This is a genomic window from Polaromonas sp. P4_H1, assembly GCF_056400945.1.
In genome coordinates, this window is record NZ_JBFUKG010000014.1 from 1 (window position 1) to 54,274 (window position 54,274).

Here is a 54,274-nt window from a genome sequence, read left to right on the forward strand (position 1 = left end):
AGACAAGGCAACACCCGGGAGAAGTTGCAGCCGGTGCTGCGGCAACCAAGCGGGGTGGGTCGTGTCGGCGGCTGACGTTGGCGACAGGAAATTGAACACAGGCAAACCTCTTTCGAACAGCGCGCGTGGGGTACGCGTGGGAGGGTTATGCCCTCAATGAATTAGATAATAGGCAAAAGTCATTAAAGAAAAAAGCGGATAATATCGTTAAGAATGATCGATAAATCCAATCAGCAATCTTTCCAGCGCCTGCGCCTCAACCTGCGTCAGCTCGAAGTTTTTCTGGCCACGGCGCGCGGCGGCAGCACGCGTGCGGCCGCCGACCGGATCGCACGCTCGCAATCTGCGGCGAGCACCTCGCTGGCCGAACTCGAGGCCGCGCTCGGCGTCGAACTGTTCGACCGCATCGGCCGACGCCTGCTGCTCAACGAGAACGGACGTGCGCTGTTGCCCAAGGCCCAGGCCCTGGTCGAACAGGCGGCCGAAGTGCAAGCCCTGTTCACGGACGAGCACGCCGCACCCTTGCGGGTCGCCGCCAGCTTTACGATCGGCGAATACCTGTTGCCCAGCCTGGTGTCGCAATGGACGCAATTGCACCCCAAGAGCCAGATCCATCTGCGCATAGGCAATACCAGCGAAGTGATAGCTGCGGTAGCTGCCTTGGACGTCGACGTCGGCTTTGTCGAGGGGTCGCAGACGCATGCCGACCTGGTCGTGCGGCCCTGGCTGGATGACGAAATGGTGATTCTCGCGGCTCCGGGTCATCCGCTGGCGAATCGCTGCGCGACGGCCCGCCAGTTGGCCGATGCCACCTGGGTGCTGCGGGAACACGGTTCCGGCACGCGCCAGATCGCGGATGAATGGTTGCTGAAAAACCTCGACCGGGTGCGCGTCGGCTTCGAACTAGGCAGCACCGAAGCGATCAAGCGCGTGGTGGCGGCGAGCGATGGCCTGGGCTGCCTTTCGCGCTACGCGGTGGCGCAAAGTGTGGCAGACGGGCACCTGGTCGAACTGCAAACACGTCTGCCCAGGGCAAGCCGCCAGCTCGCCATCGTGCTGCACCGCGAAAAGCGGCTGGGCCGTGCGACCACGGATTTTCTGGCGCACTGCAGCGCCGCCGAGCAACACGGCTCCCACTGAGCCAACGGCGTCAGTCGCCGGGCGATCCAATCTTCTGCGTCCTTAGAACCTGTTTACGATCTATGTGGGGTCGCGCAAGTGGATTATCGGGATGGGATGCAAGGCGCAACATCCAGGCCAAGGCTGATGCCTTGGCTGATGTTGCAACGCCGCAGACCGCCCGAGAATCCACTTGCCCTGCGGGTTGGGACGAAATCGGGCGATTTGCTCACCAAATCCCTTGCATGGGCATCAGCCCATGCCGCGTGATGTTGGCAAGCAACTCATCCCGATTGCGTCTCAACGCGACCCCACATAGATCGTAAACAGGTTCTTAGACAGCAGGCGTGCATCCTGTCATGAAATGCAAAGTAAAAGACGTCAACGGTCAAGTCAAAAAGGGGCCACGACCAGATGATGCAAATGCGGCGTCATGCCATTTTTAAGGTGAAGCAACATGAGATTCAATTCATTGATAAGGGTATTCGCAATAGCTATAGCGTCCTGTATTGCTGCGGCATCACCAGCACAGGCGCAAAAGTGGCCTGACAAGCCCATCCGATTGATAGTCCCAGCGCCACCTGGCGGTATTGCCGATGCTGTCGCACGTCTGCTGGCTGAACAATTGCGTGCCACTCTGGGGCAGCCTGTGTTGGTGGATAACAAGCCCGGTGGCTCGGCTGTAGTGGCCGAACGGGCACTCATGAGCGCGCCTGCCGATGGCCACACCTTGATGGTCGGACCATCGAGCATGATGACCGATATCCCACTCGCCGTAAAAAAACCATACGACCCGCGCAAGAGTTTTATTTATGTAGCGGAAGCCGCCGGCATGGTCCATGTCCTGGTGAAAAATACTGATTTCCCGCCAAACACTATCACTGAATTATTGGACTATGCCAGGCGCAAACCCCAGTCAGTCAGCATAGCGAGCCTTAGCGCCGGGAACCGATCAGATTTTTTGAGCGAGATTCTCAGGGATAAAAGTGGCAACACGATTGTTGTTGCTCCGTACAAGGGTTCGGCCCCAGCTTTGGCTGATTTGATGGGCAACCACGTTCAACTGACATTTGATGTCGTGACGAATGTTGTGCCCTTGATCAAGAGTGGAAAACTGCATGCGCTGGCAGTTGCGTCATCCACACGCTCCCCCTATCTTCCTGATGTGCCCAGCTTCGGCGAGTTAGGACTGCCCGACCTTGTGATGCCGGACGCCGGCGTTGGGGTATTTATGCTGAGCAGCACACCCAAGCCCCTTGGCGATCAAATTCAGAATGAATTACAAAAGGCGATCAATTCATCAAAATTCCGTGAAGCTCTTACAGCGCAAGGTTTTGATCACCCTAAAAATGCATCAATGGAGCAGCTCCGGCAGAAGCTGGATGCGACCATGAACCACAACATAAAAATCATCGAGAAACTCAAGCTAAAGATCAGTCCAAGCTGATTTTGCTGCTCAGTATCTGTCGCGGTCCAGGTAGCCCAGACTCGGGCGTGGGTGACACCCTCGTAGGCCTGGAGATAAACCTCCGCATATTTGACCAAGCGCTACAAGCGCCCTACAAACACGTTGTCGCGCCAACAGCCCTTGCTGTCCATCGACATGGGAATCTCATTGTCCTTAGGCGCCAGACCAGAACCTTGCGGCTGTACCAGTCCAGAACCACGGTGAGGTACCTCCAGCTCCTGGCCATCGGAACATAGGTGATGTCCACAGCCCAGACTTGGCTTGCAGCTCCTGGCGTTCGATAACCGGCGCATCGGGCTGGCTGTCGGCATCGAACACGTCGGCGGCACGCTCCATCAACTGCTTGCATCATTCATGGATCTGCGTGGGGTGCAGGTCGTGCTTCGGTGCCAGTTCGGTCAGCGTCTTCTCACCGCGTACGGCTTGCAGCTACTTGCGCCTTGAACGCGGGTGAATGGTTGCGGCGGAGTCTTCTGCGCATGTCTTGCTCCAGTCTCAGGGGCCACTTTTCGGCACCTTCAGGGGGCGACTGTGCTGATCGACCTGGTCAGATTTCCGGGGCCACCCCTCTTCCGAATATTTCAGGATGGCGCAGTGCCTGGTCGTGTTTTCAAGAACGCCCCAGTGTCCGAAAAATTCCCGGTGAGGGGGCGGGCCCCTGTCATGAAAAGCGAAGTCAAAGACGTGAAATGTGAAGTGAAACATGGCGCAAAGCCAGATGATTCACTCCTCGCTAAAGATTAATCCTGAAGTTTTTTCATCTAGTTCGACATTCTCGCTATTCACATTTCAACTTGGAGACCCATCATGAACTTCCTTGACGGCCACCTGTATCCCGAGAACCAGCAGCCCCTGATCATTACAGCCGCTCCCTATGCGCCGGGCTGGATTCCCGCAGACTTCCCGGAAGATATCCCGGTCACCATGGAGGATCAGATCCAAAAGGCGGTGGATTGCTATGAAGCCGGTGCCACCGTGCTGCATCTGCATGTGCGTGAAGCCGATGGCAAGGGCAGCAAGCGCCTGTCCATGTTCAATGAGCTGATCGCCGGGGTGCGCGCCCGCGTGCCGGAGATGGTCATCCAGGTGGGCGGCTCGATCAGCTTCGCGCCCGAAGATGATGGCTCGGCCGCCAAGTGGCTAAGCGACGACACGCGGCATATGTTGGCCGAACTCACGCCGAAGCCCGACCAGGTGACGGTGACCGTCAACACGACGCAGATGAATGTGACGGAGCATGCGGGTATCGATGACTTCAAGGGCGTTTCGCGCGGCTTCCCGCACCTCTATGCAACCTACAAGGACATGATCGTGCCCTCGAATCCCAGCTGGGTCGAAGAGCACATCCGCCGCCTGACTGCCGCCGGCATTCAGAGCGAGTTTCAGTGCTACAACATCAACAGCTTTGAAACGATCGAGCGGATGATTCGCCGCGGCGTCTACAAGGGCCCTCTGGTGATGAACTGGGTGGCCATCAGCGGCGGCATGGATCAAGCGAACATCTACAACCTGGCCAACTTCCTGCGTGCTGCGCCCGATGGCGCGGTGATCACGGTGGAGAGCTCGGTGCTCAATGTGCTGCCCGTGAACATGATCGGCATTGCCTTGGGCCTGCACGTGCGCTGCGGCATCGAGGACGTACTCTGGAACCAGACCCGCACGGGCAAGATGAGCTCCGTCGAGCAGATCAAGCAGTTGGTGCGTATCTCAACCGAATTTGGTCGCCCCATCGCGACAGCACAACAGGCACGCGAAATCATGAAGATAGGCGTCTTCTACGAGACGGCGGAAGAGACGCTTCAGGCCAATGGCTTCGCGCCCAACCGCAACGGTGGCAACCAGGGCTTCCTGCGCAAGCCGACCTGAAGCCTCAGGGTGTGAGGTCAAGGCCGGCAAGCTGCCGGCGCATTCTGACATTCTGATATTGATACGCAAGATACATAACAGGAGACAACATGGCAAAAGTCGTTAAGTTCCATGAAACGGGCGCGCCTGAGGTGCTGCGTTTTGAGGACGTTGAGGTTGGTGAACCCGGGTCGGGAGAAGTTCGCCTCCGCCACGTGGCGGTGGGCCTGAATTTCGCTGACACCTATTTCCGCAGCGGCATCTACCCGGTTCCGCTGCCCAGCGGCATCGGCAACGAGGCGGCCGGCGTGGTCGAGGCCGTCGGTGCCGACGTGACGAACGTCGCGGTCGGCGACCGCGTAACCTACACAGGCTTTACCAACACGCTGGGCGCCTACAGCACGAAGCGGCTGATTGCCGCCGCACCGCTGATCAAGTTGCCGGAGGCCATCAGCTGCGAGACCGCGGCGGCCATGACCATGCGAGGCTTGTCGGCCTCCTACTTGTGCCGCAAGATCTACCCGTTCCAGCGCGGTGAAACCATATTGCTGCATGCTGCCGCCGGCGGTGTGGGCCTGATCGTCTCCCAGTGGGCCAAACTTCTGGGCCTCAACGTGATTGGAACCGTCTCTACCGAGGCCAAGGCCGAGGTGGCACGCGCCCACGGTTGCGACCACATCATCAACTACAGCCATGAGGACGTTGCCAGGCGCGTGCGTGAGATCACCAACGGCGTGGGCGTCTCTGTAGTTTTTGACAGCGTGGGCAAAGACACATTCATGTCTTCGCTGGACTCGCTCAAGCGCCGCGGTTTGCTGGTGTGCGTGGGTACCGCCTCCGGAAAAATCCCCCCGTTTGACCCTGCGATCCTGGCCCGCAAAGGCTCCGCATACATCACCCGCCCAGGTTTGGCCGACTACATCGCGGATCCGGCCGAAAAGGCGGAACTGGTCGATGAGCTATTCGGCCACGTGGCGGCAGGCCGCATCCGCATCGAGATCAATCAGCGGTATGCCCTGGAGGATGCAGTGCAGGCGCATCGTGATCTTGAAGGCCGGAAGACCACCGGGTCATCCATATTCGTTATTTGAGAATTCCACTTTTTAAGGTGAACTTCCATGGCATTCAATTCATTGAAACTGAGAGTCTTCGCGATAACTGCACTGTCCTGGCTGACGGCGGTATCGCCTGCAATGGCGCAGGAATGGCCGAACCAACCCATCCGCTTGATCGTCCCTGCGCCGCCTGGCGGCATCATCGACAATGTGGCTCGTTCGCTCGCTGAACAATTGCGGACCAATCTAGGTCAGCCCGTGTTGGTGGATAACAAGCCAGGTGGTTCGGCCGTCATCGCCGAAAGGGCGCTGATGAGCGCGCCTGCCGATGGGTACACCTTGATGGTGGCGCCATCGAGTCTCCTGACCGACTTTCCACTCAGCGTCAAGACGCCTTTCGACCCACTCAAGACTTTTACTTACGTTGCTGCGGTCGCGAATATGGTTCATGTATTGGTTGCGAATGAAAATTTCCCGCCAAACAACGTGAAAGAAATGAGCGAGTATGCCAAGCGCAATCCCAAGTCCGTAAGCGTAGCGAATGTCAGCGTCGGCACACGCTCGCATTTTCTTGGCGAAATGCTCAGGGAAAAAAGCGGCGATAGCATCCTGGTCGTTCCATACAAGGGCTCGGCTCCTGCCATGGTCGATTTGATGGGAGGTCAAGTTCAACTGAGCTTTGAGACTGTGACTGGCAGCGTTGTCCAAACGATCAAGAGCGGGAAAATCAAGGGGCTTGCAGTCATATCGCCCACACGCTCCCCGTATCTGCCCAATGTGCCCAGCTTTGCAGAACTAGGGTTGCCTGAGTTTGTCCTTGCCGATGCGAGCATCGGGGTCTTTATTCTGAGCAGCATGCCCAAGCCGCTTAGCGATCGAATCCAGCGCGAAGTGGCAAAGGCCGTGCATTCACCAAAATTACGCGAGATGCTTGCTGCGCAAAGCCTTGAGATACCAAAAGATGCTTCAGTTGAGGAGCTTCGGCAGAAGATGGCTGCGACCATGGATCAGAACCGGAAAATCATCGAAAAGCTGAAGCTTCAGATCAGTCCCAATTGAGTCCTTCGCCCTGATGTTTGCAATTCATGAGGGGCAAGCGCACAACTAGCTACCTGGCAACGCGATAAATCGAAGGCTCTTGGTCGTTTTGCCCCTGCAGCTATTCCCTGAAACAAGTCATCGCAGCTCTTTCCGGCGAGTCTGAGTGCACCAGGCCATAAGCACGTTCACCTCGCAAAGAACCAGGGCAAATGACGGCCAGAGAACCGTTTGCCAATTTAACTTGAATCAGCAGCATTGGCACATCGTCAAACATCAAACGTCAAACGTGCCAGCAAAACATCATCACTTTTTGTAAAGAGACAAGCCATGAGTAAAAGCCCCCATTTTTCCTGGTCCGACCCTTTCCTGCTGGATCAGCAACTCAGCGATGAAGAGCGCCAGGTGCGCGACGCTGCCCATGCCTACTGCCAGGAACGCCTGCTGCCGCGCGTGCAAGACGCCTTCCGCCATGAAAAAACCGACCGCGCCATCTTCAATGAGATGGGCGAACTCGGTCTGCTCGGCGCAACTATCCCGGAGCAATATGGCGGCTCCGGCCTGAACTACGTCTGCTACGGCCTGGTAGCACGCGAAGTCGAACGGGTTGACAGCGGTTACCGATCCATGATGAGCGTGCAGTCTTCATTGGTGATGGTGCCGATCAATGAGTTTGCCTCCGAAGCACAGAAACAGAAATACCTGCCGAAACTCGCTAGCGGCGAATGGGTGGGCTGCTTCGGCCTGACCGAGCCCAACCACGGATCCGACCCCGGCAGCATGATCACCCGCGCCAGGAGGGTGCCCGGAGGCTACTCGATCACCGGCGCCAAGATGTGGATCACCAACAGCCCGATCGCCGACGTCTTCGTCGTGTGGGCCAAGGACGACGAAGGCGCGATCCGCGGCTTCATCCTGGAAAAAGGCTGGAAGGGCTTGAGCGCGCCCGCCATCCACGGCAAGGTAGGCCTGCGCTCCTCGATCACCGGAGAAATCGTGATGGACGAGGTGTTCGTGCCGGAAGAAAACGCCTTCCCCGACGTGCGCGGTCTGAAGGGCCCGTTCACGTGCCTGAACAGCGCCCGCTACGGCATTGCCTGGGGTGCATTGGGTGCGGCCGAAGACTGCTTCCATCGCGCGCGCCAATATGTGCTGGACCGCAACCAGTTCGGCCGCCCTTTGGCCGCCAACCAGCTGATCCAGAAAAAGCTTGCCGATATGTTGACCGATATCAGCCTGGGCCTGCAGGGCTGCTTGCAGCTGGGCCGGATGAAAGATGCCGGCACAGCCTCGGTTGAAGTCACCTCCATCCTCAAGCGCAACAGCTGCGGTAAAGCCCTGGACATTGCCCGTATGGCGCGCGACATGATGGGGGGTAACGGCATCAGCGACGAGTTCGGTGTGGCGCGCCACCTGGTCAATCTGGAGGTGGTCAACACCTACGAGGGAACACACGACATCCATGCGCTGATCCTGGGGCGGGCCATCACGGGTATCCAGGCCTTCTCTTGACACTGGCTTCAGCGAAGGCACATCAATGGACCACTTGCAAGCTCATGGCCCCGAGGTCGCTCGCGGCGCCTGTGAAACACCACGCCCTTTGGCCGGAGTGCGCGTGCTCGACCTCTCTCGCGTACTGGCCGGACCATGGGCTGGTCAGCTACTGGCCGACTACGGCGCTGAGGTTATCAAGGTTGAGCGCCCCGGAACAGGCGATGACACCCGCACTTGGGGCCCTCCCTGGTGGGGTGAGGGCGAGCAGCGGGTCGCGGCCTATTTCGTCTGCGCCAATCGGGGCAAGCGCTCAGTGGCCATCGATATCGCCAGCCGGGACGGCATTCAGCTAGTGCAAGCGTTGGCTCGGGATGCCGATGTGCTGATCGAGAATTACAAGGTTGGGCAACTTGCCAGGTACGGGTTGGATGCAGCCAGTCTGCGCGCCATCAACCCACGGCTGATCTACTGTTCAATCACCGGTTATGGGCAAAACGGCCCTTTGTCTCATAAGGCCGGGTACGATTTTGCTATTCAGGCTGAAGCCGGGCTGATGAGCATCACCGGTGACAAGGGCGCTGAACCACAAAAGGTGGGGGTGGCCGTGACCGACCTGATGACCGGCGTCTATGCGACCACGGCCATTCTTGCCGCGTTGTATGAAAGACAGCAGACGGGGCGCGGACGCACCATTGATGCGGCACTGTTCGATGTGCAGGTGGCCATGCTGGCTAACCAGGGTAGTAATCAGCTCATTGGGCACACGACGCCAACCCGCATGGGAAACGCTCACCCGAACATCGTTCCTTACCAGGTGTTTCCCACTCGCGATGGCCATATGGTGTTGGCTGTAGGAAACGACGGCCAGTTTGCGCGTTTTTGCGAGGTGGCCGGCCGGCCCGCTGTTTCATGCGACGTGCGATACGGCACCAATCCGGCAAGGGTAGAAAACCGCCACTCGCTCGTGCCCATGATTGCCGAATGGACGCTGCAGCGCGACACGGCCGAGTGGGTTTGCTTGCTGGACCAGTCCGCCGTCCCCTGCTCACCGATCCTGGACATTACCCAAGTCATGGCGCATCCACATGTGGCCGCGCGGGGGATGAAACTGGCGTCGAGTGATGCAACCGTTCCACCTATGGTGGCTAATCCGATGCTGATGGACGGGATGCGACCAAAGTCGGAATTGCCTCCGCCTGAGTTGGGAGTCCATCCGGCAATCTGGAATAGTGTGAAGTGAAGCTCTCGGAGTCAAATTCCAGTAGCCAGGCGGCCTTGGCTATTTGAACAATACAGTAGCTTTGGCAGTAGCTTCAGGTGATTTATTGCTGCTGGCCGGCAAGAGCGCAGAAATGGTGGCCATTGCCGGCAGCTAGACGCACCGCCTCGTAAGGGGTCATGCACTGGCCCGCGGTACTGTGCGGCGGCGAGCGGCGATGCGTGTGGATCGACTCTCCTTGGCGCTACAACTGAATTGTGTTTGGTACCAGCGCGAGAAGCTGCTTGGCGCAGAAAAACCGAGTAGCGCTGCCACTTCGGTTAATGGGCGATCGCTCTCGAGGACATAACGTGTGGCGAGATCCTTGCGGATGTCGTTAACCATAGCCGAGAAGCTCTGCTCCTGTTCAGCCAGTCGACGCTGGACCGTGCGGCACATGACCCCCAGGTGCTCGGCCACCTGCTCGATGCTGCAATGCCCACTGGGTAGCAGCAGCAGAATCGTGCGCCGCACGTCCTCAAGCATTGTCGCCCTCTGCGACTTGGCCGACGCGTCTATCAGCTGCTGCGCATAGCGCACCATCGCCGGATCAGCGGAAGGGTTGCGTGCATCGAGATCGGTTTTTGCGCAGACGATGCAATTGAAGTCGTAGTCGAACTCGACGCAACGGCCAAACAACCGCAGGTGGGTACTGATGTCACGCGGCGCAGCGTGTTCGAAGCACACGCGCCGCGGCTGCCAGTCGGCCCCGAGGAGCTGGCGTATCAAGCGCACCATGACCCCTAGCGCCAGTTCAACCCGTTGGCGCGTGGGCTGACGCGGACTGCCGGCCATGACCACCTCGCGAATAACGACCATTCCAGCGCTTTCCTCGACCGCCAGCGACAGCGCATCATTGAGCAGCGACTGGTAGCGCATCAGCATGTAAAGCGAGTCGCGCAGAGTCGCCTGGTCGCGAATCAGCAGTCCTACCGCCCCAAGATTGGACAACAGGCGCGACTCGGCCATGCAGAGTCCGAAACTCTCGTTGCCCGACATGGTTGCAGAAGCCTGGAGCAGTCGCCCGACACACTCCACCGGAATCATGAGATCCGGCTCGTGCAATACGCTGGGGTTGAGCCCTGCGTCAAAGAGCATCCGGGCCGGGTTGAGTCCGGCGGCAAGGGCCACCTCGCTGTAATTGGTGAGGCTCGCAGCACGAACAAGAGGCGACATCGGTCTAAAGGATTGGCATGAAATGCAAAATGCCTGTCATGTATTGTCAAGCGGAGACAGTCCACCGACGCCACACTTGATCTGTCACGTCATTCTATTACAGGAGACAAACTGTCATGACTCAAGACCTCCAGGTGGCACCCGCAGTGGTCCGCGCGACTTCGCTGGGAAGCTCGATCCAGGTCGAACCGCTCACTTGCACGATCGGCGCCGAGCTCGGCAACGTTAATCTGGGAGCCGCTGCCGAGGACGACGCGCTGATGGCAGAGATCCGGACGCTGCTTCTCAAGTATCGCGTGGTGTTCTTCCGCGACCAGGACATCACGCGCGCGCAGCACGTGGCCTTCGCGCGCCGCTTCGGCGAGCTGGAGGAGCATCCCGTGGTGGGCAGCCATCCCGATCATCCGGGGCTGGTTCAGATCTACAAAACCCCGGAAAGCCCTCCCGAACGCAACGAGAATTCCTGGCACACCGATGCCACCTGGCGCGAAAAGCCTCCACTAGGCGCCGTGCTGCGCTGTGTCGAATGCCCGCCCGTGGGCGGCGACACGATGTGGGTCAACATGGTCGAGGCTTACAGGCAGCTGCCCGAGGATATCAAGACGAAGATCGACCCATTGCGCGCGCGCCATAGCATCGAGGCGAGCTTCGGCGCCGTGATGCCGATCGAAAAGCGCCTGGCGCTGAAGGCTCAGTACCCCGACGCCGAGCACCCGGTTGTGCGTATCCATCCCGAAACCGGGGAGAAGATTCTGTTTGTCAACGCCAGCTTCACGACGCACTTCACCAATTTCAACACCCCGGCCAACGTGCGCTTCGGCCTGGACAAGTCGCCGGGCGCCAGCAACCTGCTCAATTACCTGACCAGCCAGGCCAGCATCCCCGAGTATCAGGTGCGCTTTCGCTGGAAGAAGAACAGCGTCGCCTTCTGGGACAACCGTTCGACCCAGCACTACGCGGTGATGGATTACCCGCCGTGCCACCGCAAGATGGAGCGCACCGCAATCATCGGTGACTTGCCCTACTAAGTGCTCAACATGACATCAACGTCACCAACCATTCTCGTCGTTCCTGGCCTGCGTGAGCATGTGCCGAACCACTGGCAGACCCTGCTGGCGGCGAAGCTGCCTCGCGTGCGCAGTGTCGCCCCGCTCGAGCACGACAAACTTGGCTGCATTGCCCGCGTCGATGCCATCGACAGCGCTCTGGCCTCCATTCAGGGGCCAGTGATCATCGTGGCGCACAGCGCGGGCGCGATGATGGTTGCCCATTGGGCTACCCTGCGCGCCACACGCGAGGTCCAAGGTGCGCTGCTGGCAGCGCCTGCGGACCTTGAAACACCCATGCCGGCGGGCTACCCGACGACCGAGGCACTGAGCAACCATGGCTGGCTACCGATCCCGCGCGCCACGTTGCCGTTTCCAAGCATCGTCGCGGCAAGTAGCAACGATCCTCTCACGCGTCTTGAACGTGCCCGTGACCTGGCCGCGGCGTGGGGCAGCCGCTTCGTCGAACTGGGGGCGGTCGGACATTTGAATCCGGCCTCGGGCTATGGCGAGTGGCCGCAGGCCGAAGCATTCATTCGCGAACTCTCTTCACCGACTGGCGACTGGACGCCACCGGCTGAGAAAGAAGTGGGCCAGGCTTGCGGGATTTGACGATGGCCGTGCTCGTTGAGTGCGACCAGTCAGGTTCAAGGGCTACGCATCTGTACACGTACCCGAAGGGGTGTTCGTACTTTCGGTAATTGGTGCACTTCGACGCGCAATTTCCGCTGGGTATTGACCCTGCGCAGCACAACATGAACGGCGGCTCAATTGCGATTGGCCACCCGTTCAGCATGACCGGTACTCGACTGGAAGGTCGACGTCGCAAGGCCGGGATTCTATTTGCAAATCAACCGGGATAAATGAAATGAAGAAATTGCTGTTGGGATCGATCGCGGTCCTCGGGTCGGGCTTGTCGTTCGCGCAGTCATCGGTCACGCTGTTTGGCGTGATGGATACGGCCGTCGAAATCACCAAGGCCGATGGAGCCGTGCGGATCACGCGGATCGTGTCGGGCGCCAACACACCCAGCAGGCTGGGCTTCAAAGGCAGTGAAGACCTGGGTGGTGGACTTTCTGCTGCGTTCTGGCTGGAGGCCGGTTTCTTCCTCGACACCGGCGCTGGTCAACTGACCAACTTGAACAACACGCCGTCCGGCTCGACTGGGGGCGGCGGCCTGACATTCAATCGTCGGTCCACGGTGAGCTTGATGGGCCGCTTTGGTGAGGTGCGTGTGGGTCGCGACGTGGTGCCTAGTTCCTTGAATTACGTGGTGTTCGATCCGTTCGGTGGTAACGGCATCGGAAATTCCAGTGCGCTGATGCTGAGCACGGGTGTGTTTTCCAGCGTAACAGCCTTGCGTGCATCCAACGCCGTCAGCTACTTTCTGCCCTCCGGTCTGGGTGGTTGGTACGGTCAGGCCATGGCTGCCCTTGGCGAAAACGCGTCGAATGTGTCCGCGACAGCTGCGGGCGGCAAACATGATGGTGACTACTACGGTGCGCGAGTCGGTTATCGCAACGCCAGGCTGGATGTGGCGCTGGCCGCCGGGCGCACGCGCTACGATCTGCTGCCGACGTCCACTGCGGTTGCTGGCAACTCGGACCGCGTCAATCTCGGTGCGTCATACGACTTCGGCATGATGCGCCTGCTCGGTCTGGCCAGCACCGAGCGGCGTGCCCGTGGAACGGGTGGCGTGGGCAGCAACGTGAGCTTCAGTGTGGGCGCCGTCATTCCCCGTGGCCCCAACGATTTCAAGCTGCAGTACGCGCAGGTCAAACAGAACGAGATCGCCGGCAGCAACGATGCACGGCAGTTTTCCGCCGGTTGGGTCTACAACCTCAGCAAACGCACCGCGCTCTACACAACGCTGAGCTTGCTGGATAACCGCAACAATTCGAAGCTGTACGTCCTGAACACGACTGGCGGCTTTGCCACACCGGCCACGACGACGCCGGGTGGCAATATCACCGGCGTCGATTTCGGTATCCGGCACAGTTTCTGAACCCGACCTGAGAAGTTTGCCGAGACCGTCACGCGCGACGTCAAGGATTGGGGTGCGATCGTGCGTGCCGGCAGTCAAGGCGCCCACGCGCCCTCATCGCAGGGTTGTCAAGCTGCCAGCCATGCGTAGCGCGTCCGCTGCCCCGGCTTCTCCAGCAACCGTCGTCTTCAATCCATCTCCACAGCCCTCTTCAACCTGCCAAGCGCCTGATCCCACTGCTGCGCAATCAGCTCCAGCGAGCGACGCGCCTCATCCAACTGCCGCGGGTCAAACTGCCACAAACGCTCCCGCCCCACTTTCACGTGGTGCACCAGCCCCGCATCGGCCAGCACATGCAAGTGCTTGGTCACGGCCTGGCGGGTGATGTCGGTGGTGGAGGTGAGTTGGGCAATCGACACTGCGCCGCCCACGCACAGCACGGCCACCAGGCGCAAGCGAGTCTCATCGCCCAGCGCGGCGAATACGCCTGCGGGGCCGGGCTGTGGTGATTGGGCTTCGGGGGCTTGCGGGGATTTATTGCGGGGCGACATATTTCTGGATATTGCTCATCTGCCCTTCCCAGCCGCCGTCGTTCATGCGGAAGGCTTCGGCGCGGCGGGCCAGCGGGATGTTGTCAAAGCCCGATTCGACCACGCTGAGCAGCGTGCCGTTGCCCGCTTCCGTGAGCGTAAACACCACCAGTGTGGTCGGCTCTTTGGAATAGTCGATGGCCGGGTCCACCGCATAGGGATGCCAGCGGTAAGAAAACAGTTTTTCCGGCTCGATGCGCTCGATCAGCACGTCGAACACCACATGCTCGTAGCCGGAAATAGTGATGTGGCCCTGCACCTGCTGGCCGGCGACGAATTTTTGTCCCTTGAGCGCCACGCCGAACCAGTTGCCGAATTCTTCGGCGTTGGCGAGCGCCGTCCAGACTTTGGAAGGCGCGGCGTTGATGAGGACGCTGCGTTCAATACGGTCGGTTGATGAAGTCATATGCAATCTCCTGGTTGCATTTATTGTGCGTCAGTCCAATCAAATAATGCAACCAAACAGTTGCATTATTTGGAAAACCGAGGAAACAAATTGCAACTGGATTGCAGAGACTTCGTGTTTAACGCATCATCAACGCTTGCCGCGCTGGACGTCGCACAAAGTCGTTTTTGCCTACACAAGGCGGTCAGTGCTGCGTGTCAAATGAGGGTCTCGGCTTAGAGCCGCTAACAAAACCCAGCGAAGCGGTCCTGGCTAGGCGTGCCGCCGCAGACCTCTAGCACGGCAAGGCGGCACAACGACGCCAGGAGGGTTTTGTTAGCGGCTCTTAAAGCATGCCGTCCACGTCCGTTCAACCATGCAGGAGATTGCCATGCCCCAGTTCGCCATGATTACCGGTGACGTGACCTACACGCCGGGTGACGGTGTGCCCATAGAAATCCCGCGGGTGCGCGTGGAAGTGGCGCTGACCTTCGACAGCGCCACCCTGAGCTGGGAAGATGCCCCGGGCATTGCCGCCGTGACCGCCATTCCCCTCACCCAGTTTGAAGAATATGTGCAGGAAGGCAAGATCACCTGGATACCGGAATAAGCGCCGGCGTCCCAATTAGCCACCCGCCAGGTCTGGACGATGCGCTCGTTCGCCATCAGCTTCTCGCGGCGCGAGGCTCGTGCGGTCCAAAAGCTCAGAGCTCGACGATGGTCTTGAAGCCGCCCCAGAACATGCGCTTGCCGTCGAAGGGCATGGCCTTGGGGTCCATCATCGGCGCCAGGCGCGGGTCTTTCATCACCTTGGCATTGACGCTGTCGCGCTGCCTGCGCGACTTGTAGACTATCCAGGAGAACACCACGGTCTCGTCCGGCTTGAGCTTGACGGCTTGCGGAACGAAGTGTGCTTGCCCGGCTTCACGTCGTCAGCAACGCATTCAATGTAATCAAGAGCGCCGAATTCCTTCCAGATCTTTCCGGCCTTGCGCGCCATGCGGCGGTAGGCGTCGAGGTTTTTCTTCGGAACCGGGACAACGAATCCATCGACATAGTGGGCCATGCAAGTGCTCCTTGGGGCGTCGGGGTGGAGGAATCGGGTTGCAGGAGAGTGTCCGGCTTTATCAAGGTGCCCGTCAAGCTGCGCGCTTGTTTGACGCAACGCCGGATCCAGCAAGTCTGGCGGGTGACGCTCACGGCCCAGCGCTGCAAGAGCGCGGCCCAACTTATTTTTGTTGCCAAGTGTGAATGCCACACGGTTCGCGGACGCACGCAGCATACAAAAATCCGCCACGGGCGTATATTGGAACGGCGTCGGGCAATTCCTGCCGGGCGTTGTTCAGGCCGAGCTTTGAAGGAGGTCCAGATGATACCAATCATGAAAAGTCTGATATGCCGCTCATTGATCGTTGCGCTAATCACACTGTCTTTCCAGACAGCACAGGCAGGGATGATCGGGGCTGATCAGGTCGCTGCCAACGCACCGCCTGACCGCGCCGCGGTGCTGAGCATACTCAGCCGCGCCGACACGGCAGCCCAACTTCGGGCCCAAGGCATTGACCCAACGATGGCCCGCGAGCGCGTCGCGGCCATGACGGACGAAGAAGTGCAGACCCTGGCGGCCACCAACATCGACACGGCCCCGGCCGGTGGCATGAGCACCGCCGCAGGCGTGCTGGTGGTGGCGCTGATCGCCGGCCTCGTCTGGTACTTCGCGTTCCGCAAATAAAGCGCGGCGAAAGCCGCGGAGTGATGCATGCCTGATCTCCGCGCTTTGATGATGGGCTTGCGCACATGCCGGCGCGCGGGTATTGCGGGTATTGGCTGCCTGTTGCTCGCCCTCGCCGGCTGCGCGCAAATGGTGCCGCAGACCATGGCGCTGCGCACGGGCTGGCCTGTGGGCGTGGCCCGGCAGGTCGAACTGGCCGGCGTTCCCTTTTTCCCGCAAGAGGAGTACCAGTGCGGCCCCGCGGCGCTGGCGACCTTGCTCAATCACGCGGGCGTGACGATCACGCCCGAGGCGCTGGTCGAGCAGGTTTACCTGCCCGCGCGCCTGGGCAGCCTGCAAGCCGAGATGCTGGCCACGCCGCGGCGCTACGGCCAGGTGCCCTACCTGCTCGAGCCTCGCTACGACGACCTGTTACGCGAGGTGGCGGCTGGCAATCCGGTGCTGGTCTTGCAGGACATCGGCCCTGTCATGACCCAGTGGCATTACGCGGTGGTGGCGGGCTTTGACTACCCCGCCGGCGAACTGCATCTGCGCTCGGGCATGCGCAGGAGTCAGGCCCTGCCCTTCACGCTGTTCGAGCGCACCTGGATGAAAAGCGGCTACTGGGCCATGGTGACCGTGCCGCCCGACCGCATTCCCGCGACGGCGACCGAAGCCCGATGGCTGGCGGCCGTGATGGCGATGGAAAGAACGGGCGACGGAAAGGCCGCTACCCTGGCCTACGCCGCGACCCTCAAGCGCTGGCCAGACAACCTGACTGCCAGCATAGGCCTGGCCAACCAGTACCATGCCGCAGGCGCGCTCAAAGAGGCCGAAGCGGTGCTGCGCGAGGCCTCGACGCGCCACCGACAGTCGACCGTGGTTTTGAACAACCTGGCCCAGAACCTGTCCGACCAGGGCCGCCAACAGGAGGCACTTGCGCAGATCGACCAGGCTCTGCAGGCACAGGGGCCATTTGCGGCCGAGGTGCGTGAAACCCACCGGCTCATCTTGCAACGCCTGGCTGCCCAGCAGCCTCAAGGTGCGCGAGCGGGGTCGGATTCGAAGTAACAGGGAATGGGGTTGAACTCCCCTTCATGCCGCATCCAACAGCCGCATCACCGTCCTCGCGTTCCTCTGCCCCTGATCCTCGAAGTTGTTGTTGAACACCACGTGCATCGCGCCGACCCGCTTGGCCAGCTCGCGGATGCGAGGCACCAGCGCCGCGAGTTCCTGGTCCGGGTAGTCGTAGTTGAAACGCTCGGACGACGCCGCAAGCCCTTTCTGGTTCCAGGTCTCCTGGTTGCGTCCGTGCAGCCGCAGGATGGCCAGCGCGGGATTGGCCACCTCCCATACCGCCGGCACGCTGTTGGCAAAGCCCTGCGGCCCGTCGACCACCACATGGATCACGTTCAGATCCCGCTCGAACGCGAGCGTGGCGGCGGCATGCTCTCCTTCGAACCAGGTGCGGTTGCGAAACTCCACCGCCAGTGTGTGCCCGGCCATGGTCTGCACGCAGCGCGCCACATGCTCATGCCCTTCGCGGTTGCGCACAATCCACGGCGCAAACTGGAAGTGCACGGCGCGCAGCTTGCCCGCGGCGTTCAGCGGCGCCAGCGCCTCGATGAAGCGACGCCACAGCTCGTCGCGAATCTCGGCGGGCATGTCGCGGTAATAGAGCAGCTTCTTGCGGCTCAAGGTGGCGCTGGCAGCGATGGCGGCCTGCAGGTCCTTGTGCAGCACGGTCGGCGAGGTTTGGTGCCCGGTGAACAGCCTGAACGCCTTGACGTTGAACACGAAGCCTGCCGGCGTGCGCTCGGCCCACAGCTGCGCGGTGCTTGCGCTGGGCATGGCGTAGTAGCTCGAATCCACCTCGACCAGGGGAAACTGGCTCGCGTAATAGTGCAGCCGCGCCTCGGCGCTGCGCGCTTCCTTGGGATAAAAGCGTGCGCAACCGATCAGGCTTTTGTCGGTCCAGGAGGCAGTGCCAACCAGGATGGTCATGGGAATCAGGATCGTGGAATGGCACTCGGCCGCCACAATGTTTTCATTGGGAGTATCCTTCAAAAGAGAGATATCCAGTGCGCCAACCACTGGGACACTGGGAAGTGGAGGTCCACATCATGGACGTGCGTGAAGGCTTCATCGGCAGCATAGGCAACACACCACTGATCCGGCTGGCAAGGCTCAGCGCCGAGACCGGCTGCGAGATCCTCGGCAAGGCGGAGTTCCTGAACCCGGGCGGCTCGGTCAAGGACCGCGCGGCGCTCTACATCATCCAGGATGCCGAGCGGCGCGGCGCGCTGAAGCCAGGCGGCACGGTGGTAGAGGGCACCGCCGGCAATACCGGCATCGGGCTCGCCCATATCTGCGCGGCGCGCGGCTACCGCTGCGTGATCGTCATTCCGGAGACGCAGTCGCAGGAAAAGATGGATCTGCTGCGCGTGCTGGGCGCCGAGGTACGGCCGGTGCCGGCCGTGCCGTACAAGGACCCCAACAACTACCAGAAGATCGCCTCCCGCCTGGCGCAGGAGATGGACAACGCGATCTGGGCCAACCAGTTCGACAACCTCGTCAACCGCCAGGCCCACTATGAAACCACCGGGCCGGAGATCTGGCGCGACACGGGGGGCAAGGTGGACGCCTTCACCTGCTCCACCGGCACAGGCGGCACGCTCGCCGGCGTGGCGCGCTTTCTCAAGGAACAGAACCCTGCTGTGCGCAGCGTGCTGGCCGACCCCTACGGCAGCGCCCTGTACAACTTTGTGAAGACCGGCCAGCTCACGGCGGAGGGCAACTCCATCACCGAAGGCATTGGCTCCAGCCGCGTGACCGCGAATCTGGAGGGCACGCCCATCGACGACGCCGTGCGAATCAATGACCAGGACTGCGTCGCCATGGTCTACCGCCTGCTGCGCGAAGAGGGCCTGTTCGTGGGCGGTTCCACCGGCATCAACGTGGCGGCCGCCGCGTGGCTGGCCCGCCAGTTGGGGCCGGGCCACACCATCGTCACCCTGCTGTGCGACCGCGGCGGGCTGTATTCAAGCCGGCTGTTCAATCGCGCCTGGCTAGCGGAAAAGGGATTGGCGCCGCAGTGATTCAGTGATTGAGCGCATCGGGGGGCGGACTCCAATCACCTGAAACGTCTCCCCGATGCCCGACGCTATGCCCTATATCTTCCCGGCTGCCAGTTCAAGCAGGCGCTGGCTGGTTTGGCTCCTTCACCCTCTGGGGGAAGGCGGGGATGGGGGCTCTGTGCGCCTGCACTTCTTTCAAACAAAGCAGGTGCGGTTGCTATGCCTTTCGGCCTGTTCTGCGTTGGTTAACGAAGCGTTACCTCGCGAGCCCCCATCCCAACCTTCCCCCAGAGGGTGAAGGAGCAAAAACGGGCAGCCTGAGCGTTCAGACGGCTGGGCTCGGACTTGTGCATAGCGACCATGCCCTCACCCCATATGAAGCCCGAAATTTGGGCCAACTTCCAGCCAGGCGCACGCCCCGCTTCCGGCTGCCAGCCAGGCCCTGCCCCAAACCCGGCTGGGCTGGCCACTCTAGCCCGTTAGGTCGCGCTCACTAGGGAAAACCCGCATCATGGCGCTACCTTTCTAGCTACCTTTCTAATTTCCCAGCTTCAACCCATCCCAAGGAAACACCATGAGCGCCAAAAATCTGTCCATTGTTGCCGGCAACCTGATCGAGTCTTATGGCAATACGGCCAAAAACGTGATTGATGCCTACCGCGCTGGCGGCGAGCGCGTGGTCAGCCTGCTGGAGCAGCGCTGGAACCGCGCGCTGGAAGAGTCACGCCCGCAACTCACGGCTGAAACGGTCGAAAACGCATCGGCTGCGCAGCTGGCTTTTAGCGCCTGCTACGCCAAGGGCTTGAGCCTGACGACCAACGGCGCACAACACGTGGTGAGCCAATTGGTCAAAGTGCTGGAAGGTGGCGTAGAGCGCGTGGCCGCCAACGCCAGTGCATTTGAAGAAAAAACCGGCGTGACCGCCCTGAACGTGCTGGCCCAGGCCACGGTACCGGGCGCCGAGGCGCTGACCAGGCTGGCAACGCAGATCGAACAGAAGACGGCGGAACTGGCCAGCAAGATTGCGGGCGGCAGCGTGGTGACTGCCAAGGTCAAGCGAACGTCTACCTTCAAGCAGCGGCGCACCGCCAAAGCCGCCTGAGCCAGCGAAACCGGGCCAGGGCCTGACTCCCGTTCCATGCCAGCGCCCACCGGCGCCCATCAACCCAGGTACTTCTTGAGCGGTTCCCAGTAATTGCTGTGCCAGCCGGTCTCCAGGTGCTCGCCTGTGCCGTCCGGAAAGCCGGCATGGTCGACGACAAGCAGGGTGCCCGCACCCTGCGCCTTCAGCACGAAACGAACCACGGAATAAACGCCGGCGTCCCAATTGGCCACCCGCCAGGCCTGGACGATGCGCTCGTTCACCATCAGCTCCACATGGCGCCCCACGATCATGCCGCCAAAGCATGAAAAGGCGCCGCCTGCCTCGCGGCTGATCTCGGCCGGCACGCCGGTGAGCGCGCTGAACTGCTGGCTGTCGGTCAGCGCGCTGTAGACGCGCTGCGGGCTGGCTGCGATGACGATTTCCTGATGGATGACATGAGACATGGCCACACTCCAATCCGTCTCTCGATTGTGGGGAGCGTCGCAGGCTTGTCAAGCTGGCTGCAGCGGGTAGCCGAACCAGCCCTGGAAAGCTGCCCACGCCCGCTGCGCAAGGGCTACCATTCACCTTCGCTCCTTTCGCGCATTAACCTTGCCGCAACGCCCGCCCATGCCCCAACCCGATTTCAGCCCCGCTGCCGACCGCAACAAGCAGCCCATCTTCAACATGCTGCGCGAGCTGCTGCCGGAGCGCGGCAGTGCGCTGGAGATTGCCTCGGGCACTGGCCAGCACGTGGCCTGGTTTGCCGCTGGCCTGCCGCACTGGACATGGCAGCCCACCGATGCCCGGCCCGACGCGCTGGACTCCATTGCAGCTTATGTGGAGCAGCAGGGCCTGACGCAGGTACGCCCGCCCTTGCTGCTGGACGTGATGGCGCCGCGCTGGTTGCCAGACGACGAGAAGTTCGACCTGATTTACTGCGCCAACATGCTGCACATCGCGCCCTGGGCCACCTGCCCCGCATTGATGCAGGGAAGCGCGCGACACTTGGCACCGGGCGGTGTGTTGATTACCTACGGGCCCTATCTGGAAGATGACGTGCAGACCTCGGAGGGCAACCTGGCGTTTGACCAAAGCCTGCGCGCACAAGATCCCGCCTGGGGCATCCGCCGGCGTGAAGACGTGGAGCAAGAGGCTGCGCGCGCCGGGCTGAAGTTATCGTCGCGGCACGCCATGCCCGCCAACAATCTGTTGCTGGTGTGGGCCAGGGCCTGAAACCGGGGGCAAATGCTGCGCCCTCCGCAAACCCCGCCGCAAACCAGGCCGCAAACCACGCTGCTCAGCCGCCCGTCAAAGCCACATAGGCCGCCCGCGTATCGGGCCCCACAGCCGCCAGCACCTGCGCATACGTTGTTTGGTGCCGCGCCATCAAGCGCGCAGAAGCCACCGCTTTCGAGTTGCAAAACCAGTGGCAGGTGTGCTGCATCAAAAACAGCTCGGCAGACAGCGTGAAGGCCTTGTCCCGGGGCGTGCGGTTCAACGCGTTGCTCGCCGCCTGCATGAGGCCGTGGGCGTGGATGGCGAGGGCCTTGCGCAGGTCGAACGTGGCCTGGGGGAACAACCTGGCGGCGTAGGGAATGGCCAGGGGGAGCGTGCTGACGCGGGTATCTGCGGCATCCAGCCTGGCAAACTCGGCGCAGAACTTGTTGAATTGCTCGCACAACTGGGTTTCGGTCGAGTCGAGGTAGCGCCAGATCTGCTCGCGGCGCTCCAGATCTTTCTCGCCCAGTGCGCGCAGGTAGCCTTCGGCCAGGGTCTCCATCAGCTTTTCAATCTGGTAGTTGCCCAGATGACTGGCCAGCAAAACAATGCGTTTGCGTTGCTCACTTTTCTTGAGCAAGAAATAAGCCACTGCCAACAGCAGCACCAGGGGAAGAAGTTCCATCGCGACGTTCAGTTTTCTTGTGTGAAGGGGTGAATGGGTAAAAGGGGCAAGGCAAGGGCGGCAGGATCAGACCTGTTCAGGTTCAGGGCGAACGGGCCGCATTACCCGGTCGGCCTAGCTTAAACCACTGGACGGACCTGTTTCGATGCACGGGAACGTTTTGTGTCAAGGCAGGGCCGGCGTTTTGCGACCGGTGGCGGCGGGAGCGGCGGGAATGCAGCGCAGCTGGGTGAACCCTCACAACCAGCGCCTGACGCGGGCCCGATAGTCGGTGTAGTGGCTGCCAAACAGGGCGGCCAGCGCTTTTTCCTCAGGCTTGATCTGAAAGCGGGTGATGTAGCGCACAAACACCGGCAACCCCAGCACGGCCCAGGCGCAGGACAAATGGGCAGCCCAGGCCAGCAGCATGAACACCAGGCCCACATACATCGGGTTTCGGGTGAACCGGTAAACACCCGAGCTGACCAGCCGGGAGGATTTGTCGGGCCGCAGGGGGTTGACGGTTGTTCTGGCACGCCGGAAGGCGAGGATGCCGGACATCTCAAAGCCGGCGCCGATCAGCACCAGCGCCACCACCACGGCCATGCGTACAGCCGCGGGGGTGTCGATGCCCGGTGCAATCAGCGACACGCCCCACATCGCACTGCCCACCAAAACAGCTACCAGGGGTGGCGGAATCCTGAGTTCAAGGTTGGGCATGTGAAGACCGATGGACAAAATGACAGATTGACCGGGCACCGGAGCACCCCAGACCGCCATCTTCGCCCATTGGCCCTCCAAAGAGGCTTCAAGGGACTTTAAAAAAAGAGAAGGGGCACAAAGCCCCAACCCGCGGTGAATCGCTGCGGGGACAACAGCCCGCCCCGTGCCATCCTTCCCTTCTCCCCCACTTCCCACTTCCCACTTCCTACTCCCTACTCTCCACTTCCTGCCCAGTGACAGCAAAAGTGATTTTTTAAGCCGCCAATCAGCGCGCCATCTCCTGCGCAATTCGCCGCTCCACTTCGCCCAGGCCAAAGCTGGTGAGGTCCAGGTCTTGCAGGTAGGTCAGCAGGCGCGTGGTGGCCGAACCGAGTTCGCTTTCGAGCTCGCCCAGGAAAGGGCTGGACGCAAAGATGGCGAGCGAGCGGAAGCTGTCCTGCTGGGCATAGGGCTCCAGGTAGTCGGCCAGTTCGCGCGCAAAGCGCGGATTTTCCTTGTGCTTGGCTTCCATTCGCGGCTGATAAGCCGTGCCACCCATGCCCTGGTCAGTATTTTCGCGCCCCATCCTGTCGTCGGCCAGTTCGCTGACCTTGCTGCGGCCTTGCGGATGCTCAAAGCTCTTGAGGACCACCATGGGGCTGCCGCGGTCGTGCGACAGCAGGCGGGCGTGCGTAGCGTTGGCAATCAATATCCATTCTGGCTTCATGATCGTGTCCGTCAAGGTTAGGGGTACCCCAGGTTGTCATTGATTTCACGATAGCGCAGGTCTTCCAGAGCGGATTTGATGCGCGCCAAGAAAACCTGCGAATGCGGGGGCATGGCCAGGGTCAGCGCGCCACCAGCACGGGCAACGCCGACTCGGCCACCACCCTGTTGGCCACGCTGCCCAGCATCAGGCGGCCGAAGCCGGAGCGCCCGTGCGAGCCGACCACGACGAGGTCGGCGCCCTCGTTTTCGGCGGTCAGCAAAATGCCACGCGCGGATCCGACCTCCTCCACCATGCGAAGCTCCACCGCCAACTGGTCATCACCCCGCCCGGCGATCTCCATCACCCTGGCGTGGGCTTCTGCGGCCCGGGCCTGCGCGGCCGCCATGTAGGCATTAAAGCCGTAAGGGTTGGTCTCGCCCAGGCTCAGGTAAGGATAGGGGTCGATGACAAACACCGCCGTGAGCTTGGCGCCGTGTGTGCGCGCAAGACCGACAGCCAGTTCGGCGGCATGCTCCGAGGCGGCGGAGCCGTCAGTAGCCAGAAGAATGTGTTTGAACATGGCGGGCCTCGCTTTTGAAAATGGCGGGCAGGCAAGGCCCGGCCAGCAGATGATTTGATGACACCGATTTGATGATGCAACCGGGGGATGGACGGGCCTTTGATCCGCGTCAAACTCGCTGCAATTAGTAGGTGGTAAGTGGTAAGTGGTAAGTGGTAAGTGGCAATCGGGCAATTTGGCATTTGGCGGGCCGTGGTCGGCGGGACTTGCGCCCGAGCCAGCCGGCCACACCCGTCGAAAAGCGGGGGACGCGCTTGAAATGGGTCGCCACGGCCCCAAGGTGCACGAATATGACTGAATCCCTGCACATCGTCTGCCCGCACTGCCACACCACCAACCGCGTCCGCGCAGACCAGCTCGGCAGTGCGCCGAATTGCGGCAGCTGCAAACAGGCGCTTTTCACCGCGCATTCCGCCGCGCTGGACGAAGCGGCTTTTGACAAACACATCAGCCGCAACCAGATTCCGGTGCTGGTGGATTTTTGGGCGCCGTGGTGCGGGCCCTGCCGCCAGATGGCACCCGGCTACGAGCAGGCTGCCGCGCAACTGGAGCCCAGGGTGCGCGTGGCCAAGGTAGACACCGAGGCCGTGCCCAACCTGGGCGCACGCTTCAACATCCGCAGCATTCCCACGCTGGCGCTGTTCCAGAACGGCCGCGAGGTAGCGCGCCAGGCGGGCGCCATGGGCGCGGCGGACATCGTGCGCTGGGTGCAGTCCAAGCTGCGCTGACGGCGGCCAGTACGGCCAGACCGGGGTTTTCTCAAGGGGGAGATCAGGGGGAGATGCCCACCGACTCATCCGTGGCCAGGTAGCGCTTCAGCAGGTCAAAAAAGCTGTCATAAAACGCATCGGAGGTGATGGTCTGGCTGCCCACCTTGACCATCGCATCATTGCTCGAACTGAAGGGCAGCGAGAGCGAGCCGATCGCCCCCACCCCCACGCTGGCGGAGTTGTTGCTCTTTTTCAGGGCATAGCTGTCCTGCAGCGCGGTGACAAAACCCAGGCTGATTTTTCCGTCAGAGCTCTCGGGCGCGCACACCACCCGGATCATCATCTGCAGGTGGGCCTCGGGCTCGGGCTGGAAGCTCTTCTGGCCCTCCACCAGGTCGGCCCTGACGGTGTTGATGATGTAACCCTGGCTCAGCAGCGCCCGTCGCGCGGCCTCGCAGGTTTGCGCGGGGGTGGCGTCAAACAGGCGGGAGTACGTCGCGGTGGAACCGAACTTTTCCTGCAGCGGGAAGGCCTTCACAGGGCTTGCGCACCCTGCCAGCAGGGCTGACAGGCCGCAAAGGCCCAGCAGCAATGGCACCAATGGAGACATCAATGAAGACACCAATGGAGATTGACGGTAAGTCAGGCAAAACGGCTTCACAGGTAAAACACTCCCCAGCATCAACATTTCTACAGGTTCATCAGGCATCATCACCCATGCTGACACACCCAGACATATTCAGGCGATTTTAAAAACTTCGCCGACGCCCTCACAGCACCCTAAATCATTGACCCGGCGCAAACGCACGGTTTACACCCAGACTGTCGTAGGACGTTTCCACCGCCTTCGGGCCGCACGGCCCATGCGCTACTATTTTGATAGCTACCTGCCGCCGTGGTTCGCCGCAGCTACTCGGCAAGAGCCTCTTCTATTTCAGAAAATCGCTAAAGTAGGCCTGATGGAGCCCTGCTACATCCATTACAAACGCAAACACCACGCCCGGGGCCTGGCTGCCGGCGCGCTGGCCGCCTTGCTCGCGCTGGCCGCCTGCACCGAGGCGCCCAGCTGGCAAAAGCTGCTGGCGGCAAAGATCACCCAGCAGTATCCGGCGTACACCGTGCAGCCGACACCTGACGGCAACTTGAAGGTGGAGCGGCCGGGGCTTGCGACCGTGCCGGTGGATGTGGACGCCATTGCCCGCTTTTGCCAGCGCGGGCCGCAGGACTGCAACTACGCGACCGACCAGATGCTGCTGGCGCTGCGCTAGTGTGGTGCGCTCGAAGTTCCAGAACCTATGGGGCGCCGGCAATGGTGGCGTCTGCGGATGTCGAACTCACGCTCCCGGCCAGTTGCTGCCGGTGGCGACCGGCGACTGTCGGGCGACCACCCAGTGCAGTCACGGCCGACCTGGCCTGCGCGTCCGCCTCGGCGTACAAATTACAAGTGCGCTTCGGGTCCGCGGCCAACCAGCGATGGCGTCAGAGATGGGCCGCTCGGGGACATCCGCCCCGCGGCGCGGCGCGTCGAGGCGAACGCACTCGTGCCCAGCCACCGCCATAGGTCTTCCGCGTCGCGCCTCGCCCCATCAACACGGATCTCGTGCGACTGAAGGGCCTGCTGAGGCGTGCGGTCACCCGCCCACACCTCGGTCAAAGCGCGCACGGAAGCATCCACCACGAGCGTCAGCTCGCGCCCTGGGTCGTCGCGACACAGGTCGGCCACGCCGTCCTCCACGACGAGCCACCAGGCGCGCTCGCGAGCCCGTGCGTCGCGGAACTGGAAGTGGATGACCACGGGCCGGGACGGGAACTCCTGGATGCACGCGAATCGGCGCATATCCCACATGAGCAAGCCCGCATCCAGTTCATCGTCGCGCAGGCGGCTGCCAATCCACTGCGCACCCCAATGGCCAAGCGCCATGACAATGGGTCGAAGTGCCTCGCCGGCCTCTGTGAGGCTGTATTCCCAAACCTTGCCGACGGCGTCGCGGCGCACGACACCGAATTCCTCGAGACGTTGAAGCCGCTGCGCCAGCAGGCTGGTGGACATTCGCGGTACGCCGCGATGCAGCTCGTTGAAGCGCTTGCTGCCGCACAGCAACTCGCGCACAACCAGCGGCGTCCAGTGCTCGCACAACACCTCGGCACCCCTTGCAACGGTGCAGAACTGACCGTAGGTTTTTTCCATCGTATCGTCTCCAGAGCGTAAACGCTTCAGATTCTGGACTAGTCTGGGCGCCCAGTCACGCGCAAGCTGTCCATGTAGGGCACGTCTGCCCGAGAAAGAACGCCATGACGAGGATTGCCATCATTCAGCGCCCACCGGCCTTGCTCGACCGTGGCGCCACCATCACAAGAGCCGTGCAATGGGTCGCCGAAGCAGCAGCGGCAGGGGCGTCGCTGATCGTCTTTCCCGAGTCGTTCATTCCGGGTTACCCGTCCTGGATATGGCGACTCGCGGCAGGAAGGGATGGCGCCGTCATGGGCCAATTGCACGCCCGCTTGCTCGCCAACGCGGTTGACGTCGGCGGCGGCGACTTGGCTGAACTGTGCGAGGCCGCCCGCGCCCATAAGGTGACGATCGTGTGCGGCATCAATGAGCGAGATCGGGAGCGTGGCGGCGGGACGCTCTACAACACCGTCGTTACCATTGGCACCGACGGCAGGGTGCAGAACCGGCACCGCAAGTTGATGCCAACCAACCCTGAACGCATGGTTCATGGCTTGGGCGATGCGTCCGGGTTGCGCGTGGTCGACACGCCTGCCGGCCGGATCGGCTGCCTCATCTGCTGGGAGAACTACATGCCGCTGGCGCGCTACGCGCTCTACGCCCAGGGCGTGGAGATCTACGTCGCGCCCACCTACGACAGTGGGGACGCCTGGATCGGCACGATGCGCCATATCGCGCTCGAGGGTCGGTGCTGGGTGGTCGGTAGCGGCACGGCGCTGCGTGCCAGTGACGTTCCGCAGGACTTCCCGGCCCGCGCAGAGTTGTTCCCCGATCCCGAGGAATGGATCAACGACGGCGATTCGGTGGTGGTCGATCCCATGGGGAAGGTCGTCGCGGGCCCATTGCGCCGAGAGGCCGGCATCTTGTATGCAGAGATCGATACCGCGCGCGTCGCGCCGTCACGCCGAACGCTCGACGTCACCGGGCACTACGCGCGACCGGACATCTTCGAGCTACAGGTGCGTCGCGCGCCGGTGACACCCGTGCGCTACGTTGACGGGTAAGCGCCGCGCGCCCAGATTGATTGCAGGACCAGCCGACCCGTTCCGTCGCTCGAACACTTGCCAGGATGGCGGCCGGCAACCGGCAGTAAGACCCCAAATTTCATCACTCTTCCTGGAGATGACTCATGGCTATCAAACTTACACGAATGGACGGCGGGACAGTGGACCTTTCGCCGGAGGTCCTGCAGTCGTTCAAGGCCGCATTCAAAGGCCAGGTGCTGACTGCGGATGACCCGGAATACGAGGAGTCGCGCAAGATCTGGAACGCGATGATCGATCGTCGCCCTGGCCTGGTGGCTCGCTGCACCGGGACGGTCGATGTCGTGCAGGCCGTTCGGTTCGCGCGTCAGCACGGGCTTCTCAGTTCCGTGCGCGGCGGCGGCCACAATATCGCAGGCCTTGCGGTCTGCGAGGGCGGCCTCATGATCGACATGTCACCGCTGAGAGGCGTTTGGGTCGATCCAGTGCGCCGCACGGCTCGCGCGCAAGCCGGCTGCACACTGGCCGAGGTCGACCGCGAGACACAGCTGCACGGGCTCGCAGCCGTGCTCGGTTTTGTTTCTGCCACCGGGATTGCAGGCCTCACCGTCGGCGGCGGATTTGGCTACCTCACGCGTCGCCACGGCTGGACCTGCGACAACGTGGTCTCGATGGAAGTGGTGACCGCCGGCGGCGACGTCTTGCGTGTGTCTGCGGACGAGAACGAGGACCTGTTCTGGGCGCTGCGTGGCGGCAGCGGCAACTTCGGAATCGTCACATCGTTTGAGTATCGACTCTTTCCCGTCGGCCCCGAAATCCTGGGAGGCGCGATCGCGTGGCACGGCGACGACGCCCAGCAGGTTCTCGACGCCTACCGTGAGTTCAGCGCAGGGGCGCCGCGCGAATTGACCAGCGTGGCTGTTCTGCGGATTTCGCCGCCGGCACCTTGGCTCCCGAAGGATGTGCACGGCAAGCCGATCGTCGCCATCTTCGTCTGCTACTCCGGCAAGGTCGAAGACGGAGAAGCATTGATCGCGCCGCTGCGCGGGCTGGGTCGGCCAGTGGCCGACATCATGACGCGTCGGCCCTATACGCAGATGCAGAGTCTGCTTGATGCCACGCAGCCCAAAGGACGGCGCTACTACTGGAAGTCACACTACCTGCCAGGCATCGATCGTCAGACCATTGACGTCGCCGTGGAGCATGCGGGCCGAATTCGATCGCCCCATTCGGCCATCCTCCTGTTCCAGATACAGGGTGCGTTGGGCGAGCTGCCTGCCGGGTATTCGCCGGCAGGCAATCGAGACGCGGCCTATGTGCTGAACATCGCTGCCTCCTGGGAGAAGCCGGGCGATGACGACATCAATGTCAAGTGGGCGCGCGACTGCTTCGAAGCGACGCGCTCCTGCTCGACAGGCGGGGCATACATCAACTTCCTGACTGAGGACGAGGGCCAGGACCGCATCGAGGCCGCGTACGGCCGATCCAACCTGGACAGACTCGCGGCGCTCAAGCGCAAGTACGACCCCGAAAACTTCTTCCGCCACACAAAGAGTGTCTCTGGTTGAACTGATAGCCAGTCAGCTCGACCCTCTCGGGCCAAGCTGCCTGGCTTGATGGCTTCATGCCTTCTCAAAGCTTCCTAGCCACGTCCACGGCGGTTGTGCATCATGCGCTCCACCTCCTGGCGCAGTGCGGTCAGTTCATCGCGCAGCTGGCGGCGTTCCTGCTGGGTCACCACACCGTCAGACTTGAAGGCGGCCTCATGGCGTGCAATGCGGCGCTCGCGGCTGTGCAGCCTGTCGGCTTCACGCTGGGTGATGCGGCCGGTGCGCACGCCCTCGTCAATGCGCTCGCTGATATTGACCTGGCGATTGTCGATGCCGGGGGTACCGGGATTGCCGGGGTAGCCGGGCTGGCCCACCACGTCGCGGTTGGCAATCAGGCGTTCAACTTCAGCGGTCAGGGCGCTGAGGTCGGCCCGCAGTTGCTGGCGCTCCTGGGGTGAGACGTCGCCGTTGGCCCTGAACTGGTTTTCGCGCATCTGGATCTCGCGGTCACGGCGGTAAAGCGCCTGCGCCTCCGACGGTGTGATGCGGCCCGAGGCCAGGCCTTCCTGGATGCGCGCGCTGATCGCAGCCTGCGTCTGGTCAATGCCGGGCGTGTAGGTGCTTTGCGCCATCACCGGAGCGAGGCCCAGGCTGGCAAACAAGGCGGACGCCAGTAGCGAGAGGGTTAAAAGTTTCGATTTCATGGGATCTCCTGCTTTGGATTGGATAACCGACAACTCGAATGGCCATTTGCAGCCGCTGGCATTTCAAACCAGGGTCGGCAAGCGGCTGTGGGAGCTGCTTTCTGAATCGCTGCGTTCCGGGGTTCTGTTATCGGGATCTTTGATTCAGTGCGTTCATTGTTGGCCTGCATTTGTGAACGCCGTGTAAGGAAAACGGAGATTTACCCGGTATTTACGTCGCGACTTCAGTGGTATCCAAATGCACTTTTGACCCATAAAGTGACCGCAAAGGTCGGGGTGCGCCGGCCCCGGAGGTGATGCGCCAATGGAGATGTACCGGGACAGGCGGCCGGCTCAGCCAGGCGGGTCGGCCTGGCGCGTTGCCTTGAGCTCGCGCAGCTCATCGTGCAGGCTTTTCACCTCGGCGCGCAGTGCGCCGATGGCGTGCATCAGGTCGCGTTCGATTTGCCGCTCTTCGGTTTCAACAAACATGGCCGCCACGGAGGCCGTCACCAGCGACAGCACGGCCAGGCCCAGCAGCACCACCAGCACGGCAAATGCGCGCGACAAATCGGTGCTGGGAACAATGTCGCCATAGCCGACGGTAGCGGCCGTGGTGAAGGCCAGCCACAGCCCGTCAGCCAGGGTGACGACGCGCGGCTCGACGATCCAGAAGCCCACGCCGCCCAGGCCCAGAATCAGCAGGCACAGCACCAGCGAGTACCTCACGCCGCGGCGGGTGACAAGATGTTTGCGATGTTGCCAGTTCATCATGGAGGCACTGTACCGCAGCACCGGCTGCCCCCGTGTTGCGCTGGATCAAGGGCGTAGTGTGGTGTTGCACCACACTAGCGCGCCACCCCCAGCAGGTGTTCCAGCAGCTGCGGCTGCTCGCGCAACTGCCGCGCGGTGCCGGCATGCACTACGGTGCCGCGGTCGAGCACAACAGCGCTGTCGGAGATTGCCAGGATGGCCTGCGGATGCTGCTCGACGATGATGGCCGACAAGCCCTCTTCGCGCGTGATGCGGCGAATCGCCCGCAGCAGCTCTTCCACAATGATGGGCGCCAGGCCTTCGAGCGGCTCATCGAGCAGCAGCAGGCGCGGGTTGAGCACCAGCGCGCGGCCCACCGCCAGCATCTGCTGCTCGCCGCCCGACAGCTGCGTGCCCAGGTTGGTCTTGCGTTCGGCCAGACGCGGAAACATCTCGTACACCCGCTCCGGCGTCCAGCGGCCCGGCCGCGCCACGGCGGTCAGGTTTTCATGGACGGTCAGCGACTTGAAGATGTTGCGCTCCTGCGGCACCCAGCCGATGCCCACGGCCGCACGCTCATGCGAGGCCAGCTTGTGCAAAGCCAGCCCGCCCAGTGTGATGCTGCCGCCGTGCTGGCGCGTGGCGCCGGCCAGCGTGTTGATCAGCGTGGTCTTGCCGGTGCCGTTGCGCCCCAGCAGCGCCAGTGTTTTGCCTTCGTCCAGCGCCAGCGAAATGTTGTTGAGCACAATCGCCTCGCCGTAGCCGGCGCTCAGTCCTTCGACTTTAAGAAGTTCACTCATGGTGGGCCTCCTCGCCATGGCCCAGGTACACCGCCTTGACTTCGGGATCGTTCGCAATCTGTTCCGGATCGCCTTCGATGAGCACCGTGCCATTGACCAGCACCGTCATGCGCGTGGCAAAGCTGAACACCAGGTCCATGTCGTGTTCGATCAGCAGCACCGACACGTCGGCCGGCAGCGCCGCAACGGTTTGCAGCAGTTCCTCGCGTTCGCCGGCCGGCACACCGGCCACGGGCTCGTCGAGCAGCAGCACGCGCGGCTCGCAGGCCAGCGCAATCGCGATTTCCAGCAGGCGGCGCTTGCCGTAGGCCAGCACACGGGTGGGCTGGTTCATCACCTCGGTCAGGTGGAACTGCTCGAGCAGCTGCTCGCAGCGCGCGGCCACCGCGTCGCTGCGGCCCAGCGACTGCCACCAGCGGGCACCGAGGCCGTGTTGCTGCGAGACCGTCAACGCCAAAGTCTGCAACGGCGTCAGAGAGTCGAACAGCTGGTTGATCTGGAAGGTGCGCACCATGCCGCGCTGCACGCGCTGGTGCGGGGCCAGCTGGGTGATGTCGTTGCCGAGCAGCGTGATGCGCCCTTCGGTGGGTTGCAGCACGCCCGTCAGCAGGTTGATCAGCGTGGTCTTGCCGGCGCCGTTGGGGCCGATGAGCGCATGGCGCGCGCCCTTTTGCAGGTTCAGCGTGACGTTGTTGGTGGCCGTGATACCGCCAAAGCGCATCACCAGGCCGCTGGCCGACAGCACAGTCTGGTCGGTTTGATCGGTTTGATCGATTTGATCGGTCTGGCCGGTGCTCATGCCTTACTCCTCTTGAACCAGGTCCAGGGCCGCAGCAGGCGCTCGCGCCCGACCAGCACCAGCACGACGAGGAACAGGCCAATCCAGAAAGTCCAGTACTGTGGGGTGATGGCCGACAGGATGTCCTGCATCAGCTTGAACACCACCGCACCGGCAATACCGCCATACAGCCAGCCGACGCCGCCCACCACCAGCACCAGCATCACGTCGGCCGAGCGGTGAAAGTCAAACACGTCCAGCGAGGCAAAGCCGGTGGTCTGCGCCAGCAGGCCGCCGGCCGCACCGGCAACCCCGGCCGACACCGTGTAGATCACGGCCAGGCGCGCATGCACCGGAATGCCGATGGCCATTGCGCGCAGCCGGTTGTCGCGAATCGCCATCAGGGTGGCGCCAAACGGCGAATGCACCAGGCGCCGGGCGAGCAAAAAGAGAACGAGGCCGACACACAGCGAGTAATACGCGGCGGTGCGGCCCGACAGGTCAAACTCGAAGCGGCCCAGCAGCGGCCCCATCAGCACGCCTTGCAGGCCGTCGGCCCCGCCGGTGAGCCAGTCAAGCTTGTTGGCCAGCTCCAGCAGGATCAGGCCCATGCCCAGGGTGACCATCAGGCGCGTCAGGTCGCTGCCGCGCATGATGGTCAGGCTGCAGGCGGCGCCCATCAGCGTGGAGACCGCAATCGCCACCGCCAGCCCGACCAGCGGATCGGGCATGACCAGTTTGGCGAACAGCGCAGCGGCATAAGCGCCCAGGCCAAAAAATGCCGCATGCCCCAGCGACACAATGCCGGTGAAGCCCAGGATCAGGTCCAGCGAGATGGCAAACAGCGCGACGATGGCGATTTCATTGATGATCAGCGCATGGCTGGACAGCAGCAGCGGCGAGGCAAAAGCCAGCAGCCACAGCACCGGCTCCCAGGGTTTCCAGCGCGAGGCATTCAGCAGGGACTGCCGGACCGGCAGGAGTGGTTTGTTGTTCATCACTTGCCGCCTTTGCGCACAAACAGGCCTTGCGGGCGCCAGATCAGGATCGCAATCATCAGGCTGTAGACGATGAAGGCGCCGAGTTTGGGGATGTAGTACTTGCCGGCCACATCGGCAATGCCCAGCAGCAGCGCGGCCAGCAGCGGCCCGGTGATGGACGAGGTGCCGCCGACGGCGACCACGATCAAAAAGTAAATCATGAATTTCAGCGGGAAGGTCGGGTCCAGCCCCAGCACTTCAGCGCCCAGCGCGCCGCCCAGCCCGGCCAGGCCCGAACCGACCGCAAAGGTGGACAGGAACACCACGTTGACATTGATGCCCAGGCCGGCGGCCACGCGCTGGTCATCCACTGAGGCGCGCAGACGGCTGCCGAAGCGTGTGCGCGCCAGCACATACTGCAGCGCCAGTGTGAGCGCCGCGCACACGGCCACGATGAACAGGCGGTAGTGGCCCATACCCAGAATCCACGAGCCGCTGCCGATCTCGGTGCGACCACGCAGCCAGTCAGGCAGCTGGATGATCTGCTGGGTCGAGCCCATGAAGTAGTCCATGCTGGCCACCGCCATGAAGGTCAGGCCAATGGAAAACAGCACCTGGTCCAGGTGCGGCCTGGCGTACATCGGCCGGTACAGCGTGCGCTCCAGCACCCCGCCCAGCAGCGCCGCGCCCGCAAAGGCCAACGGCAGGCACAGCAAAAATGGCACGCCCAGCCGCTGCATCAGCAGCACGGTGATGTAGCCGCCCACCATGGCAAACGCGCCGTGCGCCAGGTTGACGAAATTCATCAGGCCCATGGTGACGGCCAGGCCGACCGCGAGCACAAACAGCAGCATGCCGTAGGCAATGCCGTCAAAGAGGATGGTGAGCATCAGTGATGGTAGTTAGTCAAGAAGTCGGGATCCTGGATTGCGGGTCGAGCCCGCAATGACCAGCAAGCAAAATAGCTGTCATGCCGGGCTTGACCCGGCATCCATCTTGGCGTGTACACGGCGATGGATTCGGGTCAGATCCCAATGACATACCCGTTTTACCTGGCCTTGCCCGGGTCTTTCACGTCCTTGATGGTTTCGAATTCGACGTTGTAGAGCTGGCCGCCGACTTTCTCGACCTTGCGGATGTAGACGTTTTGCACAATGTCGCGCGATTGCGCGTCCACAAAGATCGGGCCGCGCGGGCTCTCGAAAACCTGGCCCTTCATGGCAGCGAGCAAGGCCTCGCCGCCGCCTGCTCCCTTGGTGGTCTTCAGGGCTTCGTAGATCACGCGCATGCCGTCATAGCCGCCCACGGCCATGAAATTGGGCCGCAGCCCCTTGTTGGCCTTGCCGAAGGCCTCGACAAACTTCTGGTTCAACGGCGATTTGTGGGCCGCCGAATAGTGGTGCGAGGTCACCACACCCACGGCCACCTCGCCCATGTCGTTCAGGATGTCGTCATCGGTCACATCGCCGGTAGCGATCAGCTTGATGCCGGCCTTGTCCAGGCCGCGCTCGGCAAACTGCTTCATCAGCGCCGAACCGGCACCGGAGGGCACAAAGGCAAACACCGCATCGGGCTTGGCATCGCGCACTTTCTGCAGGAAAGGCGCGAAGTCGGGGTTGCGCAGCGGCACGCGCACCGCGTCCACCACAGCGCCACCGTTGAAGGTGAAGCGGTCCTTGAAGGTGCGCTCGGCGTCAATGCCGGGGCCGTAGTCCGACACCAGGCTCACCACTTTCTTGATGCCGTTCTTCGGCGCCCAATCCGCCACGCCAATGGTGACCTGCGGCAGCGTGAAGCTGGTGCGCACGATGTAGGGCGAGGCCTCGGTGATGCTGGAGGTGGCCGCGGCCATCACCACCATCGGTGTTTTGGACTGCGTGGCCAGCGGGGCCGTGGCGAGCGCCAGCGGCGTCAGGCCGAAGCCGGCCAGCACATTGACCTTGTCGTTGACGATCATTTCCTGCGCCAGGCGCTTGGTGACGTCGGGTGTGCCGGTGTCATCCTTGATGATGAGTTCGACCTTTTTGCCGGCGACGGTGTCGCCGTTTTGCGCCATATACAGCCGGGTCGCCGCTTCAATCTGCCGGCCCGTGGAAGCGAAGGGCCCCGTCATCGGCAGGAGCAGGCCTATCTTGAACTTGCCGTCTTGCGCGAGCGCTTGCACGCTGGCGAGCGCCACGGCGGCCATCACGGCGGCTTGGATAAAGGTTCTTTTGTTCATGGATGTCTCCTGGTAATTAATGCGAACGGAATCGGAATCAACAATGCAGTGTTAGGCCCCTCAGGCCTCGGGTCTATAGGAAGAATCCAGGGTCAGCGAGCCGACCACCCGTGATACGCAGGTACAGATGCGCGTGTTTTGCTGCTTTTCGTGCTCGCTCAAAAACACATCGCGGTGATCGATCTCGCCGTCCAGCGCGAGCACATCCATCGCGCACAGGCCGCACTCGCCGCGGCGGCAATCAAAAATGCTTTCCACGCCGGCGCTCTCCAGTGCGTCCAGCAGCGTGGTGTCGGCCGGCACCATGATGTCGACCTGATGGCGCGGCACCCGCACCCTGAAGGCCTGGGCAGCAAAACGGCCGCTGCTGCCAAAGGTTTCAAAACGCAGGTCGGCCAGCGGACGGCCGGCCTCGGTCCAGCTTTTCCTGACGGCCTCCAGCATGGACACCGGGCCGCAGGTATACAGCTGCCCACCCGCGGGCAAGGCGCCAATGGCGGCGGCCAGGTCCATGTTTTCGCCGCGCCCGGCCACGAAGGTCTGCAGGGCGTCGCCCAGCGCTGCGCGCAGCAGCGGCAAAAACGCCAGTTCCTCTTGCGTGCGCGCACCGTAGAGCATGCGCAGCGTGGCGCCCGACTTCTGGCACTGCGCCTGGAGCTGCTGGGCCATCATCACCAGCGGTGTGATGCCTATGCCGCCGGCCACGATCAGATAGTGCGGCGCCGACAGGTCCAGCTGAAAATGGTTTTGCGGATCGCTGATCTGCAGCCGGTCACCTACGGCCAGCCGCCACATGGCCAGCGAGCCGCCCCGGCCGTCGTCCATGCGTTTGACGGCAATGCGATAGCTCACGCCATCGGGCAGGCCCACCAGCGAATAGGAACGGGTCTGCACCTTGCCGTTGACCAGCACCTGCAGCTGCAAATGCGAGCCGGCCTGCCACGGCGCAGCAGCGCCCTCCGCCGGACGGATTTCGAATTCGCGCACGGTGGGTGTGACGTCGCGCACGGCGGCAACGGTGGCGGGTTGCCAGGTCTGGGTGCTTTTCATGTTCTGGGAATCACGTAGTCAGAGGTGGTCAGAAGTGGTCAGAGGCAGTCAGCCGCGCCGGCGGATCAGCTTCATGGCTTTCATGGATGCCGGCATGGCCGAGCCCTGGCCCGACAGCGCACGGCGCAGGTTGCGCTGCGCCAGGCGCGAGTGCTCGCGCATCAGGGCTTCGGCGCGCGTGCCCTCGCCGCGCTCAATGGCATCGAGTACCTGCCAGTGCTGGTCCTGCGCCACCACGAGCATGTCGCGCGCCTGCGGCGAGTTGGACTGCACCACGACAAAGGCCGAAGCCGACGCAAAAGGCAGGCTGACCACACGCTCCAGCTGTTTCACGGTGACCGGGCTGTCGGCCATCTCATAGAGCAGCGTGTGAAAGCGCTCATTCAAATCCACATAAGCGGAAAAGGCCTCGTCGCTCAGCGCGGGCTGGGCCAGCACCGCGTCCACCTGCTTGAGGCAGTCTTTGGCCTCACCCATCACCACCGCCGGCGCGCCCCGCTCGGCCGCCAGCCGCACCAGCAAACCTTCCAGCGTGCCGCGCAGCTCAATCGCGTCGGCAATGTCGCGCTCGGAAAAGGTCCGGACCGCATAACCGCCGTTGGGCAACGCTTCGAGCAGGCCTTCCTGCTCCAGCCGCATCAGCGCCGCGCGTATCGGCGTGCGAGACACGCCGAGGCGCTCGACAATCGCCAGTTCGGCAATACGGGTGCCGCCGGCCAGTTCGCCCGAGAGGATCAGCTCGCGCAGCTTCAGCAGCGCCCGCACCTGCGCGCTTTCCGTGCCAATCGGGTTTTCAGCGGCGGTGCCATCTGCCTCGGAAGCTATATTTTTGATAGCAGTTGCCATGGATTTGTGTTTGTGTGGGGGAGATGTCGGGAAAAAGAGCCGGGGTTGAAAGGCGTGGTTGAAAGATCAGGCCACCTGGCGGATCGGGATCACCGGGGTGGGGGATGTTTCACGTTCCACCATCTTGTCGATCAGTTTGCGGGCCCACATCGAGCCGGCGTCGATGTTGAGGTTGTAGAACTGGTGGTCCGGGTGTTCGTCCATGGCGATCTGCTGCGCTTCCAGCACATGCTCGTCTTCGCGGAAGATGCTGGCCACGCCCTCGCGCAACTGATGCGTGAGGCGCTGCTCGCCCAGACAGTAGTTGCGCGCAAAAGCCCAGAAGTAGTGGCAAGTGCCGTCGGTCTCGGGCGTGATGGTATTGAGCACAAAGCCGTTCACGCCCCTGCTGCGGTTGCTCAAGCGCGCATCGCCTGCATTGCCGCCGGGCGGCACGGCGCCGGTGCCGGCCTCGGCCACGCCCACGTCAATCGTCACGGTGCAGGGCGCTTCAAATTTGATGATCTGCCAGCGATCCACCGGGCCCTGGTAACCCAGGGAGTGGTTGATCTGCCCGGCCCAGAAAGGCGGCGCATCAATATTTTCCATCCAGCGCGTCACGGTGGCCGTGCGGTCGCCGTGCGTGGCCACAAACGGCGCCTCGGCCACCGCACGCTGGCCAATGCTGGAGCTGTGCACAAAGGTCTCATGTGTGAGGTCCATCAGGTTGTCCACCACCAGGCGGTAGTCGCACTTCACCTTGATCATTTTTCCGTCGCCCGCCCATTCGGCATCGTCGTTCCAGTGCAGGTCGGGCACCAACGCCGGGTCGGCCTTGGCCGGATCACCCGGCCAGACCCAGACAAAGCGGTGCTTTTCCAGCACCGGGTAAGCACGCACACAGGCCGAAGGGTTCAGTGTTTCCTGGCTCGGCATGTGGGTGCAGCGCCCTTGGGCGTTGTAGACCAGACCGTGGTAGCCGCAGGTGAGCTCATCGCCGTCGAGGCGGCCCATGGACAACGGCAGCAGCCGGTGCCAGCAGGCGTCTTCCAGCGCGGCCACTGTGCCGTCGGTCTTGCGGAACATCACCAGTTTTTGCTTGCAGATGGTGCGCGGCAGCAGCGCACGCACGACTTCGACGTCATAGGCCGCGGCATACCAGGCGTTGAGCGGAAAGGAGGGTTTTTCGTCTTTCATGGATACGCACTGTATACATAAAAGAAGAAAAATCAACTGAAAATAGCCATTTCTAGGTGTTTTCACCAGTTTCTGTATTCATTCAAAGAGTTAATCAATGCCTTAACATGCAAGCTAATCACCGCCTCAACCAAGGACTCCGTATGAGTAACACGAGCAACGCCGCCCCTCACCTGCCTGCGCGCTATGACCACGTGGGCAGTTTTTTGCGCCCGAAATATTTGCTGGAAGCCCGCGAACAAAAAGCCCAGGGCCAGATCTCGCCCGAGCAGTTGCGCCAGGTGGAAGACCGGGCCATCACCGAGATTGTGAAATTCCAGGAAGACGTGGGCCTGAAAAGCATCACCGACGGTGAGTTTCGCCGCACCTACTTTCACATTGACTTTCTGGAGCAGATCGGCGGCGTGAAAACCGACATCCCGGTCACCGTGATCCGGCCCGACGGCTCGCAGGAGCTGGCTCCGCCGGTGATGCGCGTGATTGACAAGGTGCGCCACGTCAAGGACATCCAGTTGGCCGACTTCCAGTACCTCAAGAGCCAGGTATCGGCAGGCAACACACCCAAGGTGACCATTCCGTCACCGACCATGCTGCACTTTCGCGGCGGACGGGCCGGCATCAGCAAGGAGCACTACCCCGAGCTGGACCCGCAGTTCTACCAGGACGTGGCCAATGCCTACGGCGAGGAGCTGCGCTCGCTGGCCGCCGCCGGCTGCACCTATGTGCAGATGGACGACACCAACCTGGCCTACCTGTGCGACGAAAAAATGCGCGAAGCCGCACGCCAGCGCGGCGACGACCCCAATGAGCTGCCGCACCGCTACGCCAAATTCATCAACCTCGTTGTCGCGCAAAAGCCACCCGGCATGCTGCTGGCCATGCACCTGTGCCGCGGCAACTTCAAGAGCACGCACGCGGCATCGGGCAATTACGAGCCGGTGGCCGAGGCGCTGCTGAAAGAAATGAACCTCGACGCCTACTTCATGGAGTACGACGACGCGCGCAGCGGCGACTTCAAGCCGCTGCGCTACCTGCCCAAGGGCAAGACCGTGGTGCTGGGACTCGTCACCACCAAGTTTGGCTCGCTGGAAGACAAGGACGACCTGAAACGCCGCATCGAAGCCGCGGCCCGCTACGCGCCGCTGAAGCAGCTGGCGCTGTCACCGCAATGCGGCTTCAGCAGCACCGTGCATGGCAACGACATCGCCGTTGAAGCACAGCGCGCCAAACTGCGCCTGGTGGTGGAAACGGCGCAGGAGGTCTGGGGAACGGCCTGAAGCGTCACCACACCCACAGGCCATGACGCCAACCGGCGCGGCAGCGCCCGCTACTTGCGGCACGGCGCCGTGCTGTTGGCACCCCGCAGACGATGGCGCCGCGGCTTCACGACACAAAGGCCGACGGCACGGGGGCTTCGCCAATGGCCTGGCGCAGGATGGCCCAGTGCATGGCTTCATCACCCAGAATGCTGGCGGCCGCCTTGGACAAGTCGCGGTTGGCAAACAGCGGCACGGCACCGAGGTAGGCGCTCACGGCGCCTTGCTCCAGCTGGGCCGCGAACTTGAGCACATCCAGCTCTGTTTTCAGCTGATCTACCGGAAAGTTGTATTTGGTTTTGGCGATGACGGGTTTGCCACCCAGCTTTTCGACCGTGCCCGAGAGCAGCGCCACATGCGCCTTGTGGTGTCCCTGAAACGTCACGGCGAGGTCCAGCACGGGTTTGGTCAGCAGCTTGCTTTCTGCGCCCAGCTGATAGGCCGCGATGGCCTCCAGTTCGGCGCCGATGGCGGTGTTGAGAATTTGCACGTCGCCGGCTTTGGAGCCACCCGCCTTGGCGGCCAGCGCGTCATTGCCCGCGAGCAGCGCAACCGCTGCGCCCGACAGGACCAGACCGCCCGAGCGGCCCAAAAACAGCCGCCGTGCAGCGACGGGCGTGGACATTTCAAAAAACGACATGGCAATCTCCAGTGAAAAAAAACGGTTCACAAATGACGGACTTAACGAACTTCACGGATCACGGGCGAGAGGATTCACGCTCGTGGGCAATCTTTGCCAGCACGCCCGCCACGATACGATCGCAGCGCGCGCCGGCAAATGAAAAGGCGTCACCGACGGCCATGTCGATGTCGCGTGACAGGCCTTCGCGCAACATGCTGCGGGCACGAAAAAACCGGGTCCGCACCGTCGCTTCAGGTATGCCCAGCACCAGCGCAACTTCTTCCACACTCATCTCTTCAACCCCCCTGAGCATGAACACGGTGCGAAAGGCATCGGGCAAGGTGTCAATCCGGGCTTCAATCTGCTGGCGTATCTGCGCACGCATGACGGATGGCTCCGGCTGGTCATTCGGGTTGGCTTGCATCTGCATCTCCGGGGTTTCGTCATCGGCATCCACGCTGGCGCTCAGCGGCACGATGCGGGCAGCCTGCGCACCATTGCGCCGCAGCCGCCCCAGTGCTTCGTTGGCGACGATGCGCACCAGCCAGGTGGAAAGCCTGGCCTCGGCCCGAAAGGTGGCCAGCGCACGCCAGGCGCGCAAATAAGCCTCCTGCAAGGCGTCTTGCGTGTCGTCGTCGCTTTTGAGGATGCTGCGCGCCGTGCGAAAGAGCAAACGGTTGTAGCGCCGCATGATCTGGGCGAACGCCAGATCGTTACCGGCTATGGACAGGCTGACCAGTTCTGCATCCGAACTGGCGTCGGACGGCACGGTGGGCACTGATTGCAAGTTGTTCATAGTGTTCATATCTGCTCCTGTCTCTGTCCATTGGATGGTCAGGGTGCCACCAGCGTTCCGGATTTTTCTCTGTCAGACGACGAGGCAAAAGGAAAAAAAACAGCGCCCGGCCAAACCTCGTTCGCCACGGCGCGCGCGACTCCGAATACTCAGTACCCGTAAAACCTCAGTACCCGTAAAACTCTTCGCTGCGAATGTCGTCGTCATTGACACCGACACGATTCAACATGTCGCACACGGCAGCGACCAGGCCGGGTGGTCCAGCCACATAGAAAACGGGTTTCAGAAAACCGTTCATGGTTTTTCTCAACAGATCTTCGGTGACATGGCTGGTTTCTCCTTGCCACGGCATAAGGGATTTGCCCATCTCCGTCATGGTCGGCAACAGGCGGAAATTGACGTTCTGCTGCTCAAGGTCCTGCAGTTCCAGAAGAAACGCCGCATCTTCGGGGCGCCGATTGGAATAGAGCAGAACCATCTCCTGTGGCAACCGATCATGCGTCGCCTGGCGCAACATGCTCATGAACGGGGTAATGCCAATGCCACCCGCGATGAATATCGCCTGTCTTGTGCGCTCGTTATGCAGCGTGAGGGAACCGAAGGGCCCTTCAATGTCCACCAGCCCGCCAATGGGCAACATCTTGAGCGCCCGCTTGAATGCGCTGTCGCGCATGCGTGTCGCGATCGCCAGTTCGTGCTCAAACGGCGCACTCACAAGGGAAAACGTATGCCGTTGGCTTTGCCCGCCGGGCGCCACTGCATCTGGAAGAATCAGGTCAATCGCCTGACCGGCCTTGAAGGCAAAGCCGGCCGGCCGCTGAAAATAAAACGCCATCGTGCCGCCAGCAACTTCCTCGCGTGCTTGCAGCAACACTTGGCAGGGGCTCATGCTCATGCCGTGCCTCGATCCGGTGAACGATGCCCATGCGGCTGCGCTGGCCGCTCGCCGGTACCACGGGCCGTGCGAAAGAGGAAACGGCTGTAGCGCCGCATGATCCGGGCAAGCGCAGGATCGTTGCCGGCTACGGACAGGCTGACCAGCTCTGCGTCCGAACGGGCTTCTGTGGACATAGAGCGCGGCGCTGGTGAGGTGTTCATGGCTGTTCCTGTCCATTGGATGAGCAGGCGGCCGCTGGCGTTCCGGTTTTTTTTGGGGGCAGCCTTATTTCATTTCCAATGCGATGCGAGATAGCAACGGAATTGCCCCCAGCTTCTGTGGGCCACCCTGTGGATAAGGTCACTAACAACCCCGCAACACCGCACCAGTATTGGCTTGCAACATAGTGCTCAGGAATTGATCAGCAGACCTGTTTTGGCGCCTGCACAACGCCGGCCGCCAATCAATTGGCTTGCATCAAATGCCAGAGCCGGGATGGTGAAACCGGCATCTGCAACTGACGGGCCTGCGCCGCCATGCCGCCGCGTGCCAGCGCATCAGCCACGGCATTGACCACCGTGGGCCCGGCGCCTATGGTGCCCAGCTCGCCCACGCCTTTGACGCCCAGCGGGTTGTTCAGGCAGGGAGTGGAGGGGTCCAGTTCGGTTTTGAAGTCGGGCGCATTGTCAGCGCGCGGGGCGGCGTAGTCCATCAGGCTGCCCTGTTGTTCGAACCGGGCAAGTACTGCTTCCAACATCCATTTCTCTCCACAATTTCTATGTGGAGCAGAAGATTACCGCTGTCTCTGGAGCAAGACCTTGAAAGGGGTGGCTCTTAGGCCGTCCTGAACGGTGATCAAGGCAAACCGAGGTCAGATTTCTGCTAAACCCGCAACGTCTTCAGGGGTACCAGATGAGTTCCACGAAAGCCCTATTGCGGAGCCCGCAAGCCTACAATGTTATTCCCCCGGCCCAGATCCCGGTTCCGGGCGTGCGCTGATTCATTCGCGTGCCCGACCGGGGACATGCCCTGCTTCGAAGCCGTCATCCTGTTCTTTCTCGCCGGGACCGTCGAGATCGGCAAAGAATGGTCTCGCGGACGGAAAGAAGCTTGATGGCGCCTCAACACGAGGGCCCCATGCAGCAAGGGTAATCAGCCCATGAACGTAGACTCGCCTTCCCGCGCAGTGTCCGACGAGGCTGTGTTGCGGATCGTGCGGGAAGTCTTGACCGAACTCCACCCGGGCCGCAAGGACACGGACCCGGTGACGCTGGACAGTGCGCTGGAGGAAGACCTTGGCCTGGACAGCCTGGCGCGCGTGGAGTTGTTGATGCGCCTCGAACGCGCGTTCGGCGTACGCCCGCCGGAGCATATGCTGAGCACGGCCGAAGCGCCACGAGACTTGCTGCGTGCGCTGCTTGCCGCACGGGGTTCACCCCAGGCGCCAGTGCAGCAGGCACGGCGGCTTGCGGTGCCCGAACGCGTCTCGCAAGTGCCGCACGCGGCTGCGACCCTGCAGGAGGTGCTCGACTGGCACGTGCGGACTCATCCGCAGCGCGAGCACATTGCGATCGACAACGGCGACAGCGACGCACCGACGCGCCTGAGCTACGCCGACTTGCAGCAGGGCGCCGCTGGCGTCGCTGCGGGGCTGCTGGATCGCGGCTTTCAGCCGGGTCAACCGGTGGCGCTCATGCTGCCGACCGGCCGCGAGTACTTCTTCAGCTTCGCCGGCATTCTGCTGGCCGGCGGCATTCCGGTACCAATCTACCCGCCAGCGCGGGCGGCGCAGATCGAGGAGCACCTGCAGCGTCACGTCGGCATCCTCACCAATGCGCTCGCCACGGCGCTGATCACTGTGCCGCGGGCCAAGGTGCTGGCGACGCTGCTCAAGTCCCAGGTGCCGTCGCTGCGCATGGTCTGCACGGTGGAAGAACTGTCCGCGTCCACCGCCTCCCTGGAACGCGTCACCGCCCATGCCAACGATATCGCCCTGCTGCAGTACACCTCCGGCAGTACCAGCAGTCCCAAGGGGGTGGTCCTGACGCACGCCAACCTGCTGGCCAACCTGCGGGCCATGGGGCAGGCCCTGCAAGTCAGCTCCGAAGACGTCTTCGTCTCGTGGCTGCCGCTGTACCACGACATGGGGCTGATCGGGGCTTGGCTGGGCAGCCTGTACTATGCGTACCCGCTGGTGGTGATGTCGCCGCTGACGTTTCTCGCGCGACCGGAGCGCTGGCTGTGGGCCGTGCACCGGCACCGCGGCACGCTGTCCGGCGGGCCCAACTTCGGCTACGAGCTGTGCCTGCGCAAGCTCGACGAGGCCGCGCTGGAGGGGCTCGACCTGTCCAGCTGGCGCTTTGCGTTCAACGGCGCCGAGCCGGTCAGCGCGACGACCATGCAGGAGTTTCAGCAACGCTTCGCCCGCTACGGGCTGCGGCCGCAAGCGCTGGCGCCGGTGTATGGACTGGCGGAGGCAACGCTGGGCCTGACCTTCCCGCCGCAGGGACGGGGTCTGCTGGTCGACCGCATCGATACGCAAGCGTTCTCGCACTCGGGCCGCGCACTGCCCGCGGCGAGCAGCACGTCTGACGTGCGGCTGGTCGTGGCGTGCGGACGGCCGCTGCCGGGCCATGAGGTCCGCCTGGTCGACGCGACGGGATGTGAGGTGGCGGAACGCCAGGAGGGGCGTCTGCTGTTCAAGGGTCCGTCGACCACCAGCGGCTACTTCCGCAACCCGAAAGAGACGCGCCGGCTGTTTGATGGCGAGTGGCTGGACTCGGGCGACTACGCCTACATGGCACAAGGCGACGTCTACATCACCGGGCGGGCCAAGGACGTGATCATTCGGGGCGGCCATCAGGTCTACCCGTACGACCTGGAGGAGGCCGTCGGCGCGATTCCCTCTGTCCGCAAGGGCTGTGTCGCCGTGTTCGGCAGCCCGGACCCCAGGACACGCAGCGAGCGGGTCGTTGTCATGGCGGAAACCCGTGGCCTGCCGCCCGAGGCGCTGGCGCAGCTGCGCCGCCAGATCAACAGCGCCGCGGTCGGCGTGCTCGGTGCGCCGCCGGACGACGTGGTCCTGGTGCCGCCGCACACGGTCTTGAAGACCTCCAGCGGCAAGATTCGTCGCGCGGCCAGCCGCGAGTTGTACGAGACCGGAGGCGCTTCGGCCACGCAGCCGGCGCCATGGCAACAGATCGCGCGCTTTGCCTGGCAGGCGATACTGCCGCAACTGCGGCGTGCCGGGCGCGTCGCAGCGGAGATAGCCTACGCTGGCTATGTCTGGCTGCTGTTCTGGCTGCTTGCGCCCATCACGTGGGCGCTGACCGCCGTGCTGCCCAAGCCGTCCTGGAGCTGGGCCCTGAGTCACCATGCAGCCCGGCTGTTCCTGCGTTTGTCCGGGCTCTCGTTTGCGGCCGAGGGGCTGGCGAATCTGCCGCGCGAGGCAAGCTGTGTGGTGGTGGCGAACCATGCGAGCTACCTGGATGGCATAACCCTGGTCGCCGCACTGCCGCGCCATGTCCGCTTTATCGCCAAGCTCGAACTGCAGAAACAGTTCATCTCACGGGTCTACTTGCAAGGCCTCGGCGCCATGTTTGTAGACCGCGACGACGCGCAGCGCGGGGCGCAGGACGTCGCGCGGGTGACGCGCAGCGTTTGCGACGAAACCGCCATGTTGTTTTTCCCGGAAGGAACGTTCAGGCGTGTGCCAGGCTTGTTGCCGTTCCATGCGGGCGCGTTCTCTGCGGCAGCGCAGGCCGGCGTGCCCGTGGTGCCGGTGACGATCCGCGGCACGCGCTCCGTGCTGCGTGCCGGCCAGTGGTTCCCCCGCCGCGTACCGATCAGCGTGCTGGTCAGTGCCCCGATTCAACCCGATGGTGACGACTGGTCAGCGTCGATCCGGTTGCGCGACGCCGCGCGCGCGGAAATCCTGAAGCGCTGCGCCGAGCCGGATGCCGGCGATGAAAGCCGCCTGCCTTCGTAAAGCCGGAGGAATTGATGAACCTCAGCCCTGCATCAAATGCCAGAGCCGGGATGGTGACAGCGGCATCTGCAACTGACGGGCCTGCGCCGCCATGCCGCTGCGTGCCAGCGCGTCGGCCACGGCATTGACCACCGTGGGCCCGGCGCCTATGGTGCCCAGCTCGCCCACGCCTTTGACGCCCAGCGGGTTGTTCAGGCAAGGAGTGGAGGGGTCCATTTCGGTTTTGAAGTCGGGCGCGTTGTCTGCGCGCGGGGCGGCGTAGTCCATCAGGCTGCCCGTCAGGGGCTGGCCGGTTTCACGGTCATACACCAGGTGCTCGCACAGCGCCTGGCCTATGCCCTGCACGGCTCCGCCGTCGAGCTGGCCGCGCACGATCATCGGGTTGACGACGCGGCCCACGTCGTTGACGGACGCATAGGCCACCACCGCCACATGGCCGGTCTGCGGGTCGACCTCGACCTCGCAGATGTGGCAGCCATTGGGCCAGGAGGGTCCGGCCACGGCGGTGGTCGAGTCCATGAAGATGCGCTGGTCACTCTGGCGCGCCGCGAGCGTAAACAAATCGATGCTCAGGTCGGTGCCCGCCACCTTGAAGCTGCCGTCGGCGTACGTGATGTCCTGCTCGGCCGCCTCAAACTCCCGGGCCGCCAGTTGCCGGGCTTTGTCGATGGTGCGCTCGGCGCCTATGCGTACAGCCGAGCCGCCGGTGAACAGCGAGCGCGAACCAGCGCTGCCAAAACCATTGCCGCGGTCGGTATCGCCCAGCACGATGCGGACCTTGTCCATCGGCACGCCAAACGCATCAACCACCAGTTGCGCCAGCGTGGTGGCGATGCCCTGCCCCATGGCGTTGACGGCCGAGAAGACTTCGATGATGCCGTCGGCGCCGGGGGTGGAAGATTTGATCTCCACGGTCACGCGTTCTTCCAGCGCATTGCCGCCGGTCCACTCCAGGAAGGTCGCGATGCCCAGGCCGCGCAACAGACCGCGCTGCTTTGAGCCGGTGGCCCGCGCCTCGAAGCCTTGCCAGTCGGCCAGCACCAGCGCCTGGTCCATCACCGACTCGAAGCGGCCCGTGTCGTAGGTCTGGCCCATGGGGTTTTTGTAGGGCATTTGCGTGGGCTGGATAAAGTTGCGGCGGCGCAGCTCGATCCGGTCGATGCCGGTCTGCCGGGCGGCTTCGTCCATCAGCCGCTCCATCGTGAAGATGGCTTCAGGGCGGCCCGCGCCCCGGTAGGCGCTGGTGGGCGCGGTGTTGGTCAGCACGGCCCTGAAATGAAAGTCGATGGTCTGGATGTCATACACACTGGTCTGCACCCAGGGGCCGATCATCAACTGGATGACCACGCCCGCGCCGGTGGCATACGCGCCCACATTGGCCTGCGAGGCCAGGCGCAGGCCCAGTATCTTGCCGTGTTCGTCCAGCGCCAGTTCGGCGTGGCTTTGCAGGTCACGGCCGTGCGTGCTCGAGACAAATTCTTCACTGCGGTCGGCCACCCACTTCACCGGGCGCTGCAGCGCCCGGGCGCAAAAGGCCACGGCAACGTCTTCCGGGTAGGCCCCCGTTTTCATGCCAAAACCGCCCCCCACATCGCCCACCACCACGCGCAGCTGCTCCTTCGCCATGCCCAACGCGTCGCACACCGAGTCGCGCACGCCGGAAGGCATTTGGGTGCTCATGCGGATGGTCAGGCGCTGGGACGCGGTGTCAACAGCGGCCAGCACCGAGCGCGGCTCCAGGCTCAGCGGAGACAGCCGCTGATTGACCAGGTCCAGCGCCACCACGTGGCGGGCGCTGGCGAAGGCTGCGGCGGTGGCTTCGGCACTGCCGTAGCGTGTTTCGGCGGCGATGTTATCGGGTGCTTCGGGGCAAAGCACGGGGGCGCCGGGAGCCATGGCGTCGTTCATGTCCACGGCCATGGGCAGCTCTCTTCATAGTCGATGGTTATGGCTTCCGCCGCGTCGCGAGCCTGCTGCAGTGTCAGCGCCACCACGGCGGCCACCGCCTCGCCAACAAAGCGCACGCGCTCGTGGGCCAGCGCACGCCGTGGCGGCGCGGCGCAGGGCGAGCCGTCGGCGCGCGTAAAGCCGCTGGCACCGGGAATCGGCTTGACCCCGGCAGCCACCAGATCAGCCCCGGTGACCACCTGCAGCACGCCTGGCATGGCCAGCGCTGCCGTGGTGTCCAACGACACGATGCGGGCGTGTGGATAGGGTGAGCGCACAAAGACGAGTTGGGTCTGGCCCGGCAGGGTCACGTCGTCCGTGTACTGGCCGGCGCCGGCCAGCAGCGCATCGTCTTCCAGGCGGCGAACGGACTGTCCGCTGCCGAAGCGTGACGGGTTGACCTGAGTGGATTGGGTTTCAGTCATCAAAGAATGCCCCTGAATGGCGGCCTCGCATCTACCAGGGTGGTGTGCGGGCGCGAAAATGGTGAAAAGCCACTATAGGTGCATCGCTGCGGTTCAGCAAATGCGTTGCCGGGAGGTAGCGGATTTGGGATTTGAAAATTGCTGAGTTATTCAATGGCGTAGGCCCCCTTCTCTCGCCGTTGAAGCATTTTCTGGCCCGGATCAGCTGACTTTCCTGTCCGCTATGGCAGCGCGGCCCACTAATCAACTTGCAGATGGCGGGCGGTATTGAGGTAGCAGCCGCCCAGCCTGCTTGCAACGCTTCAGGCTTGTCAGGCCGCGGGAACCTCTTGAACCTGATCAGGCGGCGCGGCGGCCAGGGCCCTGACCTTGAGGCGGCGTGTCACCCGCAGCATCACCCCCGAGATGACGAGGCAGTAGGCTCCCAACGTGACGATCAGCGCCGGGTAGCTGACACCCGCGTCAATCAGCAGCCCCGCCAGCCCCGGGCCCGTGGCCGAGGCAAACACCAGCACGGAGAGGATCACGGCGCGAATGGCGCCCAAGTACCGCAGGCCATAAAGCTCCGGCCACAGCGAGCCATACAGCGAGAGTGAAAAACCGTTGGACACCCCGTACAGCGCCATGAAGGCAAACATGCTCCAGGCCGCTGGCACAGACCCCAGCAGCAACAGCGCCAGTCCCAGCGGCAACAGGTAAAAGGGCAACAGCCTCAGGCCTCCCACGCGGTCAATCAGTTGGCCCGAGATCAGCGTGAAGGCGATCGTCATCAGCGCATACAGCGTGAAGGAAGACGCAAACGCCGTGAGCGACCAGCCGCGCAGCTCGACCAGGTAGACCTGGTGAAAAAAGATGGTGTTGCCAATAAAGGCCGGCGGCACCATGGCCAGCATCACGGCATAAAAAAACGGGTCGCGCAGCACTTCGGCCCGGCTCCAGTCGCGCGCCGTTGCCACGCGGGCCACGGGGTCGGAGGCCTGCGCGGCGCGCTCGACTGAAACCAGCGCGGCGATGAGGGGCGCCGCCAACAGCAGCAAGGCGCCGGCGGCCAGCCACCAGGTGTTGCGCCAGCCCACCGACGCGGCCAGCGCCACAAACACCAGCGGCAACACCGCCTCGCCGGTGTTCAGGCCCAGCGTGCCGAGCGAGATGGCCCGGCCCCGCTGCGCGGAAAACCAGCGCGCCATGGAGGTGAACGCGAGGTGGGACATCATGCCCTGGCCCAGCAGGCGCAGCAGGTAAATGGCCATGAACAGGGTCACGATGTGGCGCGACAGCGCCATGACGGCGGCCGCCAGCGCCAGCATGGGCAGCACCAGCAGCGCGAGTTTTTTCGCGCTGTGGTGGTCGGCCAGATGCCCCAGGCGCGGCAAGGTGAGCGCGCTGGCCAGCGTGGCTGCCATGTAGAGCGAGCCGAACCCGCCGTGGGAGAGCGCGTACTCGCGGCGGATGTCACCGGCCGACAGCGAAATCAGGAAAGTCTGGCCGAACGAGGAAAAGAAAAAAAGCAGGAAGCCGCCGCCCAGCCAGCGGGCGTTGTCGCGCAGGAAAAACAGGAATGGCATGGGCGGGTCGGTGGCCCTTCCTTCAGTCGGTTTCGGAGGGGTCGGAAGCGTCCGGCACGCGCGGCGTCCGTGGTTTCTGCGGCCGTGGAATCTTCTTGAAGCGGATCAGGCGATCGGTTTCGATCTTGTCCTTTTTCAATTGCCTTTCGGCATCCATCAGTTGCCCGGCGGCCAGCCATTCGGCGAACTCTTCGGGCGTCTCCAGCGTGATGCGGCCCAGCGTGGCCGCGCGGAACTCATGGATCACGATTTCCGCCGCCTTCTGCAGGTTGACGCGCCCCTTTGACAGCACCGCGCCGCGCTTGCGGCCAATTTCCTCCAGCAGCTGCTCATCGGCGATGCCTGCCGGGACTTCCACCTTGTAGCGCGCCGCCAGCAGGCCGGGGTAGTCCCTGATCAGGTAGTCGAGCAGTTCCAGCGCCACTTCTTCCTCATTGAACGCGTTGCGGCCAATGGCGCCGCTGGCGGCGAGGTTGTAGCCGCTTTTGGCCACGATGATGCGGGGCCACAGCATGCCGGGCGTGTCGTACAGGTAAAAACCATCGGCCAGGACGATGCGCTGCTCCAGCTTGGTGATGCCGGCCTCATCGCCGGTTTTGGTGGCGCGCTTGCCGGTGAGGGTATTGATCAGCGTGGACTTCCCGACGTTGGGAATGCCGCAGATCAGCACACGCATGGGCTTGACCATGCTGCCGCGCGTGGGCGCCAGCGCGTGGCAGGCGTCAATCAGGCGGCGGGCGGGCGTGGTTTCACTCGCATCCAGCGCAATCGCCTGCGTGGCCGGCAGGCTGTTGTAATGCGCCAGCCAGAGCGCGGTGCGCGCCGGGTCGGCCAGGTCCTGCTTGTTGAGCACCTTGAGCGCGGGTTTGGCGCTGGTGAGCTCGGCGAGCATGGGGTTGGCGCTGGAGCCGGGCAGGCGCGCGTCGAGCAGCTCGATCACGACATCAATCTCCTTGATGCGCTCCTGAATCGCTTTTTTGGTCAAATGCATGTGACCGGGAAACCACTGGATGGCCATCGGAATATTCTTTCTTGGTTCGGGGCGGGGCTGGATCAGGCTCGACATTTCCATCAAGCCGGACCCGCTGCGCACGATGACCGAATTGTCACCTGTTCAGGCCCTGCTACCGCTGGCGCAGGAAACCCTATGCGTGCCGTGGCCGGGCGATGGAGCAAAATCAGGGGAAAGCTGGTTGAACAAACCGACGCAAGCTGCTCCGCCTGCCGCATCCCTTCACCCCCTCACCTTTTTCCCCACCCTCCATGCCCCTGCCCAACGCCCCAACCCAAAAACCCAGCAACAACCAGACCCGGACCAAGGCCAATAACGAGCTGTTGATCCGGGGCTTGCTTTGCGTCGTCATCGGCCTGGCCGTGCTGATCTCGCCCTACTTCATCACCTCGCCCGGCATGCAGGGCATCGTGGCCAGTTCTTCGCTGGTGGGCTGGTTCGCGCTGGTGCTGGGTGTGGCGTTCATAGGCCTGTATGCCCGCCGGCGCCTGGCTGGGCCAAACCAGTCCTAGCCATGGAGGCGCAGATCCCGTCCGGCGAGCCGGGCGACCGCGCTGCCGTACCGGCCGCCATTGGCGCATTGCAGCAGCGCGCCCGCGCCGCCGGCATCACGCTGCGCGCACCGCCGCCCGAACCCACCACCTGCTGCGGCCGCGGCTGCAGCGGCTGCGTGTGGGGGAGCTACGACAACGCTGTCGACTACTGGTGCGAACAGGCCGAAGAGGCCTTGCGCAAGCTGGGGGACGTGAGTCCACCGGTCTGATCAGATGGCGAGCGCTGCGCGGCCCGCCATATCCGGCGCATCCGGCATACCCGGTATGCCCAAGCGCTCCGCCGACACATATTGCTGGCGGTACACCTCAAAGGGCATGCTGTCCGAGGCTTCGATCTGCTTTTGCTCGGCAATGGATTGCCGGGTCAGCTCGGTGAAGCGGGCATGCTGCGCTTCGGCCAGGGGCAGGCTTCGCAGGATGGTCTGGGCTTTTTCGGATTGGGCCCGGGCAAACCTGACAAAGGAGTTGTCATAGTCTTTGGCCATGGCAGCCAGCACGCGGGCCGATGGCAGGGTGTCGGGCTCGCGCAAGGCGGCGCTTGCCGCGGCCAGCGCCTCGCTGTACTGCGCACCGCCCGGCGTGCCCGCATGGAGGGCATCGAGCGCCTCGGCAATCGGTGCGCATTCGGCGACCACTGCGGCGCCCCACTCCGCCAGCGTCACCTCGCGGCCGTCCCGCTCCAGCAGCAGGCCGGGCTCGCGGCCGCGCGCGGCTGTGCGGTGCTGGTTGCGCGCCAGCGCGGCAATTTCCGCAGGGGTGTCGGGCGGGCTGTCAGTGATCAGGCAGTGCAGCAAAAACACATCCAGAAACCGCATGGTCTGCGCCGTGATGCCCACGGGAACAAACGGATCGAGGTCCATCAGGCGCACTTCAATGTATTCAACGCCACGCTCACGCAGCGCATGCAGCGGGCGCTCGCCGGGGAAGATCACGCGCTTGGGGCGGATGGTGCCGTAGAACTCGTTTTCGATCTGCAGCAGCGTGGTGGCCAGCTGGTTGTAGTCGCCGCCCGGGTTGCGGATGCCGACCGCCTCATAGGCCGGATAGGGCCGGGTAAGCGCATCCTGCAAGGACGCGCCGTAGCCCTCGAGGCTGTTGTAGCTCACGGCCAGCGAGGCCTGGGCGTCGCTCTGGTAGCCCAGGCGCCCCATGCGCAGCGAGGTGCCGTGCGGCATATACATGGTGTGATCGGCCAGCTTTTGCAGCTCGTGCTGGCGCCCGGCCACAAAACTCGAACACACGGCGGGCGATGCACCAAACAGGTAAAGCAGCAAAAAGGCGTGGCGCCGGAAATTGCGGATCAGCGCAAAGTACTGCTCGCTGGTGACCTCGGGCAGCGACCAGTTGTAGTGAATGCCTGAGATGGTTTGCATGCGCCGGCCATAGCGGTGGGACAGGCCCATGCGGTAGACGCTCTTGGCGCGCCCGACATTGGACGAGCCGAAGCGGGCAATCGGAATGGTCTCGTCGGTCGGCAGACCGCAGGGCATGCTGGAGACCCAGAGCATTTCATCGCCGAGGTCCTGCATCACGCGGTAGGTGAACTGGTGGATCTGCGTGAGTTCTTCCAGTGTGGCTTCCGCGTCTTGATGTGCCCCCGTCACCAGTTCGATCTGCGACTCGCTGAAGTCGGTGGTGATGCTGGGATGTGTCAGCGCCGAGCCGAGGGCGGCCGGATGCGGCGTGAGCGCCAGGCCGCCTCCGGGCTGGGCGCGCAGGCTTTCCTTTTCGATGCCGCGGCGCATGCCTTTCAGCCGGGCAGGGGTGAGCGCTTTCAGGCGCTCCTGCAAAAGCGTGCCCGCGGGCGCCTGCAGCTTGTTCATGGTGTCATTCCCTCAGGTCCGTGTCGTGGCGTGGAAGTTATCACAGGCCCGCGCTTTGCGCTGGCGAAATGCTGCTTGCCAGCACGGTTTTCCGGACTCTGCAGGGGGCCGCCAGCAAAATGGCGCAACTTGGTCCATGAACGACGTTTTTAATCACAAATGGCTACTTTATAATTTTCAGTGTGTGGGCCAAACCACGTCCCACCACAGCGCCGCGCTAACTCGCTTGACTTGTCCGGGCAGCTCGGCGACGATAAAAATCATGCCATGAAACGCAGGCGCTTTGCTGCAAAGCCCTTCGACCCATCCTCCCAAGCTCGCTTCGCCGGGCTTTCCCCGCAAAAAAGTCAAAGACAAAGCGACGTTTGAGAGCCTGTAAGAAG

Annotated in this window: 54 protein-coding genes and 3 pseudogenes; 25 read left to right on the forward strand and 32 right to left on the reverse strand. The window is 62.8% G+C overall.

Annotation, left to right across the window (positions count from 1 at the left end; genetic code table 11):
* Window positions 1-213: 213 nt before the first annotated feature.
* Together AC1DS5_RS17650 and AC1DS5_RS17655 are read left to right on the forward strand one after the other, a co-directional pair.
* Window positions 214-1,140, forward strand: coding sequence for a LysR family transcriptional regulator (locus AC1DS5_RS17650; protein WP_477719553.1), 927 nt, complete (start codon window positions 214-216; stop codon window positions 1,138-1,140).
* A gap of 436 nt (window positions 1,141-1,576) precedes the next feature.
* Complete coding sequence (locus AC1DS5_RS17655; protein ID WP_477719554.1) at window positions 1,577-2,566, forward strand: Bug family tripartite tricarboxylate transporter substrate binding protein; 990 nt, start codon at window positions 1,577-1,579, stop codon at window positions 2,564-2,566.
* A 41-nt stretch (window positions 2,567-2,607) separates the two neighbouring features.
* Here the strand turns inward: AC1DS5_RS17655 and AC1DS5_RS17660 are convergent.
* Window positions 2,608-2,849, reverse strand: a pseudogene (locus AC1DS5_RS17660) (DDE-type integrase/transposase/recombinase); the annotation flags it as partial.
* Window positions 2,850-3,394: 545 nt separating this feature from the next.
* On the opposite strand from AC1DS5_RS17660, the gene AC1DS5_RS17665 reads away from it, so the two are divergent.
* The 5 genes from AC1DS5_RS17665 (at window position 3,395) to AC1DS5_RS17685 (ending at window position 9,259) form a co-directional block, all read left to right on the forward strand.
* Window positions 3,395-4,453, forward strand: coding sequence for a beta-keto acid cleavage family enzyme (locus AC1DS5_RS17665; RefSeq protein WP_477719555.1), 1,059 nt, complete (start codon window positions 3,395-3,397; stop codon window positions 4,451-4,453).
* 89 nt (window positions 4,454-4,542) lie between these two features.
* Complete coding sequence (locus tag AC1DS5_RS17670; protein ID WP_477719556.1) at window positions 4,543-5,523, forward strand: quinone oxidoreductase family protein; 981 nt, start codon at window positions 4,543-4,545, stop codon at window positions 5,521-5,523.
* A gap of 27 nt (window positions 5,524-5,550) precedes the next feature.
* Complete coding sequence (locus tag AC1DS5_RS17675) at window positions 5,551-6,546, forward strand: Bug family tripartite tricarboxylate transporter substrate binding protein (RefSeq protein WP_477719557.1); 996 nt, start codon at window positions 5,551-5,553, stop codon at window positions 6,544-6,546.
* Window positions 6,547-6,855: 309 nt separating this feature from the next.
* Window positions 6,856-8,037 (forward strand): acyl-CoA dehydrogenase, encoded by a 1,182-nt coding sequence (locus AC1DS5_RS17680; protein ID WP_477719558.1) that lies wholly within the window; start codon window positions 6,856-6,858, stop codon window positions 8,035-8,037.
* A gap of 25 nt (window positions 8,038-8,062) precedes the next feature.
* Window positions 8,063-9,259, forward strand: a complete 1,197-nt coding sequence (locus AC1DS5_RS17685) for a CaiB/BaiF CoA transferase family protein (RefSeq protein WP_477719559.1) — start codon at window positions 8,063-8,065, stop codon at window positions 9,257-9,259.
* 156 nt (window positions 9,260-9,415) lie between these two features.
* Here AC1DS5_RS17685 and AC1DS5_RS17690 read toward each other — a convergent pair whose 3' ends face one another.
* Entirely contained in the window at window positions 9,416-10,453 is a 1,038-nt protein-coding gene (locus AC1DS5_RS17690; RefSeq protein WP_477719560.1) for an AraC family transcriptional regulator, read from the reverse strand.
* A 116-nt stretch (window positions 10,454-10,569) separates the two neighbouring features.
* Between AC1DS5_RS17690 and AC1DS5_RS17695 the strand changes: the two genes are divergently transcribed.
* The 4 genes from AC1DS5_RS17695 (at window position 10,570) to AC1DS5_RS17710 (ending at window position 13,504) form a co-directional block, all read left to right on the forward strand.
* Window positions 10,570-11,481, forward strand: coding sequence for a TauD/TfdA dioxygenase family protein (locus tag AC1DS5_RS17695; protein ID WP_477719561.1), 912 nt, complete (start codon window positions 10,570-10,572; stop codon window positions 11,479-11,481).
* 9 nt (window positions 11,482-11,490) lie between these two features.
* Window positions 11,491-12,111: an RBBP9/YdeN family alpha/beta hydrolase gene (locus tag AC1DS5_RS17700; protein WP_477719562.1), complete on the forward strand. Its 621-nt coding sequence runs from the start codon at window positions 11,491-11,493 to the stop codon at window positions 12,109-12,111.
* Between the two features lie 92 nt (window positions 12,112-12,203).
* Window positions 12,204-12,362, forward strand: a complete 159-nt coding sequence (locus tag AC1DS5_RS17705; protein ID WP_477719563.1) for a hypothetical protein — start codon at window positions 12,204-12,206, stop codon at window positions 12,360-12,362.
* Between the two features lie 5 nt (window positions 12,363-12,367).
* Entirely contained in the window at window positions 12,368-13,504 is a 1,137-nt protein-coding gene (locus AC1DS5_RS17710) for a porin (protein ID WP_477719564.1), read from the forward strand.
* Between the two features lie 167 nt (window positions 13,505-13,671).
* Here the strand turns inward: AC1DS5_RS17710 and AC1DS5_RS17715 are convergent, their stop codons facing one another.
* Window positions 13,672-14,034 carry an ArsR/SmtB family transcription factor gene (locus AC1DS5_RS17715; RefSeq protein WP_477719565.1) on the reverse strand — a complete coding sequence of 121 codons (363 nt, stop codon included), beginning with the start codon at window positions 14,032-14,034 and terminating at the stop codon, window positions 13,672-13,674.
* Window positions 14,018-14,479 carry an SRPBCC family protein gene (locus AC1DS5_RS17720; protein ID WP_477719566.1) on the reverse strand — a complete coding sequence of 154 codons (462 nt, stop codon included), beginning with the start codon at window positions 14,477-14,479 and terminating at the stop codon, window positions 14,018-14,020. Before AC1DS5_RS17720 ends, AC1DS5_RS17715 begins: the two co-directional genes overlap by 17 nt.
* A 370-nt stretch (window positions 14,480-14,849) precedes the next feature.
* Here AC1DS5_RS17720 and AC1DS5_RS17725 point away from each other — a divergent pair, with 370 nt between their 5' ends.
* The gene (locus AC1DS5_RS17725; RefSeq protein ID WP_477719567.1) at window positions 14,850-15,068 is read left to right on the forward strand and encodes a hypothetical protein; all 219 of its coding nucleotides are present in this window, start codon (window positions 14,850-14,852) and stop codon (window positions 15,066-15,068) included.
* Window positions 15,069-15,162: 94 nt separating this feature from the next.
* On the opposite strand, the pseudogene AC1DS5_RS17730 reads toward AC1DS5_RS17725, so the two are convergent.
* A pseudogene (locus AC1DS5_RS17730) lies at window positions 15,163-15,524 on the reverse strand (DUF1428 domain-containing protein).
* Window positions 15,525-15,839: 315 nt separating this feature from the next.
* Here AC1DS5_RS17730 and AC1DS5_RS17735 point away from each other — a divergent pair.
* Entirely contained in the window at window positions 15,840-16,190 is a 351-nt protein-coding gene (locus AC1DS5_RS17735) for a PA2779 family protein (RefSeq protein WP_477719568.1), read from the forward strand.
* A 27-nt stretch (window positions 16,191-16,217) separates the two neighbouring features.
* A complete protein-coding gene (locus AC1DS5_RS17740) occupies window positions 16,218-17,240 on the forward strand; it encodes a PA2778 family cysteine peptidase (RefSeq protein WP_477719569.1) in 1,023 nt (340 codons plus the stop codon).
* A 24-nt stretch (window positions 17,241-17,264) separates the two neighbouring features.
* On the opposite strand, the gene AC1DS5_RS17745 is transcribed toward AC1DS5_RS17740, so the two are convergent.
* Entirely contained in the window at window positions 17,265-18,236 is a 972-nt protein-coding gene (locus AC1DS5_RS17745; protein ID WP_477719570.1) for a DUF72 domain-containing protein, read from the reverse strand.
* Between the two features lie 56 nt (window positions 18,237-18,292).
* Here AC1DS5_RS17745 and AC1DS5_RS17750 point away from each other — a divergent pair, with 56 nt between their 5' ends.
* Window positions 18,293-19,267 (forward strand): cysteine synthase A, encoded by a 975-nt coding sequence (locus tag AC1DS5_RS17750; RefSeq protein ID WP_477719684.1) that lies wholly within the window; start codon window positions 18,293-18,295, stop codon window positions 19,265-19,267.
* Between the two features lie 553 nt (window positions 19,268-19,820).
* A complete protein-coding gene (locus AC1DS5_RS17755) occupies window positions 19,821-20,348 on the forward strand; it encodes a hypothetical protein (RefSeq protein WP_477719571.1) in 528 nt (175 codons plus the stop codon).
* A 59-nt stretch (window positions 20,349-20,407) separates the two neighbouring features.
* On the opposite strand, the gene AC1DS5_RS17760 is transcribed toward AC1DS5_RS17755, so the two are convergent.
* Window positions 20,408-20,794, reverse strand: a complete 387-nt coding sequence (locus tag AC1DS5_RS17760; RefSeq protein WP_477719572.1) for an SRPBCC domain-containing protein — start codon at window positions 20,792-20,794, stop codon at window positions 20,408-20,410.
* Window positions 20,795-20,960: 166 nt separating this feature from the next.
* Here AC1DS5_RS17760 and AC1DS5_RS17765 point away from each other — a divergent pair, with 166 nt between their 5' ends.
* Complete coding sequence (locus tag AC1DS5_RS17765; RefSeq protein ID WP_477719573.1) at window positions 20,961-21,566, forward strand: DUF938 domain-containing protein; 606 nt, start codon at window positions 20,961-20,963, stop codon at window positions 21,564-21,566.
* Between the two features lie 64 nt (window positions 21,567-21,630).
* On the opposite strand, the gene AC1DS5_RS17770 is transcribed toward AC1DS5_RS17765, so the two are convergent.
* The 4 genes from AC1DS5_RS17770 to AC1DS5_RS17785 all read right to left on the reverse strand — a co-directional run bounded on the left by AC1DS5_RS17770 (window position 21,631) and on the right by AC1DS5_RS17785 (window position 24,206).
* A complete protein-coding gene (locus AC1DS5_RS17770) occupies window positions 21,631-22,236 on the reverse strand; it encodes a hypothetical protein (protein WP_477719574.1) in 606 nt (201 codons plus the stop codon).
* Window positions 22,237-22,473: 237 nt separating this feature from the next.
* Window positions 22,474-22,935, reverse strand: coding sequence for a methyltransferase family protein (locus AC1DS5_RS17775; protein ID WP_477719575.1), 462 nt, complete (start codon window positions 22,933-22,935; stop codon window positions 22,474-22,476).
* 268 nt (window positions 22,936-23,203) lie between these two features.
* Window positions 23,204-23,644, reverse strand: a complete 441-nt coding sequence (locus tag AC1DS5_RS17780) for a host attachment protein (RefSeq protein ID WP_477719576.1) — start codon at window positions 23,642-23,644, stop codon at window positions 23,204-23,206.
* 121 nt (window positions 23,645-23,765) lie between these two features.
* Complete coding sequence (locus AC1DS5_RS17785; protein WP_477719577.1) at window positions 23,766-24,206, reverse strand: universal stress protein; 441 nt, start codon at window positions 24,204-24,206, stop codon at window positions 23,766-23,768.
* A gap of 290 nt (window positions 24,207-24,496) precedes the next feature.
* Here AC1DS5_RS17785 and trxC point away from each other — a divergent pair, with 290 nt between their 5' ends.
* Entirely contained in the window at window positions 24,497-24,934 is a 438-nt protein-coding gene (gene trxC / locus AC1DS5_RS17790; RefSeq protein ID WP_477719578.1) for a thioredoxin TrxC, read from the forward strand.
* A 43-nt stretch (window positions 24,935-24,977) separates the two neighbouring features.
* Here trxC and AC1DS5_RS17795 read toward each other — a convergent pair whose 3' ends face one another.
* The gene (locus AC1DS5_RS17795) at window positions 24,978-25,526 is read right to left on the reverse strand and encodes a DUF2242 domain-containing protein (RefSeq protein WP_477719579.1); all 549 of its coding nucleotides are present in this window, start codon (window positions 25,524-25,526) and stop codon (window positions 24,978-24,980) included.
* Window positions 25,527-25,779: 253 nt separating this feature from the next.
* Here AC1DS5_RS17795 and AC1DS5_RS17800 point away from each other — a divergent pair, with 253 nt between their 5' ends.
* Window positions 25,780-26,184 carry a hypothetical protein gene (locus AC1DS5_RS17800; RefSeq protein WP_477719580.1) on the forward strand — a complete coding sequence of 135 codons (405 nt, stop codon included), beginning with the start codon at window positions 25,780-25,782 and terminating at the stop codon, window positions 26,182-26,184.
* 170 nt (window positions 26,185-26,354) lie between these two features.
* On the opposite strand, the gene AC1DS5_RS17805 is transcribed toward AC1DS5_RS17800, so the two are convergent.
* Window positions 26,355-27,104, reverse strand: coding sequence for a winged helix-turn-helix transcriptional regulator (locus AC1DS5_RS17805; protein WP_477719581.1), 750 nt, complete (start codon window positions 27,102-27,104; stop codon window positions 26,355-26,357).
* Between the two features lie 104 nt (window positions 27,105-27,208).
* Between AC1DS5_RS17805 and AC1DS5_RS17810 the strand changes: the two genes are divergently transcribed.
* Together AC1DS5_RS17810 and AC1DS5_RS17815 are read left to right on the forward strand one after the other, a co-directional pair.
* On the forward strand, window positions 27,209-28,150 hold the full coding sequence (locus AC1DS5_RS17810; RefSeq protein ID WP_477719582.1) for a carbon-nitrogen hydrolase family protein: 942 nt from the start codon (window positions 27,209-27,211) through the stop codon (window positions 28,148-28,150).
* A 125-nt stretch (window positions 28,151-28,275) separates the two neighbouring features.
* Entirely contained in the window at window positions 28,276-29,697 is a 1,422-nt protein-coding gene (locus tag AC1DS5_RS17815) for an FAD-binding oxidoreductase (protein WP_477719583.1), read from the forward strand.
* 74 nt (window positions 29,698-29,771) lie between these two features.
* Here AC1DS5_RS17815 and AC1DS5_RS17820 read toward each other — a convergent pair whose 3' ends face one another.
* The 10 genes from AC1DS5_RS17820 to AC1DS5_RS17865 form a co-directional block, all read right to left on the reverse strand.
* A complete protein-coding gene (locus AC1DS5_RS17820) occupies window positions 29,772-30,383 on the reverse strand; it encodes a hypothetical protein (protein WP_477719584.1) in 612 nt (203 codons plus the stop codon).
* A gap of 333 nt (window positions 30,384-30,716) precedes the next feature.
* A complete protein-coding gene (locus AC1DS5_RS17825) occupies window positions 30,717-31,136 on the reverse strand; it encodes a potassium channel family protein (RefSeq protein ID WP_477719585.1) in 420 nt (139 codons plus the stop codon).
* Window positions 31,137-31,210: 74 nt separating this feature from the next.
* Window positions 31,211-31,915 carry an ABC transporter ATP-binding protein gene (locus AC1DS5_RS17830; RefSeq protein ID WP_477719586.1) on the reverse strand — a complete coding sequence of 235 codons (705 nt, stop codon included), beginning with the start codon at window positions 31,913-31,915 and terminating at the stop codon, window positions 31,211-31,213.
* A complete protein-coding gene (locus tag AC1DS5_RS17835; protein WP_477719587.1) occupies window positions 31,908-32,714 on the reverse strand; it encodes an ABC transporter ATP-binding protein in 807 nt (268 codons plus the stop codon). The genes AC1DS5_RS17830 and AC1DS5_RS17835 overlap by 8 nt, the downstream gene beginning before the upstream one ends.
* Entirely contained in the window at window positions 32,711-33,691 is a 981-nt protein-coding gene (locus AC1DS5_RS17840; protein ID WP_477719588.1) for a branched-chain amino acid ABC transporter permease, read from the reverse strand. The genes AC1DS5_RS17835 and AC1DS5_RS17840 overlap by 4 nt, the downstream gene beginning before the upstream one ends.
* Window positions 33,691-34,563, reverse strand: coding sequence for a branched-chain amino acid ABC transporter permease (locus AC1DS5_RS17845; protein WP_477719589.1), 873 nt, complete (start codon window positions 34,561-34,563; stop codon window positions 33,691-33,693). Before AC1DS5_RS17845 ends, AC1DS5_RS17840 begins: the two co-directional genes overlap by 1 nt.
* Before the next feature lie 158 nt (window positions 34,564-34,721).
* Entirely contained in the window at window positions 34,722-35,894 is a 1,173-nt protein-coding gene (locus AC1DS5_RS17850; RefSeq protein WP_477719590.1) for an ABC transporter substrate-binding protein, read from the reverse strand.
* A gap of 60 nt (window positions 35,895-35,954) precedes the next feature.
* A complete protein-coding gene (locus tag AC1DS5_RS17855) occupies window positions 35,955-36,944 on the reverse strand; it encodes a PDR/VanB family oxidoreductase (RefSeq protein ID WP_477719591.1) in 990 nt (329 codons plus the stop codon).
* 48 nt (window positions 36,945-36,992) lie between these two features.
* On the reverse strand, window positions 36,993-37,790 hold the full coding sequence (locus tag AC1DS5_RS17860; protein ID WP_477719592.1) for a GntR family transcriptional regulator: 798 nt from the start codon (window positions 37,788-37,790) through the stop codon (window positions 36,993-36,995).
* A 66-nt stretch (window positions 37,791-37,856) separates the two neighbouring features.
* On the reverse strand, window positions 37,857-38,966 hold the full coding sequence (locus AC1DS5_RS17865) for an aromatic ring-hydroxylating dioxygenase subunit alpha (protein ID WP_477719593.1): 1,110 nt from the start codon (window positions 38,964-38,966) through the stop codon (window positions 37,857-37,859).
* 143 nt (window positions 38,967-39,109) lie between these two features.
* Between AC1DS5_RS17865 and AC1DS5_RS17870 the strand changes: the two genes are divergently transcribed.
* On the forward strand, window positions 39,110-40,243 hold the full coding sequence (locus AC1DS5_RS17870) for a 5-methyltetrahydropteroyltriglutamate--homocysteine S-methyltransferase (protein WP_477719594.1): 1,134 nt from the start codon (window positions 39,110-39,112) through the stop codon (window positions 40,241-40,243).
* Between the two features lie 106 nt (window positions 40,244-40,349).
* Here the strand turns inward: AC1DS5_RS17870 and AC1DS5_RS17875 are convergent, their stop codons facing one another.
* The 5 genes from AC1DS5_RS17875 to AC1DS5_RS17895 form a co-directional block, all read right to left on the reverse strand.
* Complete coding sequence (locus AC1DS5_RS17875; protein ID WP_477719595.1) at window positions 40,350-40,922, reverse strand: ferritin-like domain-containing protein; 573 nt, start codon at window positions 40,920-40,922, stop codon at window positions 40,350-40,352.
* A 58-nt stretch (window positions 40,923-40,980) separates the two neighbouring features.
* Window positions 40,981-41,700: an RNA polymerase sigma factor gene (locus AC1DS5_RS17880; protein ID WP_477719685.1), complete on the reverse strand. Its 720-nt coding sequence runs from the start codon at window positions 41,698-41,700 to the stop codon at window positions 40,981-40,983.
* 166 nt (window positions 41,701-41,866) lie between these two features.
* Entirely contained in the window at window positions 41,867-42,595 is a 729-nt protein-coding gene (locus AC1DS5_RS17885; RefSeq protein WP_477719596.1) for an FAD-dependent oxidoreductase, read from the reverse strand.
* On the reverse strand, window positions 42,592-42,798 hold the full coding sequence (locus AC1DS5_RS17890) for a hypothetical protein (RefSeq protein ID WP_477719597.1): 207 nt from the start codon (window positions 42,796-42,798) through the stop codon (window positions 42,592-42,594). The genes AC1DS5_RS17885 and AC1DS5_RS17890 overlap by 4 nt, the downstream gene beginning before the upstream one ends.
* A gap of 242 nt (window positions 42,799-43,040) precedes the next feature.
* Complete coding sequence (locus AC1DS5_RS17895) at window positions 43,041-43,334, reverse strand: hypothetical protein (protein WP_477719598.1); 294 nt, start codon at window positions 43,332-43,334, stop codon at window positions 43,041-43,043.
* Window positions 43,335-43,736: 402 nt separating this feature from the next.
* Here AC1DS5_RS17895 and AC1DS5_RS17900 point away from each other — a divergent pair, with 402 nt between their 5' ends.
* Window positions 43,737-46,565 carry an AMP-binding protein gene (locus AC1DS5_RS17900; protein ID WP_477719599.1) on the forward strand — a complete coding sequence of 943 codons (2,829 nt, stop codon included), beginning with the start codon at window positions 43,737-43,739 and terminating at the stop codon, window positions 46,563-46,565.
* Between the two features lie 21 nt (window positions 46,566-46,586).
* On the opposite strand, the pseudogene AC1DS5_RS17905 reads toward AC1DS5_RS17900, so the two are convergent.
* The 3 genes and pseudogenes from AC1DS5_RS17905 to ylqF all read right to left on the reverse strand — a co-directional run bounded on the left by AC1DS5_RS17905 (window position 46,587) and on the right by ylqF (window position 51,520).
* Window positions 46,587-48,937, reverse strand: a pseudogene (locus tag AC1DS5_RS17905) (xanthine dehydrogenase family protein molybdopterin-binding subunit).
* 311 nt (window positions 48,938-49,248) lie between these two features.
* A complete protein-coding gene (locus AC1DS5_RS17910) occupies window positions 49,249-50,502 on the reverse strand; it encodes an MFS transporter (RefSeq protein WP_477719600.1) in 1,254 nt (417 codons plus the stop codon).
* A 22-nt stretch (window positions 50,503-50,524) separates the two neighbouring features.
* On the reverse strand, window positions 50,525-51,520 hold the full coding sequence (gene ylqF / locus AC1DS5_RS17915; protein ID WP_477719601.1) for a ribosome biogenesis GTPase YlqF: 996 nt from the start codon (window positions 51,518-51,520) through the stop codon (window positions 50,525-50,527).
* 245 nt (window positions 51,521-51,765) lie between these two features.
* On the opposite strand from ylqF, the gene AC1DS5_RS17920 reads away from it, so the two are divergent.
* A complete protein-coding gene (locus AC1DS5_RS17920) occupies window positions 51,766-52,026 on the forward strand; it encodes a hypothetical protein (RefSeq protein WP_477719602.1) in 261 nt (86 codons plus the stop codon).
* Between the two features lie 2 nt (window positions 52,027-52,028).
* On the forward strand, window positions 52,029-52,277 hold the full coding sequence (locus tag AC1DS5_RS17925) for an oxidoreductase-like domain-containing protein (protein WP_477719603.1): 249 nt from the start codon (window positions 52,029-52,031) through the stop codon (window positions 52,275-52,277).
* Here AC1DS5_RS17925 and gshA read toward each other — a convergent pair whose 3' ends face one another.
* Complete coding sequence (gene gshA, locus AC1DS5_RS17930) at window positions 52,278-53,891, reverse strand: glutamate--cysteine ligase (protein ID WP_477719604.1); 1,614 nt, start codon at window positions 53,889-53,891, stop codon at window positions 52,278-52,280.
* Window positions 53,892-54,274: the final 383 nt, after the last annotated feature.

What these genes read in the sequence shown, in the direction of transcription:
- AC1DS5_RS17845 (WP_477719589.1), bottom strand. Translation starts at nt 34,563, where the DNA reads ATGCTCACCATCCTCTTTGACGGCATTGCCTACGGCATGCTGCTGTTT.
- AC1DS5_RS17740 (WP_477719569.1), top strand. Translation starts at nt 16,218, where the DNA reads ATGCCTGATCTCCGCGCTTTGATGATGGGCTTGCGCACATGCCGGCGC.
- AC1DS5_RS17720 (WP_477719566.1), bottom strand. Translation starts at nt 14,479, where the DNA reads ATGACTTCATCAACCGACCGTATTGAACGCAGCGTCCTCATCAACGCC.
- AC1DS5_RS17875 (WP_477719595.1), bottom strand. Translation starts at nt 40,922, where the DNA reads ATGTCGTTTTTTGAAATGTCCACGCCCGTCGCTGCACGGCGGCTGTTT.
- AC1DS5_RS17880 (WP_477719685.1), bottom strand. Translation starts at nt 41,700, where the DNA reads ATGAACAACTTGCAATCAGTGCCCACCGTGCCGTCCGACGCCAGTTCG.
- AC1DS5_RS17755 (WP_477719571.1), top strand. Translation starts at nt 19,821, where the DNA reads ATGAGCGCCAAAAATCTGTCCATTGTTGCCGGCAACCTGATCGAGTCT.
- AC1DS5_RS17925 (WP_477719603.1), top strand. Translation starts at nt 52,029, where the DNA reads ATGGAGGCGCAGATCCCGTCCGGCGAGCCGGGCGACCGCGCTGCCGTA.
- AC1DS5_RS17855 (WP_477719591.1), bottom strand. Translation starts at nt 36,944, where the DNA reads ATGAAAAGCACCCAGACCTGGCAACCCGCCACCGTTGCCGCCGTGCGC.
- AC1DS5_RS17865 (WP_477719593.1), bottom strand. Translation starts at nt 38,966, where the DNA reads ATGAAAGACGAAAAACCCTCCTTTCCGCTCAACGCCTGGTATGCCGCG.
- AC1DS5_RS17810 (WP_477719582.1), top strand. Translation starts at nt 27,209, where the DNA reads ATGACGAGGATTGCCATCATTCAGCGCCCACCGGCCTTGCTCGACCGT.
- AC1DS5_RS17885 (WP_477719596.1), bottom strand. Translation starts at nt 42,595, where the DNA reads ATGAGCATGAGCCCCTGCCAAGTGTTGCTGCAAGCACGCGAGGAAGTT.
- AC1DS5_RS17870 (WP_477719594.1), top strand. Translation starts at nt 39,110, where the DNA reads ATGAGTAACACGAGCAACGCCGCCCCTCACCTGCCTGCGCGCTATGAC.
- AC1DS5_RS17650 (WP_477719553.1), top strand. Translation starts at nt 214, where the DNA reads ATGATCGATAAATCCAATCAGCAATCTTTCCAGCGCCTGCGCCTCAAC.
- trxC (WP_477719578.1), top strand. Translation starts at nt 24,497, where the DNA reads ATGACTGAATCCCTGCACATCGTCTGCCCGCACTGCCACACCACCAAC.
- AC1DS5_RS17680 (WP_477719558.1), top strand. Translation starts at nt 6,856, where the DNA reads ATGAGTAAAAGCCCCCATTTTTCCTGGTCCGACCCTTTCCTGCTGGAT.
- AC1DS5_RS17890 (WP_477719597.1), bottom strand. Translation starts at nt 42,798, where the DNA reads ATGAACACCTCACCAGCGCCGCGCTCTATGTCCACAGAAGCCCGTTCG.
- AC1DS5_RS17750 (WP_477719684.1), top strand. Translation starts at nt 18,293, where the DNA reads ATGGACGTGCGTGAAGGCTTCATCGGCAGCATAGGCAACACACCACTG.
- AC1DS5_RS17920 (WP_477719602.1), top strand. Translation starts at nt 51,766, where the DNA reads ATGCCCCTGCCCAACGCCCCAACCCAAAAACCCAGCAACAACCAGACC.
- AC1DS5_RS17765 (WP_477719573.1), top strand. Translation starts at nt 20,961, where the DNA reads ATGCCCCAACCCGATTTCAGCCCCGCTGCCGACCGCAACAAGCAGCCC.
- AC1DS5_RS17820 (WP_477719584.1), bottom strand. Translation starts at nt 30,383, where the DNA reads ATGAAATCGAAACTTTTAACCCTCTCGCTACTGGCGTCCGCCTTGTTT.
- AC1DS5_RS17665 (WP_477719555.1), top strand. Translation starts at nt 3,395, where the DNA reads ATGAACTTCCTTGACGGCCACCTGTATCCCGAGAACCAGCAGCCCCTG.
- AC1DS5_RS17830 (WP_477719586.1), bottom strand. Translation starts at nt 31,915, where the DNA reads ATGAGTGAACTTCTTAAAGTCGAAGGACTGAGCGCCGGCTACGGCGAG.
- AC1DS5_RS17800 (WP_477719580.1), top strand. Translation starts at nt 25,780, where the DNA reads ATGCGCTACTATTTTGATAGCTACCTGCCGCCGTGGTTCGCCGCAGCT.
- AC1DS5_RS17900 (WP_477719599.1), top strand. Translation starts at nt 43,737, where the DNA reads ATGAACGTAGACTCGCCTTCCCGCGCAGTGTCCGACGAGGCTGTGTTG.
- AC1DS5_RS17700 (WP_477719562.1), top strand. Translation starts at nt 11,491, where the DNA reads ATGACATCAACGTCACCAACCATTCTCGTCGTTCCTGGCCTGCGTGAG.
- AC1DS5_RS17690 (WP_477719560.1), bottom strand. Translation starts at nt 10,453, where the DNA reads ATGTCGCCTCTTGTTCGTGCTGCGAGCCTCACCAATTACAGCGAGGTG.
- AC1DS5_RS17735 (WP_477719568.1), top strand. Translation starts at nt 15,840, where the DNA reads ATGAAAAGTCTGATATGCCGCTCATTGATCGTTGCGCTAATCACACTG.
- AC1DS5_RS17670 (WP_477719556.1), top strand. Translation starts at nt 4,543, where the DNA reads ATGGCAAAAGTCGTTAAGTTCCATGAAACGGGCGCGCCTGAGGTGCTG.
- ylqF (WP_477719601.1), bottom strand. Translation starts at nt 51,520, where the DNA reads ATGGCCATCCAGTGGTTTCCCGGTCACATGCATTTGACCAAAAAAGCG.
- AC1DS5_RS17685 (WP_477719559.1), top strand. Translation starts at nt 8,063, where the DNA reads ATGGACCACTTGCAAGCTCATGGCCCCGAGGTCGCTCGCGGCGCCTGT.
- AC1DS5_RS17910 (WP_477719600.1), bottom strand. Translation starts at nt 50,502, where the DNA reads ATGCCATTCCTGTTTTTCCTGCGCGACAACGCCCGCTGGCTGGGCGGC.
- AC1DS5_RS17895 (WP_477719598.1), bottom strand. Translation starts at nt 43,334, where the DNA reads ATGTTGGAAGCAGTACTTGCCCGGTTCGAACAACAGGGCAGCCTGATG.
- AC1DS5_RS17780 (WP_477719576.1), bottom strand. Translation starts at nt 23,644, where the DNA reads ATGAAGCCAGAATGGATATTGATTGCCAACGCTACGCACGCCCGCCTG.
- AC1DS5_RS17655 (WP_477719554.1), top strand. Translation starts at nt 1,577, where the DNA reads ATGAGATTCAATTCATTGATAAGGGTATTCGCAATAGCTATAGCGTCC.
- AC1DS5_RS17840 (WP_477719588.1), bottom strand. Translation starts at nt 33,691, where the DNA reads ATGAACAACAAACCACTCCTGCCGGTCCGGCAGTCCCTGCTGAATGCC.
- AC1DS5_RS17850 (WP_477719590.1), bottom strand. Translation starts at nt 35,894, where the DNA reads ATGAACAAAAGAACCTTTATCCAAGCCGCCGTGATGGCCGCCGTGGCG.
- AC1DS5_RS17760 (WP_477719572.1), bottom strand. Translation starts at nt 20,794, where the DNA reads ATGTCTCATGTCATCCATCAGGAAATCGTCATCGCAGCCAGCCCGCAG.
- AC1DS5_RS17775 (WP_477719575.1), bottom strand. Translation starts at nt 22,935, where the DNA reads ATGCCCAACCTTGAACTCAGGATTCCGCCACCCCTGGTAGCTGTTTTG.
- AC1DS5_RS17675 (WP_477719557.1), top strand. Translation starts at nt 5,551, where the DNA reads ATGGCATTCAATTCATTGAAACTGAGAGTCTTCGCGATAACTGCACTG.
- AC1DS5_RS17805 (WP_477719581.1), bottom strand. Translation starts at nt 27,104, where the DNA reads ATGGAAAAAACCTACGGTCAGTTCTGCACCGTTGCAAGGGGTGCCGAG.
- AC1DS5_RS17795 (WP_477719579.1), bottom strand. Translation starts at nt 25,526, where the DNA reads ATGTCTCCATTGGTGCCATTGCTGCTGGGCCTTTGCGGCCTGTCAGCC.
- AC1DS5_RS17785 (WP_477719577.1), bottom strand. Translation starts at nt 24,206, where the DNA reads ATGTTCAAACACATTCTTCTGGCTACTGACGGCTCCGCCGCCTCGGAG.
- AC1DS5_RS17815 (WP_477719583.1), top strand. Translation starts at nt 28,276, where the DNA reads ATGGCTATCAAACTTACACGAATGGACGGCGGGACAGTGGACCTTTCG.
- AC1DS5_RS17860 (WP_477719592.1), bottom strand. Translation starts at nt 37,790, where the DNA reads ATGGCAACTGCTATCAAAAATATAGCTTCCGAGGCAGATGGCACCGCC.
- AC1DS5_RS17770 (WP_477719574.1), bottom strand. Translation starts at nt 22,236, where the DNA reads ATGGAACTTCTTCCCCTGGTGCTGCTGTTGGCAGTGGCTTATTTCTTG.
- AC1DS5_RS17835 (WP_477719587.1), bottom strand. Translation starts at nt 32,714, where the DNA reads ATGAGCACCGGCCAGACCGATCAAATCGATCAAACCGATCAAACCGAC.
- AC1DS5_RS17825 (WP_477719585.1), bottom strand. Translation starts at nt 31,136, where the DNA reads ATGATGAACTGGCAACATCGCAAACATCTTGTCACCCGCCGCGGCGTG.
- AC1DS5_RS17710 (WP_477719564.1), top strand. Translation starts at nt 12,368, where the DNA reads ATGAAGAAATTGCTGTTGGGATCGATCGCGGTCCTCGGGTCGGGCTTG.
- gshA (WP_477719604.1), bottom strand. Translation starts at nt 53,891, where the DNA reads ATGAACAAGCTGCAGGCGCCCGCGGGCACGCTTTTGCAGGAGCGCCTG.
- AC1DS5_RS17725 (WP_477719567.1), top strand. Translation starts at nt 14,850, where the DNA reads ATGCCCCAGTTCGCCATGATTACCGGTGACGTGACCTACACGCCGGGT.
- AC1DS5_RS17715 (WP_477719565.1), bottom strand. Translation starts at nt 14,034, where the DNA reads ATGTCGCCCCGCAATAAATCCCCGCAAGCCCCCGAAGCCCAATCACCA.
- AC1DS5_RS17695 (WP_477719561.1), top strand. Translation starts at nt 10,570, where the DNA reads ATGACTCAAGACCTCCAGGTGGCACCCGCAGTGGTCCGCGCGACTTCG.